Source organism: Streptomyces sp. NPDC054796, from assembly GCF_053611545.1.
In genome coordinates, this window is the sequence record NZ_JBSHAO010000005.1 from 54,722 (window position 1) to 111,680 (window position 56,959).

Below are 56,959 nucleotides of genomic sequence, written 5' to 3' on the forward strand. Positions count from 1 at the left end.
GCCCAAGGGCCGCAACGTCGTGCTGGAGAAGAAGTGGGGCGCCCCCACGATCACCAACGACGGTGTCTCCATCGCCAAGGAGATCGAGCTCGAGGACTCCTACGAGAAGATCGGCGCCGAGCTGGTCAAGGAGGTCGCGAAGAAGACGGACGACGTCGCCGGTGACGGCACGACGACCGCGACCGTCCTCGCCCAGGCGCTCGTCAAGGAGGGCCTGCGCAACGTGGCCGCGGGTGCCAACCCGATGGCGCTGAAGCGCGGCATCGAGAAGGCCACCGAGGCCGTCTCCGGCGCGCTGCTGGAGCAGGCCAAGGACGTGGAGACCAAGGAGCAGATCGCCTCCACCGCCTCCATCTCCGCCGCCGACGCCCAGATCGGCGAGCTCATCGCCGAGGCGATGGACAAGGTCGGCAAGGAAGGCGTCATCACCGTCGAGGAGTCGCAGACCTTCGGTCTGGAGCTTGAGCTCACCGAGGGCATGCGCTTCGACAAGGGCTACATCTCCGCCTACTTCGCCACCGACATGGAGCGGATGGAGGCCGAGCTGGAGGACCCGTACATCCTCATCGTCAACTCCAAGATCAGCAACGTGAAGGACCTCCTTCCGCTGCTGGAGAAGGTCATGCAGTCGGGCAAGCCGCTGCTGATCATCGCGGAGGACGTCGAGGGCGAGGCTCTCTCCACGCTGGTCGTCAACAAGATCCGCGGCACCTTCAAGTCCGTCGCCGTCAAGGCCCCGGGCTTCGGCGACCGCCGCAAGGCCATGCTCGGCGACATCGCCATCCTCACCGGCGGTCAGGTCATCTCCGAGGAGGTCGGCCTCAAGCTGGAGAACGCCGGTCTGGAGCTGCTCGGCCGCGCCCGCAAGGTCGTCATCACCAAGGACGAGACCACCATCGTCGACGGTGCCGGTGACAGCGAGCAGGTCCAGGGCCGCGTCAACCAGATCCGCGCCGAGATCGACAACAGCGACTCGGACTACGACCGCGAGAAGCTCCAGGAGCGTCTGGCGAAGCTGGCCGGCGGCGTGGCCGTCATCAAGGCCGGTGCCGCCACCGAGGTCGAGCTGAAGGAGCGCAAGCACCGCATCGAGGACGCGGTGCGCAACGCCAAGGCCGCCGTCGAGGAGGGCATCGTCGCCGGTGGTGGCGTGGCTCTGCTCCAGGCGTCCAGCGTCTTCGAGAAGCTGGAGCTGGAGGGCGACGAGGCCACCGGTGCCGCCGCCGTCAAGCTGGCCCTGGAGGCCCCGCTCAAGCAGATCGCGGTCAACGCCGGTCTCGAGGGTGGCGTCATCGTCGAGAAGGTCCGCAACCTCACCCCGGGCAACGGCCTCAACGCCGCCACCGGCGAGTACGTGGACATGATCGCCGAGGGCATCATCGACCCGGCCAAGGTGACGCGCTCCGCGCTCCAGAACGCCGCCTCCATCGCGGCGCTCTTCCTCACCACCGAGGCCGTCATCGCCGACAAGCCGGAGAAGGCCGGGGCCGGCGCCGCCGACCCGACCGGTGGCATGGGCGGTGGCATGGACTTCTGATCCACCGGAGTTTCCCGGCGGATCGGCGGCTCCACGCCGTACGGATCGGACCGAGGGCGGCATCCCCTGCACGGGGGTGCCGCCCTCGGCGCGTGTCAGGGGCGGTTCCCGGAGTCGGTTCTCCGGGGGCGGGTGGTGGAGGGGGGTGTGCCGCAGGAGGCGTACGGATTCTCATACGGGGGTCGCGCGCGTGAGCACGTACGGGGGGCGTACGGAGGGGGCCGGGCACGGGCGCGCGGTGCGCGGCGGGTGCTTCGGCCGCCGTCGCGCCCACGGCGGTTTAGCCCGCCGCAGCGGGGCTAACCGGACCGGGCAGGTTTCCACGAGCCGCACGAGCTACGAGAGACGAAAGCCCGGGGTGGGACACATGACCGCAGTCGTGATCGTGATCCTGGTACTGGTGGTGGTCGCCCTCGCCGCCGGTGCCCTCTATATGAGCCGCGCGAAAGGCGGCGGCAAGGGCGGTCTGAAACGGCGCTTCGGCCCCGAGTACGAGCGGGTCCTCGCGCGGCACAACGGTGACGTCAAGGCGGCGGAACACGAACTGGACGAGCGCGTCAGGCGGTACGGGCGCCTGCGGCTCCAGCCGCTGACCCCCGAGGTGCGGGAGCAGTACCTGATCCGCTGGGCCGGAGCCCAGGAGCGGTTCGTCGACTCACCGAACGAGGCCATCGCCGAGGCCGACCAGTTGCTGGCCGGGCTCGCCCAGGAGCGCGGCTTCCCGGGCGTCGACCGGCCCGACGAGCACATGGACGCGCTGTCCGTGCACCATGCCCACCACATCCACGGCTACCGCATGGTGCACGCCGCCGCGCACGGCCGCGCCGGTACGGAGGGGATGCGCGAGGCGATGCTGGAGGCGCGGGCGCTGTTCGACGCGCTGGCCGAGGACCGTCCCGCGACGGCGGGCAAGGGCCGCCGCCCGGTGACCACGGGTCCCGGTACGGCGGGTTCCGGCGCGCCCGGTGACGCCACGCCCGGCGGGACCGCCACGCCCGGCACCCCGGCCCCCGGCTCCACAGCACCCGGCGCCGCGCCGCCCGGGGCCCCCGGGAGCCCAGGGGCCCATGACGGGCGCGCCCACGCGAACGACGGACGTACGCACTCGCGCTGGCCCATCGGCGGAAACCGCCGCCACCGGACGAGGGGAAGTGAGACGCCGTGAGCAGGGACATGGACGACCACGAGAACCGTCCCGGCGCGGCCCCGCCGCCCACCACACCGCCGCCGACCGCACCCCCGGCCAGCACGCCGCCGGGCACCACGGCACCGCCCGTGACCCCGCCGCCCGTGCCGCCGACGGGCCCGCCGCCCGGCGCTCCCCCCACGGGGGCGCGTGCCGAGACGGCCGCGGCTCCCCGGCGCAGCGGCGGCGGCAGCGCTGATCCGGGCCCGCCGAGGAGCGCCGGCACGCCCGTGACCTCGGCGGCGGAGCGGGGCGGCGCCGACAGGCCCGGCGCCGACGAACCGCCCCTGGACCCGCGCGAGTCCACGCACCCCCACGCGGGCCCGCTGGTGCCCGGCACCGAACGCGACCGCCTGGCCGAGCGACTCCAGCACGCCGTCACGGGGTTCGTGGACGGGCCGCGCCGGTCCGTCGAGGAGGCGGACGCCGTCTTCGACGAACTGAGCCGCCACATCACCGACGCGCTCGTCGAGCGCCAGCGCGCCCTGCGCGAACCCTGGCGCGGCGCGGCGGCCAAGCCGGACGGCGACGACCACTACGGCGGCCGGCCCAGCGAGGCCGTGTCGAGCCCTGCTGGCCCGGCCGGCACGGCCGAGACCGAGGAACTCCGGCTGGCACTGCGCCAGTACCGGGAGGCGATGGACCGGCTGCTGAGGATGTGACGCGCGACGCGCGATGCGTCCAGCGACACGAGGGGCCCGGCCGCGCGGGCGTTTTCCGGCGGCCGGGCCCCTCACGGCTGGGCGGCGGGGGGACGCGACCTGTCCGGTAGTGGCGTTGCCCGCACTCGTCACCCTCCGTAAAGTAATCCATGACGTGGCGTGATCGCCAAGGGAGTGGGGTGGGGTTCGAATGGCACGAGTGTGGGAGGCCGATCCGGCCGCGTTGTTCACACGCAGGCTGGGGAAGACCGCCGAGGAACTGGGGAACACGGAGGACGAGACCGGTTGCCCCGACATCTGGGAGCTGGACAACGGCGACATCGCGGTGATCGGCCGGGACCTCACGGTGGAGTACGCGGACCGGCTTCCGCCGGACGCCAGGATCTCGCGGGGAGAGCGGCTGGTCGTCATCCCGGGCAACACGCTCCGTGCGGCGAAGCCGGACATCGCCGATGTCTGACCGTACGCCGCTCTCCTCCGGCCTCGACCTCACCCTCGACCGCGATCTCGGCGAGCGGCTCGGACTTGACGCCTACAGGAGCGACTTCCAGCGGTACAAGGAGGCGATCACAGGCCGGGCGGGCTGGAAGTTCGAGCGGCGGCAGCACTTCCAGGAGTTGAACTCGCCCAGTTGGGAGGCGTTCCGCCGCGGCGACTACGACGAGGCGCTGCGGCTCGCCGTGCAGCGGGGAGAACACTGGCGCGAGGTGGCGCGCGAGGACGAGGAAAGGGACTCCGCCTTCCACCGCGTCCGTGTGGTGGAGGAGCCGTTGACGCCCTACCTGTGGTGGGAGCTGCACTCCCTGCGGGTCCAGGCCGAGAGCGGGATGCCGGTCCGGGTCGTCGGCGCCGGGGCACTGGAGCGCTGGGAGGGCCGGGGCATGCTGCCGGAGGTCGTCACGCTGGGCGGTGACGTGCTCTACGAGGTGGTCTACACCGACGCGGGACTGCTCGACGGCTGCGTCAGGTTCACCGGTCCGGAACTCGTCGGGCGCTGGGAGAGGTTCATCGAACACCTCTACGCGGACGGCGAGGACGCCATGTCCTACACCGACCGCTGTCTCGGCCGTCGGCCCCCCGCTTCCCGGACGACGGAGGGGTAGGGATCAGCGGCGAACGCGAAGGCGAAGGTGGGGAGAACAGGGAGGGCGAGGGGGACGGGCCCGTGAGCGGGACGCGTTCCGACCTGTCGGGCTCCTCCCGTGATGTGGTGCAGGCGGGCCAGGTGAGCGGCGGCGTCCACTTCCACGCACCCGCCCCTGCCCCCGCCGATGGCGACGAACCGAAGCGCGACCGGCCTCCGAGGCCACGTCAGCTTCCCGGCGACGTACGGAACTTCGTCAATCGTACGCAGGAACTCCGCCGTCTGAACGAGGCGTTCTCCGGCGAGGGCGAGCCGTTCGTGGCGCCCGTCTGCGTGATCGTCGGCACCGCGGGCGCGGGCAAGACCTCGCTCGCGCTGCGCTGGGCGCACCAGATACGGGACCACTTCCCCGACGGGCACCTTTACGTCAACCTGCGCGGCTACGACCCGGGGGAGCCGGTCACCGCGGAGGAACTGCTGCCGCGGTTCCTGAGCGCGTTGGGGGTCGCCCCCGCGGAGGTTCCGGCCGATCCGGCGGACGCGTCCGCGCTGTACCGCTCGCTGCTGGCGGACCGCAGGATGCTGATCTTCCTGGACAACGCGGCCACCGTCGCCCAGGTCCGCCCGCTGCTGCCAGGGACAGCGCGCTGTCTGACCGTGGTGACCAGCAGGGGACGGCTGTCCGGACTCGCCGTGCGGGACGGCGCGTACCGGCTGACCCTGGGCACCCTGGACGAGGAAGAAGCCGTCGTGCTGCTGCGTGCGGTGACCTCCGGGTACCGGCCGGTCCCGGACGACGTCGACAAGCTCGTCGAGCTGTCCCGGCTGTGTGCGCGGTTGCCGCTCGCACTGCGTATCGCGGCGGAACGCGCCGCAGGGCATCCCCACATGCGACTGGACGATCTGATCGCCGATCTGCGCGACGAATCGGCGCTGTGGGACGCGCTCAGCACGGGGGACGAGGAGGAGGCCGAGGCCGTGCGCGCGGTGTTCACGTGGTCCTATCGAGCGCTGTCCCCGGATGCCGCACGGCTGTTCCGGCTGCTCGGGCTGCATCCGGGGCCCGAGTTCGGGATCGGCGCCGTCGCGGCGCTGGCGGGCGTCAGGGAGCGTGGGGCACGGCAGTTGCTGGACGTGCTGGCGGGGGCTCATCTGCTGGAGCAGACGGCACCCGACCGGTTCGCGTTCCACGATCTGCTGCGTGCCTACGCGGGGGAGTGCGCCCAGGGGGAAGAGGCCGCCGAGGAGCGCTCCGCCGCGCTGCGGAGGCTGCTGGACTGGTACGTGCGGACGGCCGACGCCGCGCAGAGCTGGATCAGACCCGCGGAGGCACACCTGGACCTGGGGGAGCCCGAGGCCCAGGTGTCACCGGCGGCCTTCACGGACTACGACCAGGCCGTGGACTGGGCCGAGCGGGAACACCCCAACTTCCTCCCGCTGGCCCGCGCGGCCGAGCGCGCCGGTCTCGACCGGTACGCCTGGCAGTTGGCCGTCGTGCTGTGGAACGCCAAGGCACCGTCCTCCCTCACGACGGACTGGCTGCCGATGGGCCGGATCGGGCTGGCCGCTGCCCGGCGGCTGGGCGACCGGCCCGCGCAGGCCCTCCTCCTGGAGGACCTCGGGTTCGCCCACACCAAGCTCAACCGGCTGGCGGAGGCGCTCGACTGCCACGGAGACGCCCTGCTCATCCGCCGCGACACGGGCGACAGGGAGGGTGAGGCCGCCTCGCTCAACGCGCTCGGGCTGGTGCACCTGCGAGGGCGGGAGCTGGCCCCGGCGGCGGAGCGACTGGAGCAGGCGGCGGCCCTCTTCACGGAACTGGGCGAGGGCCACTGGCAGACCGTCGCCGTCGCGAACCTCGCCCTCGTGCACTTCCGGGCCGGGCGGCTGGCCGAGGCGGACGAGGCGATCCACCGGGCGCTGACGGTCCACCGGGACGAAGGCGCCGCCCGGAGCGTCGGCAACGCGCTGTGGATCCTGAGCGGGATCCACCTCGACCGCGTCGAGCCGCGGCAGGCGCTGGACGCTGCGGAGGAAGCGGTGGCGCTGGCCCTGGACCTGCGCAGCAACGTGATGGAGGCGTGCTGGCTGCTGGCGCTCGGCGACGCGCAAGAAGCGCTCGGCCGCTCCGGCGACGCGCTCGTCTCCTACCACCGCTCCGCCTCGCTCCACCGGCGCCTCGGGGACCACAGCCGGGAGGCGCTCGCCTGGCAGGGGGCCGGGGCGACCTACCACCGGATCGGCCGGGTTACGGAGTCCGTCGCGTTCCACCGTCGCGCCGTGGCGGCCCACCGCGCACTCGGTGACGCGTGGAACGAGGCCGCGGCTCTCGACGGGCTGGCCCGGGCTCTGGAGATCCAGGACCCGGGCCAGGCGCGTCGGTCCTGGGCGGAGGCGCTGCGGCTCCTCGGCCGCTACGACGATCCGCGTACGGTGCGGATGCGTGCGGAGATCGACCACCGTCTCGCGACGGTCCCGGACCCGGAACCCGATCCGGCCCCGGACCCGGGCTCCGGCGACTGACCTCGCGCGCTGTCCGGCGTGCTGAGCCGGGCCCTCATGCGGGCCGATGGTGCGGGTGCGGGTGCGGGTGCGTTGGGGGCGGGGGTGGTCAGTGCTGGGCTTCCGTCAGGTCGATGTCGAGGGGGAACGGGGTCGTCAGTTTCAGTTGGTCGTGGTGGATGCTCACCGGCGCGTAGGTGCGGGTGGCGGGCTCCAGCTCGAAGACGTAGACGATCGCGCGGCCACCGTCGTTCTCGACGCGCCAGAAGTGGGGGATGCCCGCTGCGGCGTACTTACGCGGCTTGGCCTCGCGGTCGCGGGCGACGGAGTCGGGGGAGACGACCTCGGCGGCGAGGAGCACGTCCTCGGGGTGGTACGTGGTCTGTTCCGGGCCCGTGACGGCGTCCGCCCGTAGCAGCATGATGTCCGGCTCGGGGCGGTCGCCGCGGCCGAGCGTCACCGTCATCTCGCGCCTGACCTTGACTTCCGGCGGCGCACAACGTCGAAGGTGCATCACCAGCACATCGATCATGAGCGTGTGGAAGTTTGTCTGCGGACTCACGAAAACGAGGCTCCCGTCGATCAGCTCCGTGTGCGGAGGCAGATTCGGCAGCCGGTCCAGGTCGTCGGCCGTGTATCCGCCCTGGGGAGGGCGCGGCCATTCGTACTCGGGCTCGACACTCATCACTGCTGCTCCCATGAGCCGTATCGTCGCCGACGGACTCAGCGTACTCGGCCGGATTCCCCGCCTGTCCTCCGAACGGGTGAGGGGCGGGTCCGGAAGGCGGGCCTCGTCAGGCGTTGGCGTTCGCGTTTGCCGGGGCCGGGGTCTTCGACGGCGCGGGCTCCGTCGGATTGTCGGCGGGGGCGGGCTCGGGCTCAGGGGCGGGGGCGGTGTTGAGGTCGGTCAGCATCTGCTTGCTGAAGCCGAAGAAGTAGGTGGCGGTGAAGCCGACCGCGTAGCCCGCGAGCAGCCCGAGGCCGTAGATCGCGGCGATGGAGCCGAGGTCCTGGTTGCCCTTGAGGAGGGGGAACAGGGCCCAGCCCGAGGGGCCGATGGCGGTGGAGCCGACGGACGTGCCGAGCTGGTAGAAGAGGCCGACCACGCCGCCGCCGAACGCGCCGCCCACGCAGGCGGTGATGAAGGGGCGGCCGAGGGGGAGCGAGACGCCGTAGATCAGGGGCTCGCCCACGCCCAGGAATCCGGCGGGCAGCGCCGAGCGGATCGTCTTGCGGATCGACGTGTTGCGGCGCAGCCGCAGGAAGATCGCGACGGCGGCGCCGACCTGCCCCGCACCGGCCATGGCGAGGATCGGCAGCAGGATCGTGAAGCCGTCCTGCTCGATGAGGGTGGTGTGGATCGGGATGAGGGCCTGGTGCAGGCCGAGCATCACGAGGGGGAGGAAGAGCCCGCCCAGGACGAAGCCCGCGAAGGCGCCGCCGTGCTGGAGCAGCCAGTTCGCGAAGTGGCCGATGCCGGTGGAGATCTCGCCGCAGACGAACATCAGGCCGTAGAGGGTGATCAGGCCGGCGACGAGGACGGTGAGGGTGGGCGTGACGAGAACGTCGACGGCCTCCGGGACCCATCGGCGGCACCACTTCTCGACCTGTACGGCCAGCAGTGCCGCGAAGAGCGCGCCCAGCACGCCGCCCTGCCCTGGGGCGAGCTTCTGGCCGAAGGCGGAGATGTCGGCGACCCCGGCGTAGACGATGATCCCCGCGACGGCGCCGCCCAGCACCGGCGTGCCGCCGAACTCCTTGGCCGTGTTGAACCCGACGAAGACCGCGATCAGCGACATGAAGCCGGACGCGATGGCGCCCAGCGCCGGGACCAGGCCCGGGGCCCAGCCGAGGTTGGTGAGCAGGCCGTTGATGCCCGCGACGATGCCGCAGCCGATGAGGGCAGGGATGAGCGGCACGAAGATGTTGGCGATGCGGCGCAGCATGAGCTTCACGGGGGTCGCGTTGCGCTGCTTGCGGGCCGCGCGCAGGGCCGCGCCCTCCGCCGCCAGCTCCTCGGCTGTCTTGGGGCCGGTGCTCCGGTCGGGGGCCGTGTCCTTCGCGGGGTCCGTGCTGGGCGCGTCGGGCACGTCGGGCGCGTCGGACGTGTCGCTCGCCTCCGCCACCAGTGCCTCGAACTCCGGGGTGACGCGGGCTACCTTCCCGGGCCCGAGCACGATCTGGTACGTGTCGTCCTCGACGACGCCCATCACGTCGGGCAGTGCCTTCAGTGCCTCGTCCTCGACCAGGGAGCGGTCCGCGAGGCCCAGGCGCATCCGGGTCATGCAGTGGGTGACGGAGGTGACGTTCCGGGGCCCGCCCACGAGGGGCAGGATCGCCTCGGCGATCTGACGGTTCTGGTGCGTGCTGGTGCTCATGTGGTGCAGTCGCTCTTCTTTGAGGTGCAGGGGTGCGAAAGGGCGGGGGCGGGGTGGGTCGTGGGTGGCTCAGGTGTGGGCCGACTTGAGCGCGGCGCGCAGATGTCCGCCCGACGTGTCGAGAAGGCGCGCGGCCGTGGGCCCGTCCACCTCGCCGAGCACGATGAGGATGGCGTTCTTGACCTCGCCGTCGGCCTCGGTGAGCGCGGACTCGATCGTCGCGTCGTCGGCGCCGGTCGCGAGGGAGACGATGCGGCGCGAGCGGGCGCGCAGCTTCTCGTTGGACGCGCGGACGTCGACCATCAGGTTCCCGTAGGTCTTGCCCAGGCGGATCATGGTGATGGTCGAGAGCATGTTGAGGACGAGCTTCTGCGCCGTACCGGCCTTCAGCCGGGTCGAGCCCGTGAGCAGTTCGGGGCCGACGACGACCTCGATGCCGTGCTCGGCCGCCGCCGCGAGCGCGGAGCCGGCGTTGCAGGACAGGCCGATGGTGAGCGCGCCGTGCGCGGCACGCGCGTGCTCGACGGCGCCGACGGCGTACGGGGTGCGGCCCGAGGCCGAGATGCCGACGACGGTGTCGTCGCTGGTCAGGCCCATGCCGTCCAGGTCGGAAGCGGCCAGCTCCTTGCTGTCCTCGGCGCCCTCGACCGCCGTGACCATGGCGGAGGGGCCGCCCGCGATGAGGCCGACGACCTCGTCCGGGTCGGTGTTGAAGGTGGGCGGGCACTCGCTCGCGTCGAGTACGCCGAGGCGCCCGGCCGTGCCCGCGCCCGCGTAGATGAGCCGTCCGCCACGGGCCATGCGCGCGGCGGTGGCGTCGATGGCCTCGGCGATACGGGGGAGCTGCGCGGCGACGGCACCGGGCACGGTGGTGTCCTCGCCGTTCATGATGCGGGCGATCTCAAGGGTGGGGAGCTGGTCGATCTCGGCCAGCTCGCTGCGGAACGCCTCGGTGGTCAGCGTCTCCAACTGCGCGCGCAGGGCGCTGTACGTGGCGTCGGTGGGGGAGGAGGTCATGAAGGGTGCGGCTCTTTCTCGTGTCTTCTCGCGGGCGCGCCTTCGTCCCCGTATGCGCGTCGTCTCGTCGGTGTGCGGTGTGCGGTGTGCGGCTTGCGGCTCAGCGGGTGGGGCGGGGCGTGTGGCGGTGGGCGAGCGCTTCGTAGGAGGCGGAGAGCGCGGGCGCCGCCGTCTCGTACGTGCGCTGCGCGACCCCGATGAACAGGCAGTCCACCACGAGAAGCTGGCTCGTACGGCTCGACATGGCCGCCGGCCGCAGCTCGCTCTCCCGCGCCGTCGAGGTGGTCAGCACATGGTCCGCGTACTGCGCGACCTCCCCGTCGGGGCGCCCCGTGATGGCGATCGTCGTGGCGCCGTGGTCGAAGGCGACGCGCAGCGGTTCGATGACGTCGACGGTGCGGCCCGAGTGGGTGATGGCGAGCGCCACGTCGCCCGCGCGCAATTGGACCGCGTTGGTGACGGCGAGGTGCGGATCGGCGTGCGCGTGCGCGACGAAGCCGATGCGCAGCAGCTTCTGGGCGAGGTCCTGGCTCACGAGACCGGAGGCGCCGACGCCGTAGACGTCGATGCGACGCGCCGCTGCCAGCGCGGTGACGGCCGCCTCGACCTGCGCGGTGTCCAGCGCCGCCGCGGTGTCGGCGAGGGTCTGCTGCTCGTCGTGCGCGAGCTTGGCGACGACGTCGGCTATCGGATCGTCGACGGCGATGTCCGCCGTGACGGACGGCGCGGCCCCGGACTCCTGCTGCGCCGCGAGCCCCGCCAGCGCGAGGCGCAGATCGCGGTAGCCGGGGTAGCCGAGCAGCCGCGAGGTGCGGACGACGGTCGCCTCGCTGGTGCCCGTGCGCTCGGCGAGCCCTGTCACCGTGAGCTGGGCGCAGCCCGCCGGGTCACCGGCGACGGCCTCGGCGACGCGCTGCATCGAGCGGGTCATCGACGGCGCCATGGTGCGCACCTTCGCCGCGAGCGCGGCGGGGCCCGGTGGTCCGGGACGTATGCCGGAGGGGGCGGGGTCCGCCGCACCGCTGGCGAAAGTTTCCTTCAGTTTTGTCGTCACAGGTGGAAGATATTTTCGGCACGCGGCGCAGTCAAGGGTCCGGGGCACGTCGGCGGTGTGCCGGTTCGCCGGGACGCGGGCGCGCCGTGTCTGGTGCAATGGAGACATGGATCAGCTTGAGCAGGCACTTCACGCGGCGCGGGCGCTCGTGCTCGCCGATCTTGAGGCGAGCGAGGTCGCGCAGCCTGACGTGGTCTCGCTCGTCGAGGAGTCGATCACCCATCGCCGGTGGTGGGTCCAGCAGTGGCCCGAGGGCGTCGCCTTCGTGGGCGGCCTGGTCGCGCAGGACGTGCAGGACGCGCTCCTGGACCGTTACGGCCGCTGGCCGCTGTGCCCCGTGTGCGTGGGGACGGACCCGCACGCGCTGGACGTCGAACCGGAGTTGGGGGAGGACCCGCACTGGGTCTGCGTGAAGACGACGACCTCGGTCGCGCGGGTGGGGGCGCTGGGGCGGAAGCTGTGACGGTGACCCGTGCGGTGACGGTGACCCGTGCGGTGAGGGGGGTCCGTTGACGGTCTACATCGACCCGCCGGACTGGCCGGGGCACGGCCGCATGTGGTCCCACCTCGTCAGCGACATCTCCTACGACGAACTGCACACCTTCGCCGCGTCCATCGGCTGCCCGCGCCGCGCCTTCGACGGCGACCACTACGACGTCCCGAGCACGCGGTACGCCGACGCCGTGCGGGCCGGTGCGCGTGAAGTGGGCAGCAAGGAACTGCTGCGGCGCCTCACGGAGGCGGGGCTGCGGCGGCGCAAGCGTCGGGGCCCGTGACGCGGGGACGCCACGGGCAGACACCCCGCGCACGGGGGCGCGTCCCCTTTCCGGTGCGCGGCTTTCTAGGGCGCCCGATGAAGAACGGGAGCCATGATGATGGCGATCCACGCGACCATTACCGAGATCGAGAGCAAAACGCCTGCGGCGGTTCCGAATCCCGAGCCCGAATTCGCGTCTGATCGTAAAGTCCTGTACGCGTCTCTTTCGGCAGGACGACGCACACGAGAATTCTCGGGTTCCGGTGAGTGTGTGGGGGACATCGGTTCACTTCCTTGGGTTGGTGATCCGAGAGGGATACGGCTGCCGTCCGGCCCGGACGCAGACCACGCAGACCACGCACAGGACGGCGCAGGGCCGGTCCTGAGGGTGCTCCCGGTAGAGCTGGGCGTTCACTGCCCGCCCTAACGCGTCGACACGGGCCGCGAGTTCGGCGAATACGGAGACGTTGGGTTCTTCCACGGCACGCGCTACGTCTGGGACGGGGGTACGGCGTTCAGCACCGCGGTCAACTTGCGGGCGGAGTTGGCGTTACGGCGCGAGCCGTAACGTCGGGAGTTAGTCAATGGCCAAGGATCAGGAAGTCGTTGGCGCCCCCACAATGGCGGTGCTCTTCGGGCGACGTGTGTCGCGCTTGCGGCAGCGTGCTGGGCTCACGCAGGAGGAGTTGGCTGCGAAGATTTTTGTGGTGCGCACACGAATTTCTCAGATCGAGGGGGCGACAGGAGCCCGGCCCACACTCGATCTCGCGAGGAAGCTCGATGATGTGCTCGATGCTGATGGGCTACTCGTTGACCTTTGGCCATATGTCCGGCGGGAGTCGTTCCCGGACTGGTCGCAGCGCTTCATAGGTCTTTCCGCCAAGGCGTTGGAGATCCGGCAGTACGCGGCGCATGTCGTGCCCGGTCTGCTCCAGACTCCCGAATACGCCCGAGCGCTCCTTCGCGTAGGACGTACTCTGCGAAGTCAGCAGCAGCTCGACGAGAGGCTCGCGGCTCGTCTCGACAGGCAGGCTCGGCCGCGGGGGCCGGATGCGCCGGAGATGTGGGTGGTGCTGGATGAGTCGGTGCTGCGGCGTGAGGTCGGGGGCAGCGGCACCATGCGCGCGCAGATCCTCCGGCTGCTCCGTGACGGTGAGGCGGGGCAGAAGCTGACGATCCAGGTTCTGCCGTTCAGCTCAGGGGAACACTCCGCGCTCGGCGGTTCGCTCACTTTGCTCCGCATGCCGGACGGATCTCGTGTGGCATACACGGAGGGCGCGGATTCGGGTCAACTTGTGGAGGAGGCCGAGGAGGTGGAGGGTTCTGCCGCGACCTACGACCGGCTGCGAGCCTTGGCGCTCCCCTCGGCTGGGTCGGCCGACTTGCTCAGACGTAGTGGAGGAATCCCGCCGTGCTTCGCGTGCCCCGACCCGACCTGAGCGCCGCCATCTGGCGCAAGTCCAGCTACAGCAATCAGGAGGGCGGCGACTGCGTCGAGGTGGCCGACCAGTTCCCCGGCGTGGTGCCGGTGCGTGACAGCAAGCGCCCCGAGAGGGCCGTCATAGCCGTCGGCGCTGACGCCTGGAGCGCGTTCGTCGCGTCCCTCTGAGGCAGCCGGGGCCAGAGGCGCGTGCCCCTGGCCCCGCCCATAGTGCCGTCAGCGGGGTGCGTCGGCCGGGGAGAGGGACTGGGCGTCGGCGTCCGGGGTGTGGGAGGCGACGACGCGGGACGGGGAATGGGGCGCCGAACCGCCCGCGCCCTTACCCGTACCCGTGAGCGCGCCCGCCTCGCGGGTGCCCCGCGTGCGGTGGACGCGGGACGCCACCGCCGTCGCCACGACGCCCGCGGCGGCCAGCGCGGCGCCGACCCACGCGACGGCCGGGTAGCCCCAGCCCGCGCTGATGACCAGCCCGCCGAGCCAGGGCCCGAGCGTGTTGCCGATGTTGAAGGACGCCGTGGTCGTCGCACCGGCCAGCGTCGGGGCCGCGTCGGCGACGTTGAACATGCGCGCGTTCAGCGCCGGGGCCGTCGTGAAGGCCGTCACCCCGAGCAGCAGGGCCAGCGCGATCGCGGCCACCGCGCTGTGCGCGAGGAGGGCGAGCAGCGCCAGGACCGCCGTCGACGCCGCGATGCCCCCGTACATCGTGCCGAACAGGTGCGCGTCGGCGATGCGCCCGCCGATCGCGGTGCCGATCAGGCCGCCGAGCCCGAACAGCCCCAGCACGGTGGGCACCCAGCTCTCGTCCAGCCCGGCGGCGTCGGTCAGCAGCGGGCCAAGGTAGGAGAAGAGGGCGAAGACGGCGGCGGCGTTGAGGGCGATGGTGATCAGCGCGAGCCAGACCTGCTTGTCGGCGTAGATGCGCAGTTCCCTGCGCAGTCGCGGCCGGTCGTCGCCGGTCGGCACCGCCGTACGCGGGACGAGCGCGACGACCCCGACGAGGCCGACCACCGACAGCGCGGCCACGGCCCAGAACGCGGACCGCCACCCCGCGTGCTGCCCGAGCAGCGCCCCGGCGGGCACGCCCGCGATGTTGGCGACGCTGAGGCCGCCCACCATGACCGCCATCGCACGGGCCCGCGCGTTCTCGGCGACCAGCGACACGGCGACGGCCGCGCCGACGGCCCAGAAGCCCGCGCAGGCGAGGGCGCTGATGACGCGGGACGCGAAGAGGACCTCGTAGGTGGGAGCCAGCGCGCCCGCGACCTGGCCGAGCCCGAAGACCGCGAGCAGCGCGATCAGCGTCGTGCGGCGCGGCAGCCGCAGCGTGGCGGCGGCGAGCACGGGCGCGCCCACGACCATCCCGACCGCGAACGCGGAGATCAGCATCCCGGCCTGCGGTATGGAGACGTCCATGTCGCGGGCGAGGGGTTGCAGGATCCCGGACAGCATGAACTCGGACGTACCCAGGGCGAATACGGACAAGCCCAGCATGTACACCGCGAGCGGCATCCGGGTGCGGTTCTTCGCCGGGTCTTTCTCGGAACGGGTGGGGGTGGTGGCGGGTGCGGGCGCGCGGGACGGCGCGTGATCGGGATCGGCAGGCATGCCTGTCACCAACCCCGCCACCAGGACGGACATTCCTCCCGGCGCCCCCTGGACGGTTCCTTCGCCGGACCTTCGCCGGGAGTTACGTCCCGTTCACGGTGCGGCCCCGTCCCCCGTCCGGGGCCGCGTCCCCCGCGTCACCGCCTTCCGGGCAGGCGGCTCCTCCCTCGCATCTCCCTCACATCCACACCCAGTTCTGGTGCGGAGAGGTGTTGCAGGGGAACGCGCGGATCCCGTCGTTGCCGCGCCGGGCGTCCTCGACGCAGCCGCCCGTCGCGACGTTCCTCAGTTTGCTGTCGCCGTTCGCGAACGTCGTCATCTCGAACTTCTGGAAGTCGCTGCCGTTGCACGGCGCCTGGCGCAGCCCCGCCGCGCTGTCGTCCAGGCACAGGCCCGACTGCATGCTGGTGAGGGTGAACAGGCTCGGCCCCACCTCGTTCACGTCCCAGTAGTGTGCGGGCAGCCCGTTGCAGGGCAGCGAGGCGAGGCCGCCCGTGTCCTGGCCGACCAGGCATTCGCTCGTGCCCACGTTCTTGAAGCTCACCTCCTGGCCCATCGGCGCGACGTCGCTGCCGCTCTGCGCCGTGGCCGAGCCGAGGCCGAGCGAACCGGCCGCCACCAGGGCCGCGGCACCCACCGCGGCAATACGCGCACGCATACGCATGAATTCTCCCCGTCATGTGAGATCGCTGCGGGGGTGCGCACGCCGAAAACCGCCGTGAGCGGCGGCCACGGCGTCGCGTCCCCGTCCGACGTGGCACAGGTGAGCGCCACGACCATGAGCCTGTCATCGCACTCGCAACGCGGACAACGGTTCCCCGATAGGGAGCGGTGGCCGATCGATAGGGATCCCTCTATCGATCTTCTATCGATCCTCTGGCGATCGGCGTCTCGACGGGGGACCTGCGGGAGGCCTACGGGCCGCCGAGGTCGCGCAGGACGGAGCGAGCGACCTCGCGGATCAGGGCGACGTCGGGGTGGTCGCGGTTCTTGGCCGACCAGGCGAGCGCCATCGTGCAGACGGGCACGTCCGCCACGTCCCGGTAGACGACGCCAGGACGGGGATAGAAGTCGCGGGCCGAGGCGGGGAGGAAGCCGATGGCCCGGCGCTGGGAGACCACGTGCAGCACGCTCTCCACGTCCACGGCCAGCGGGCCGAAGCGGACGCGCGTGCCGTCGGGACGCGGGTCCATGGCCCAGTAGTCGCGCCACACCCGCGGGGACTCCGGCGGCATGGCCACCACGGCACGCCCTGAGAGCTGGGCCAGTGTGAGGTGCTCCTCGTCGGCCAGCGGGTCGTCGGCAGGGAGGCAGACGACGCGGGCCTCCTCGGCCAGTTCCTGGGTCTGGATCCCGGGAGGCGCGGGCGGGCGCAGGAAGGCCACGTCCACATCACCGCGGGCGAGAGCCGCGTACTGGTCGACGAAGTTGAGGCTCCGCATCCCGATCTCCAGCTCAGGGCGCCGCCTGTGCAGCTCGTCGAGGATCGCGCGCGTGTGCGGCATCGCCGGTTCGGCGGTGAGCGTGCCGATGGCGAGGCGCCCGTGGACCCCGCGCGAGCGCACCGCGGCCACGTGGCGCAGCTCGGCCATGGCCTCCGTGACGGCACGGGCCTGGGGCAGCAACGCCTCCCCGGACGGGGTGAGTTCCACGGCCCGCGAGGTGCGCACGGCCAGCCGGAGTCCCAGCCGCCGCTCCAGGGAACGGATCTGCTGGCTGAACGCGGGCTGCGTCATGAACTGCCGCTCGGCGGCGCGCCCGAAGTGCAGTTCCTCGGCCAGCGTGAGGAACAGACGCAACTGGTGGATGCTTGGGTCAGAGCCCCCGGCAGGGCCGGTGGACGTGCGCCGTGCCCTCTCACCGTCCGCTGCCATGGAGCGAACTTACCGGTCAGCCCACCGCCCCGTAAGACTCCCCTCGCCTCACCCGGCCCGCCCGGCCCGCCCGGCCCGCCCGGCCCGCCCGGTCCACCGGGCTCCTCTCACGGCTCGCGCCCGAGCAGCGCCACCAGGCGGTCCTGCGGCTTCGCCGTGTCCGGGACCTCGACGGGCGGGTCGAAGATCCCCGCGCCCTGCCAACTGCCGACCTGCGGCGCGACCCGCTCGTGGACCGTCCGCGCCAGCTCGTCCGGGATGACGGTCCCGCTCACGCCGATGCCGCGCGCCAGGTCCCAGCCGTGCACGGCGAGGTCCGTGGTCATCTGCCACCCGTAGTCGGCCGCGGGGATCCGGCCGCCCGTGACGTGCACCTGCCCCTCCAGCGCGCCGTCCCTGTGGAACGCCTCCCGCGACCCCTTCGCGGCCTTCTCCCAGGCCCGTACCGGGTCGTCGCCGACCACGTCCCCGTCGAACCGGTCCCCGACCTCCTCCAGTGTCGAGCCGCCGAGCAGGTAGGGGGCCCAGAGGTGTTCGCTGACGAGGTGGTTGACCAGGTCCCTGACGGACCAGTCGGTGCAGGGCGTCCCGTCGTCCCACTGGTCGTCCCCGGCCCGGTGCACCAGCCGGTCGAACTCGTCGAGGGCCGTGTCGTAGGCGTCGATCAGCCGCATGCCTTCGTGGGTGCTTTCGCGTGTGCCTTCGGATGTTCCTTCGTCGCGTGCCATGTGTCCATGGTGCGACGGGCTCCGCTTCCCGGCAGCCCGGCAGCCCGGCAGCCCGGCAGCCCGGACGCCCTGGGCCTCGGGAGCCCGGTGCCGTCACTCGTCCGTGGCCGCCGTCAGCAGCTCCAGCTCGGTGCCCACGTTCCGCCGCGCCACGCGTTCCCAGTGCTCCTGCGCGTACGGAGTGCGGAAGAGCCGTGGCAGGCCGAGGAGTTGACGCAGCACGTCGGCGCGGCCCGCGCGGAACGCGTCGTCGGGGACGAAGGCGTACTCCTGGCGCACGGCGGCGGCGTAGCGCGCGTACTCCTCGGGCGATCCGGCCAGCACGGCCAGATCCGCGTCGCACAGCAGCTCGCCGCCCGCGTCGCCGGGCTCCGGGTCGTGCGTGACGGTGAGCCGGACGAGGCGCGCCGTCTCGGCCGTACGCGCCTCGGACACCCCCGCCTCGGGAAGGGCCAGCTCGGCCAGGCGGGCGCTGCGCTCCTCGTTCTCGCTGCGGTCGGGGCGGTACACGGCGTCGTGGAACCAGGCGGCCAGCAGGACCGCGTCTACGTCGGCGCCGGGGGAGTGCGGGGCCAGCTCGTCGACGCGGTTGAGGACGTGGAGCAGATGCTCGGTCGTGTGGTACTCCCGCTGTGGCTCGCTCCAGCGGGCGAGGAGGTTCTCGCCGTACGGGTAGGGGTCCGGGTCCTGTGCTCCGTCGCGGGCGCTGACGAGCAGCGCCGCCCAGCGGGAGAGCAGGCTGTCGTGGACTTCGTGGTGCGCCTCGGTCGTAGCCATGGGAACAATTGTGTTCCGTGATGATCGGCGTCTTCCAGGGCTGACCGGGGTATGGCAGGCTTTGTTATATGTCTAGACCAATTCTTGAGGTAATCGCCCTCGACGCTGACGACGCGCGCGCCGCGCAGGCCGGAGGCGCCGACCGCCTTGAACTGGTCACCGACATCGCCGCCGACGGCCTCACGCCCTCCCGTGAGACCGTCGCCTCGGTCCGCGCGGCCGTCGGCATCCCCGTGCGCGTGATGCTCCGCGCCTCGGACGGCTTCTCGTCGGGGGGCGAGGAGGCGGTCGAGGCGCTGTGCGCACGGGCGACGGCACTGCGGGCCGAGGGCGCGGAGGAGTTCGTGCTCGGCTTCCTCGACGAGGCGGGCCAGCCCGACCTGCCCGCCGTCGAGGCGCTGGCCGAGGCGGTACGGGGCTGCCGCTGGACCTTCCACCGCGCCATCGACAGGGCGGCCGACCGCGACGGGCTGCGCAAGCGGCTCGCGGACGTGCCGGGGCTCGACGCGTACCTCACGGCGGGCTCGGCCGACGGCGTCGACGACGGGCTGGAGACGCTGCGCGCCGAGGCCGCCCGCACGGCCGCGGGTGAGCCCGGCTACGAGCAGACCCTGATGGTCGGGGGCGGGCTGCGCCTGGACCATGTGGCGGGGCTGCGCGCCGAGGGCGTCCACGCCTTCCATATCGGCGGCGCCGCGCGACCGCACGGCTGGGGCTCGCCCGTCGAGGCGGCGCGGGTGCGGGAGTGGCGCGCGGCGCTGGGCGGCTGAGGGTTCGGGCGGCGGGGCGGCCGGGCGGCTGGGCGATGGGGCCGCTGAGCTGCGAGGCTGCGGGATGGTCCCTGGGTCGGAGGGCCCGTAGCCGGGGCGGGGAATAGTGCGGTGGGCGGCGGGGTTCCAGGGGCTAGTTGAACGATAAACTACCTGGGTGGTGAAGAGGATCATGCAGTTCGGGATCTTCACGGTCGGCGACGTCACCGCCGACCCGACGACGGGCCGGACCCCGACCGAGCACGAGCGGATCAAGGCCATGGTGGCCATCGCGAAGAAGGCCGAGGAGGTCGGCCTGGACGTCTTCGCGACCGGCGAGCACCACAACCCGCCGTTCGTGCCGTCCTCACCCACCACGATGCTGGGCTACGTGGCCGCGCAAACGGAGAGGCTGATCCTCTCCACGTCCACGACGCTGATCACCACCAACGACCCGGTGAAGATCGCCGAGGACTTCGCGATGCTCCAGCACCTGGCAGACGGCCGGGTGGACCTGATGATGGGCCGTGGCAACACCGGGCCCGTCTACCCCTGGTTCGGCAAGGACATCCGGCAGGGCATCCCGCTGGCCATCGAGAACTACGCGCTGCTGCACAAGCTGTGGACCGAGGACGTCGTGGACTGGGAGGGCCGCTTCCGCACGCCCCTCCAGGGCTTCACCTCCACGCCGCGCCCGCTGGACGGGGTCGCCCCGTTCGTCTGGCACGGCTCCATCCGCAGCCCGGAGATCGCGGAGCAGGCGGCGTACTACGGAGACGGGTTCTTCGCGAACAACATCTTCTGGCCGAAGGAGCACTTCCAGCGGCTGATCGAGCTGTACAGGAAGCGCTACGCGCACTACGGGCACGGCACGCCCGAGCAGGCGTACGTCGGGCTCGGCGGCCAGGCGTTCATGCGGAAGAACTCGCAGGACGCGGTGCGCGAGTTCCGCCCGTACTTCGACAACGCGCCCGTCTACGGGCACGGCCCGTCGCTGGAGGAGTTCACCGACCAGACGCCGCTGACCGTCGGCAGCCCGCAGGAGGTCATCGAGAAGACCCTCACCTTCCGCGAGTCCTTCGGCGACTACCAGCGCCAGCTCTTCCTGATGGACCACGCGGGGCTGCCGCTGAAGACGGTCCTGGAGCAGCTCGACCTGCTCGGCGAGGAGGTCGTGCCGGTGCTGCGAGAGGAGTTCGCCGCCGGGCGCCCGGCGGAGGTCCCGGAGGGGCCGACGCACGCGGCGCGGGTCGCGTCGGCGGGCACGTCGGCGAGCACGGGCGCGGCGGTGGGCGCGACGCCGGGGGCCTGACGCCCAGGCCGGTCGGCCCGTACGCATACGTACACGTACACGCAAAGACATCAGCGGGAAAGGACGCACACGATGGAACCCCTGAGGCTCGTCGCCGTATCGGCCGGGCTGAGCCAGCCCTCCTCCACCCGGCTCCTCGCGGACCGGCTGGCGGAGGCGGCCAGGGAGCGCCTGGACGACGGCAGCCGTACGGTCGAGGTGCGCGTGGTCGAGCTGCGCGACCTGGCGTCGGACATCGCCCACAACATGCTCACCGGCTTCCCGGCGCCCGCGCTGCGCGAGGCGGTGGAGGCGGTCACGGAGGCCGACGGGCTGATCGCCGTCACGCCCGTCTTCACGGCGTCCTACAGCGGGCTGTTCAAGTCGTTCTTCGACGTCATCGACAACACCGCGCTGGCCGCCAAGCCCGTCCTCGTCGCGGCGACGGGCGGCACCCCGCGCCACTCGCTGGTCCTGGACCACGCGATGCGTCCCCTCTTCTCGTACCTGCGCGCCGTCGTGGTGCCCACGGGCGTGTACGCCGCGTCCGAGGACTGGGGCGGAGGTACGGGGGAGGAGGGACTGCACGCGCGTATCGACAGGGCGGCGGGCGAGCTGGCCCTGCTGATGCGGGGCCGTGGTGCGGGTGCGAGCGCGGGTGCGGGTGCGGGTGCCGGGGTGGACGCGTACGACCCCGACGCGGTCGTCCCCTTCGAGGAACAGCTCGCGGCGCTGCGCCCGACGGGCTGACCGTACGGCGGACGGAACTGGACACTTCCGTCACGGCGTCCCCTCCCGCAACGGAACCATTGGGAGAACCATCGGCAGGGGGCTGATCCGCATGGCGGCGCGCAGTGGGACGAGGACCGGGCACGGCAAGGGCGCCAGGAGCGCACGGGTCACGGTGGCGCTCGCCGTGGCCGCCGTGCCCCTGCTGGCCGGGGGCGGCTCCGCCTCCGCTTCGGCAGGGGCGGGCGCCGGACCCGTCGACGACATGGCGTACCAGCGCGTCCTCGCCGACCCCGACCCGGACGCCGACGAGATCATCGACGCCGCCGGGGCCCCGAGCGAGGTCGCCCGCGCCACGGACGGGTCGCTGCTGCTCGCCTACTACCTGCGCGACCAGGAGGGTGGCGAGGACGGCGCCGTCGCCTGGCGCGTCTACGGCCCGGACGGCGAGGAGACCGCCGAGCACGGGCAGGCGGGCTACCGGTACTGGCGGGTCCATGGGGTCGGGGGCGGGTTCGTGTTCGCGCCGAAGGCGGAGACCGAGGGCTTCTTCTTCGACGTGAGCGGCCACGCGCGCGAGCTGCGCACCGAGGACGGCGCGCGGGCCGTGCGCAAGGGAGACGTGCTGGTCAACGAGCTGGAGCCGACCGTCGCCTATCGCCCGTCGTCCCGCACCCTCGCCCCGCTCGGCGGGCTGCCGGACGACAACCAGCACGCGGCCGTCGACCGCGCCGGCACCACGTGGTCGGTGCCGATGTGGGGCGAGAAGGACGCGTCCGTCGCCTGGCTGACGGCGAAGGGGGCCGAGGGGGAGCGCGGGCGGCACACGTTCGGGCTGCCGGAAGGCACCGCGCCGCAGGAGTTCGCCGCCGACGGCGGCACGGCAGCCGTCACACTCGCCGAGGACGAGACGGCGCCCGACCCGCACGTGCGCGCCCTCGTCCTGACGACGGACGCGGGCGCCACCTGGCGCACCCTCACGGACTCATCGCGGCTCCCCCTCTCCTCCCTGACCGACCCCGCCCTGACCGCGCTGCGCGACGGCCGCCTCCTGATCGGCGAGCGCGACGCGGGCTACTGGCTGGCCGACACCCCCGCCAACGCCTCCTTCCACCGACTGGAGACGCCCGTCGCCTTCGACAAGGTCGTCCCCCTCGGCCGGACGCTCTACGGGATCGCCGACGGCGAGGGCATGTGGACCTCGAAGGACGGCGGACGGAACTGGGCCCCGTACGAGGAGGCGTGAGGCCGCTTCCTGGACACTGAGAAGGCCGTCGTCGGCGAAACGGGCACGGCGGTGACGGCGGACGGCACGACGGGAGCGCGAAGGCCACGTGACACGGAACGGACTGCTGCTGGGCATCGACATCGGCACGTCGTCGTCCAAGGGGGTGCTGGTCGATGCGGCGGACGGGACGCTCGTCGCCGAGGCCGTGCGCGAGCACCGTACGGAGACGCCGCGACCCGGCTGGTTCGAGCACGACGCGGAAACGGTCTGGTGGCACGACCTGCGGGCCCTCGCGAGGGAGCTGTGCGAGGGCGTGACCGCGCTGGCCGGGGTCTGCGTCAGCGGGATCGGCCCCTGCCTCCTCCCGGCCGACGCGCACGGCACACCGCTGCGCCCCGCCGTCCTCTACGGCGTCGACACCCGCGCGGGCGACCAGATCGCCGCGCAGACCGCGCGCTACGGCGCACAGCGTGTCCTGGAGCGCTGCGGTTCGCCGCTGACCAGCCAGGCCGTCGGCCCGAAGCTGGCGTGGCTGCGGGAGCGGGAACCCGAGGTGTACGCGCGCACCCGCCGCTGGTACATGGCGAGTTCATGGCTCGTCCACCGCCTGACGGACCCCTCTGGCTCCGGTTCGGGTCAGGGGGCCGGGGGCGCGTACGTGCTGGACCACCACTCGGCCAGCCAGTGCACCCCGCTCTACGACCTGCGCGAGCGCGCCTGGATCGAGGACTGGCGCGAAGAGATCGCGCCGGGCCTGGAGTGGCCCGAGCTGGTGTGGCCCTCCGACGTCGTGGGAGAGGTGTCGGCGGCGGCGTCCGAGGCCACCGGCATCCCGGCCGGTACGCCGGTCACGGCGGGCACCGTCGACGCCTGGTCCGAGGCCACGGCCGTGGGCGCGACGGGCACCGGCGACCTGATGCTGATGTACGGCACGACGATGTTCCTGGTGAACGTGGTCCCCGAGCCGGTGCCCGACGCCCGCCTGTGGTCGACGGCGGGCGCCTTCGAGGGCACGTACTGCCTCGCGGGCGGCATGGCCACCTCGGGCGCGGTGACGTCCTGGCTGCGCGACCTCACGGGCGCGGACTACGCCACGCTGACCGCCGAGGCGGCCGAACTGCCGCCCGGCGCCGAGGGGCTGCTGATGCTGCCGTACTTCGCGGGGGAGCGCACCCCGCGCTTCGACCCCGACGCGCGGGGCGTCATCGCGGGGCTCACTCTGCGGCACGGACGCGCGCACCTGTACCGGGCCGCGCTGGAGGCCACGGCCTTCGGCGTACGGCACAACCTGGCCGCGATGACCGAGGCGGGCGGCGACCCGCGCAGACTCGTCGCGGTGGGCGGCGGGGCACGCGAGCTGTGGACGCGGATCGTCTCCGACGTCACGGGCCGCGAGCAGCAGGTGCCGCGCTACACCGTCGGCGCCGCCTACGGCGACGCGTTCCTCGCCGCCGTGGGCGTCGGCCTCGCCCATCGCGAGGACATCACCACGTGGAACCCCATCGAATCCACGGTCACCCCCGACCCGGCACACGGCCCCACCTACGCCGCGCTCTACGACCACTACCTGAACCTGTACGAGCAGACAGAGGCCACCGTGCACGCCCTGGCTGCCTCGGCCCGCTCCTGACGCGGGTTCGGTTCGTGGCGTGGTTCAGGCCGGGGCGGCGCGGCGGTCCGTGACGAGGAAGTCGTCGAGGATGCCGGGTGCTGCCGCGTGGGCGAAGGCGACGGCGTCGTGGGCCGACATGTCCGGTATTCGGTAGCCGTCCTCGCCACCGGCCACCCCGGCCGTGACCGAGAGCAGCCCCGCACGCCGGGACAGCGGTGTTCCGGTGAACGTCCAGGAGAGGACCGACTCGCGGCGCAGGGCGACGAGGTCCCGGCTGAACGTGCCGGACCTGATCAGCAGCCGTGACCCGGCCACGCCGTGCCCGAGCCCCCGTGCGGCGTCCCGGGCCAGCCACCAGCCCGCCGGTACGGCGACGGCCGCGTACCCCCAGGCGCAGTGCCACAGCACGCCCACGTCCAGGAGCGCGGCGAGCAGTGCCAGGACGGCGGACACGGGTGCGACGGCCCAGCCCAGGCCGCGCAGCAGGCGGCGCCGGAAGGCGGGGCGCGGATGCGGGGTCAGCCGGGGCGCGGCCCCCGAGCCCGCGTCCGGCCGGTTCGGCGCCGGCGCCTCCGGTGTGCCGCCGGGAGGGGTGAGCACGGCCGCGCAGATGCCCAGTGCCTCCGTCCGCGAGGCCGGTGGCAGCAGCACGCTGCGGGAGCGGTTTTCCTCGCGGTTGCCGAGGCCGCCCGCGATGGCCCGTACGGACGCGCCGCCCGCCGCGCGCAGCAGCAACGGCTCCCGCAGGGCCACCCCGTGCAGCCGGGTGCGTTCGATGGAGACGGAGCGGGTGGTCAGCAGTCCGCGCCGGATGCGCAGCGTCGCGGGCCCGGTCCACTCCAGGCGGTACCGCCACCAGTTCTCGGCCGCGAGCACGACGGCTCCCACGGCGCCGATGAGCGCGGTGACCAGCAGCGCGGCGGGCGCGAGCAGCCAGGGGGAGCCGCCCACGGCGGTGGCGGCCCGGCGCACGGGGCCCAGGCGCCACGGCTCGACGCCCATGCCGTCGAGCACGCGCCAGGCCGTGCCGAGCACGGTGAGGACGCCGCCGAACACCCAGAACGTGAGCGGTGCGTAGCGGAGCCTGCGCCAGTCCGCCGTGGCGAGCACGGTGTCCGACGCGGGCGCGGGCGCGGATGCGGACGTGGACGCGGCCCCGTCGGCCCCGGCGCCGGTCTCCGTCCCCGCTCCTGCCGTCCCCGCTCCTGCCGTGCGCGCGGGGTGGGCGAGCAGGGACTCCCTGAGCCGTTCGGCGTCGGCCCGGGTGAGCGCCTCCAGCCGCAGCTCACCGCTCGCCCCGGTCCCCGAACCACCGCCGCTCGCGCTGCCCGCCGTGCCGACCCGCAGGACGGTCAGGCCGAAGAGGCGGTGCACCGGATGCGCGTACAGATCGATGCTGCGGACGCGGTGCAGCGGCACGCGGCGCAGGCTCCGGCCGAGCAGTCCCGTGCGCAGCTCGAAGGCGGTGTCCGTGACGCGGTAGCGCGTCGTGCGCCAGCGGGCCAGACCGAGCGCCGTGATCACCAGGAAGGTGGCCGCGACCGAGCCGAGCGTGATCCAGGTGCCCGCCGAGACCCGTCCTCCCCCGAGCGCGACGGTGGCCGGCGTGGAGGCGAGGGGAGCGGCCAGCCAGCTCACGTGGACCGCGAGGGTGCGCGGGTCGGGCGCGTGCCATGTGCCCTCCGAGGTGTCCGAGGTGTCCGGGGCCGCCGTGCCGTCGCCCGCGGCCTTCGTGGCGCTCACGCGGCGTCCCCCGGGGTGAGCTGGGCCGCGGCGCCGATGCGGCGCGCGAGTTCCCCGGCCTCGGCCGCGGCGAGTCCGGCGATACGGACGTCGCCCGCCGTCGACGCGGTGGTCACGGTGACGGTGGCCAGCCCGAACATCCGCTGGAGCGGGCCGTGCACGGTGTCCACGGTCTGCACCCGCGAGAGCGGGGTGATGCGGTGCTTCTGCCAGTACCAGCCGCTGACCGCGTAGACCGCCTGCCCGCCCAGCTCCCACGCGTGCACGCGGCGCCGCATGGCGGGCATGACCCCCGCGTACGCGAGTGCCGGGGCAACGAGCACGGCCAGCAGCAGCGGGCCGAGCCAGCCGAGGGCGCCGGGGAAGAAGAGCAGCGCGAGCACGAACAGCGTCGCCGCGACGAGCAGCGCGGGTCCCGAGAACACGGCCCACGCCTGCGCCGTCCACCAGCGCCAGGCCCGCGGATCGGCCCGGTGCCGGGGCTGCCGCAGCCGTAGCTGAGCCTGTGGCTGTGTCTGTGCGTGCACCTGTGGCCGTGCGTGTGCTGGGTCGTGTGCCCTCGCGGACATGGTGGTTCCCCCGTCTGTCATCTGCTTGACCGGCTCTGCTTGCTCTTATCAAGTCATCGGTATTGGAAAGGCCATGGGTTAAAGTATTCCAATACAACGGACTTGTAAAGCGCGGACCGGAGAACAGCGGGAGGAGGCGCAGGGCTTGCCGAAGCAGGTGGACCACGAGGCGCGCCGCAGGAAGATCGCGGAGGCCCTGTGGCAGATCGCCAGCACCCGGGGCCTGGAAGGCACCAGGCTGCGGGACGTGGCGGCGGCGGCGGACATCTCGCTGGGCCAGCTCCAGCACTACTTCACGAGCAAGGACGAGATGCTCACGTTCGCCCTCGGCCACATCGAGGAACTGGCCGAGCAGCGGATACGGCAGCGCATTGCGGCGCTGCCGGGGGAGCCCGCGCCGTACGACGTGCTGCGCGAGTCACTCGCGGAGATGCTGCCGCTGGACGAGAAGAGCCGCACCGGCAACCTCGTCCAGATCGCCTACTTCGTACGCGCCGTCCACGACGAGGAGACGCGGAAGAAGGCGCAGGAGGGCATCCCCGCGCTGCGGGGGTTCTTCGCCTCGTTGCTGAGGGAGGGGCAGGAGCGGGGGGAGGTCGCGGACGGCAGGGACGTGGACGCTGAGGCGATGCTGTTGATCGGGCTCGTCGACGGCCTCACCAGCTACGTGCTGCTCGACGTGCTCACCCCGGACGCCGCCCTCGCCCTCCTGGACCACCACTTGAGCGGCCTCTTCTCGTCCCCCTCGGCCCCCGCGACCCCCTGACCTCGCTCAGTGACTCGGCGGCTCAGTGGCTCGGCGGCTCCCCTGCCCCGTCCCGGAGCGCCACCGGCAGCGGGCGCGCGTGTACGACGGTGAGGCCCGAGACGGCCCTGGTCAGGGCGACGTAGAGGCGGCGGAGCCCCGTCCGTTCGTCGGGCTCGGCCGCCACCACCGCCGCGGGCTCGTCCAGCACGACGTAGTCGTATTCGAGCCCCTTCGCGAGTGTCGCGGGCACCAGTGTGAGGCGGCGGTCGGCACTGGTCTCCTCGCCGGGACCCAGCACGTCGAGCCCCGCAGCGTCGAGTGCGGCGGCCAGCTCCGCCACCCGCGACCCGGCCGCGATGAGCCCGACGGACCCCTCGTGCTCCAGCGCCTCCCGGCAGGCCCGTACGACGGCCCCGTCCAGCTCCTCGCGGTCGCCGCGCCCCCGCACCTCCCGCGCCTCCCCTACCTCCCGTACGGAGAAGAGCCCCGGCGCCTCGCGGATGGACGTCGCCTCGGCCAGGCCGGGGGCGATCGAGGGCAGCAGCCTGGACGCGTAGGCGATCACCTCGCGCGGCACGCGGAACCCCTGCGTCAGCTCCTCGACCAGCGCGTCCGGCTTGCCGAGATGCCGCAGCGCCTCCTCCCAGCTCGCCGTCGCCCACGGCGTCGTCCCCTGCGCGAGGTCGCCGAGCACCGTCGCCGAACCCGTCGAACAGCGGCGTCCGACGGCGCGGTACTGCATCGGCGACAGGTCCTGCGCCTCGTCCAGGACGACATGGCCGAGCGAGGGCGTACGGGACACCAGGTCGGCCGCCTCGTCCACGAGCACCACGTCGGCCGCCGACCACCTGGCCGACTTCACCCCGCGCGCGGGCCGCTCCCACAGCACCGCCTTCTGCTCGTCCGCCGTCAGCAGCCCGTCCGCGTGCTCCGCGAGGAAGCCGGCGTCGGAGAGCAGGCGCAGCACGAGCTTGGCCGGATCGACGGCGGGCCAGGCGGCCTTGACGGTGGCCTTGACCGCCGGATCGCGCGCGACGGCGTCCTGCACGCGGTCGTCCGGCGCCTCGCCCGCCTGCTCCATGCGCACCAGCACCGCGTGCGCGATCCGCTGCGGCAGCGCCTCGCGCGCCGCGCCGTACCGCATGTCGCGGGCCAGCAGCTCCTGGACGATCTCCGCCAGTTCGTACGCCGGTACCCGCCAGCGCCGCGACCCGCGCACGACCACGCACGGCTCCGCCGGCGCCGTCACCCCGGACCGCACGGCGCGCCGCAGCACCTCGGCCATCCGCGCGTCGCCCTTGACGCGGGCGCTCTCCGCGCCGTCCTCGCCGCGCACCTGGACGTGCGCCGGGGCGTGGGCGGCGACGAGTTCGGTGACCGTCGCCTGCTTGACCTCCAGCTCGCCCAGCGCGGGCAGCACCTGCTCGATGTAGTGGAGGAAGGAGTCGTTGGGGCCGATGACGAGGGTGCCGGTGCGGTGGAGGCGCTCGCGGTGCGCGTAGAGGAGATACGCGACGCGGTGCAGGCCGACGGCCGTCTTGCCCGTGCCGGGGGCGCCCTGGACGCAGACGGTGCCGTCGATGCCCGCGCGCACGATCTCGTCCTGCTCCGGCTGGATCGTCGCGACGATGTCCCGCATGGGGCCCACGCGCGGGCGCTCGATCTCCGACTGGAGCAGCGCGCTGGTGCGTTCCGCCTCGGCGGGGTCGGTGAGGTGCTCGTCCTCGTAAGCCGTCAGCTCCCCGCCCGTGTAGCCGAAGCGGCGCCGCAGCGCCACGTCCTGCGGGTCCTTCTTCGACGCGCGGTAGAAGGGCTGCGAGACGGGGGCGCGCCAGTCCACGACCATCGGATCGCCGTCGGTGTCGTGCACGTGGCGGCGGCCGATGTAGAAGGTGTGCCCGGCCGCGTGCCGCAGATAGTCCAGGCGGCCGAAGAAGAGGGGGGTGTGGGCGAGGTCGGCCAGCGACTTGATGCGCGCGTCGACCTCGGACTGGAGCACTTCGGCGTTGACCCAGTTCGCCGTCACGTTGCCGATGTCGAGGGCCTCCGCGTCCTCGCGCATGGCGCGGAGCGCGGCGCGGGACGCGGCGAGGTGACCGCGTTCATGGCCGAGGGGGTCCGACGGGGTCGACTCGTCGGGCGGTGGGGGAGTGGCGGGTTCCGGCTCCGCTTCTTGGGCCGGTTCGGGGGCAGGGGCGGTCACGGTGAAGCCTCCGGCTGGGTGCGCGACGGGTACGGGGCATGAGCGTGCCGACCGGTTGCCGTGCGGTCGGCTCCTCCCGTCCCGGGAGGCGGCAAGACGCGCGATTCTAGCGACGGGCCGGAAGCGCGGCGAACGAATTTCCCGCCCGCACGCTGGGCACGCTTCCGCCTGGGCACGGGCCGTGGTCCGCGCGGAGGCGTCGACTAGGGTCGCGGCGGGGGCGCCGACCGGCACCGGCACCGGCGAACAGCGACCAGTGAGCAATCCGGGCGGGGCCGTCCCGCCCGGGGACGGGAGACGGCACAGGTGACAGGGCCGGGCACCTACGGGGACACCCCCCGCACTCCTCGTACTCCCCGCACCCTTCGCACCCTCCGTGGCGACGTCAACGGCGGCGACGAGGACGGCGTACCGCGGGGACGGACCCGCGCCCTCACCGTCGCCGCCGTCGCCCTCCTCGCGCTGTCGCTCGCCGCGTTCGCCGCGCTGTGCCTCGTCCAGCGCTTCCCCATGGCCGACGTGCTCGTCTACCGCGCCGAGGGCCGCGCCGTCGCGCAGGGCACCGACCTGTACGGCTTCACCGTCACCGAGTGGAAGCTCCCCGCCACGTACCCGCCCTTCGCGGCGATCCTCTTCGTACCGACCACATGGCTGTCGCTGCCCGCGCTCAAGGTGGCCTTCGCCCTCGGCAACGCGGCGCTCCTCGCCCTCCTCGTCCACCTCTCCCTCCGGCTGACGGACGCCGGGCCGCGCCCGGTGCCCGCCGCGCTGCGGCTGCCCGTCGTCCTCGCCGCGACGGGCGCGGGCCTGTGGCTCGAACCGGTCTTCCAGACGCTCGTGTTCGGGCAGATCAACCTGGCACTGGCCTGTCTCGTGCTGTGGGACCTCACCAGGCCCGACGGGGCGCGCGGCAAGGGCCTGGCCATCGGGGTCGCGGCGGGCGTCAAGCTCACCCCCGCGATCTTCGCCGTCTATCTGCTGCTGACGGGGCGGCTGCGGGCCGCGCTCGGCGCGCTCGTGGGCTTCGCCGCGACGGTGGCGCTCGGCGCGCTCGTCCTGCCGGGCGCGAGCTGGGACTTCTGGACGCGGCGGATGTTCGAGACGTCGCGGGTCGGCAAGGCGTGGATCGTCGACAACCAGTCGCTCCAGGGACTGCTCGCGCGCGCCGCGCACACGCCCGAGCCCGGACTGCTGTGGCTGGTGCCGGCCGCGCTCGTCGGGCTGGCGGGGCTGGCGCTGGCCCGTCGCGCGTACGTCAGGGACCGCGCCGCCGGGTACGGCGACCGCTGGGGCGTCCTCGTCACGGCGCTGCTCGCGCTGCTGGTCTCACCGATCAGCTGGTCCCACCACTGGGTGTGGTGCGTGCCGCTGCTCTTCGCGCTGGCCACTTCGCCCTCGCGCGCGGTGCGCCGGGCCGCGGTGGCGGTGGCCGTCCTCTTCGCGGCCCGCACGATGTGGCTGGTTCCGAAGGCGGGCGACCAGGACCTCCACCTCGCCTGGTGGCTCCAGCCCCTGGCCTCCCCGTACCCCGTGCTGGGCCTGCTGGCACTGGGCGCACTGGCCCTGCGCCTCCGCGCCGTCCGCCTCCCGTTCCCGGGACGAGCGCCCGGACGCGATGCCCCGTCGCCGGAGTCCTCGGGCTGACGGGGACGCCCTTCACCCCTCCGGAGTGCCCGGGGCCTCGGTGCCGTCCAGGCCGCCCTCCTCCGGGGACGCGAGAAGCTCGTGGGAGTCGACGATGCGGTACGCGTAGCCCTGTTCCGCCAGGAACCGCTGGCGGTGCGCTGCGAAATCCTGGTCGATCGTGTCGCGGGCGACGACGGAGTAGAAGCGGGCCTCGTGCCCGTCGGCCTTCGGGCGCAGGACGCGGCCCAGGCGCTGGGCCTCCTCCTGGCGGGAACCGAACGTGCCGGAGACCTGGATGGCGACCGTCGCCTCCGGCAGGTCGATGGAGAAGTTCGCGACCTTCGAGACGACGAGGCACGTCAGCTCGCCCTCGCGGAAGGCGTTGAAGAGCTTCTCGCGCCGCGCGTTGCTCGTGTCGCCCTTGATGACGGGGGCGCCGATGTGCTCGCCCAGTTCGTCGAGCTGGTCGATGTACTGGCCGATGACGAGGGTCTGCTCCCCCTCGTGCCGCCGCACCAGCGCCTCGGTGACGCGGCGCTTGCTGTCCGTCGTCGCGCAGAAGCGGTACTTCTCCTCGGCCTCGGCCGTGGCGTACGCGAGCCGCTCGGAGTCCGTCAGATTGACGCGGACCTCGACGCAGTCGGCCGGGGCGATGTAGCCCTGCGACTCGATCTCCTTCCAGGGCGCGTCGAAGCGCTTGGGGCCGATGAGGGAGAAGACGTCCGACTCGCGGCCGTCCTCCCGCACGAGCGTGGCCGTCAGCCCGAGGCGCCGCCTGGCCTGGAGGTCGGCGGTGAACTTGAAGACCGGCGCGGGCAGCAGGTGCACCTCGTCGTAGACGATGAGGCCCCAGTCGCGGGAGTCGAACAGCTCCAGGTGCGGGTAGACGCCCTTCCGCTTGGTCGTGATCACCTGGTACGTGGCGATCGTGACCGGGCGGATCTCCTTCCTGGTGCCGCTGTACTCGCCGATCTCCTCCTCCGTCAGCGTCGTGCGCCGCATCAGCTCGGACTTCCACTGACGGGCCGAGACGGTGTTGGTGACCAGGATGAGCGTGGTCGCCTTGGCCTCCGCCATGGCACCGGCGCCGACGAGGGTCTTGCCCGCGCCGCAGGGCAGCACGACGACACCGGAGCCGCCGTGCCAGAAGCCCTCGACGGCCTGCTGCTGGTACGGGCGCAGCGACCAGCCGCTCTCGTCCAGCGCGATGGGGTGCGCCTCGCCGTCCACGTACCCCGCGAGGTCCTCGGCGGGCCAGCCCAGCTTCAGCAGCACCTGCTTGATCTGACCGCGCTCGGAGGGGTGCACGACCACCGTGTCCGGGTCCACCCGGGCCCCGACCAGCGGCTGGACCTTCTTCGAGCGCAGGATCTCCTCCAGCACAGGGCGGTCGCTGGTCTCCAGGACGAGCCCGTGCGTGGGGTGCTTGAGCAGCCGGAGACGGCCGTAGCGGGCCATGGTCTCGGCGACGTCGACGAGGAGGGAGTGCGGGACGGGGTAGCGGGCGTACGCGACGAGCGCGTCCACGACCTGCTCGGCGTCGTGCCCGGCCGCGCGCGCGTTCCACAGGCCGAGCGGGGTGAGCCGGTACGTGTGAATGTGCTCCGGCGCCCGCTCCAGCTCGGCGAAGGGCGCGATGGCGCGACGGCACGCGTCCGCCTGCTCGTGATCGACCTCCAGCAGCAGCGTCTTGTCGCTCTGGACGATGAGTGGACCGTTCACGTACGTGTATCCCTTCCGCGCGGGCCAAACGTCCAGTCTGCCTCATGCACGAGTGATCATGGCTGGCTCTCGACGGGGTGCCTGGCGACTCCTGCCCGCCTTCGCACCAGGTCGATGAGGCCGAGCGTGTCGTCCGCCCCCTCCGCGTCGCCGGTCCGGTGGTACAGCTCGACGGCGAGCTCCAGGTTCTCCAGAGCCTCGGTGTTGCGGCCTTGCTGAAAAAGCGCGCGCGAGAGACTCCTGAGCTCGTCTGCCAGACCTTGATCGTCCTTGCTCTCGAGGAAAGCCTCCAGAGCAAGAGTGTGAAGGCGCACGGCCTTGTTCCACTTGCTTTGCCCCTGGCGCACGAGAGCCATGTTGCCCAGGACCATCGCCTCACCACGGCGGTCACCCAGGCGCCTGAAGGTGCCCAGTGCCTCCTGCTGCGCGGTGAGAGCCGCTTCGAGCTGCCCGGTGTCGAGCAGCGTGGCGGCGAAATTGGACAGCTCGACCGCCCTCTCGTGGGGCAGGAGCAGGCCGTCGGGCATATCGAGCGCGCGCTTGTGCAGTTCCAGGGCCTGCTCGGCTTTCCCGTCGTTGCGTGTCACCTTGGCGAGGCTGCCCAGGGCCTGGGCGTAACCCCGAAGGTCACCCTGCTTCCGGAAGATCTTCGCGGCCTTGCGAAGGGTGCGGGCGGCTTTCTCTGTGCGACCCAGCTCGGTCAAGGTCTCGCCGGTATTGCACAGAGCGCCTGCCATCCCGATTCGGCTGCCGGCGAGCTTGAACATCTGCGCGGCTTCGGTGTGGGCTGCCACGGCCCGCTCGAACTTGCGCTGCTCGTGGAGCGAGAGCCCGAGGTTGTTCAGCGCTCCGGCCAGAGCCTGGTGCTTTCCCAGCCTCCGGCAGATCTTGATGGCCCTGTGGTGCGCGCGAACGGATTTGCGCAGCTTGCGCATGTCCCGGAGCACCACACCGAGAGAGCTCAGTAGGGAAGCCTCGCGGAAACTGTCCTTTTGCCTTCGGCTCGACCGGATGCCCGCAGTCAGCACCCACCTGGCATCCTCCAGATAATGCATTTCCCTCAGGAATTGCGATACGGACACCGCCAGGGCAGCACACACCAGATCGTCGTCGCACTGGTAGGCCCAGAGGACAGCAGCGACCAGGTTGCGACGCTCGGCCTCCAACCACCGCAACGCCGCGGCCCGGTCAGGAAAGAAGGGCTCTGACGCGGACCGGGGGACTGTGGAGTCGAAGAGCGTCTCACACGCCAGCGTGGTCATCTCGTGGAAGTGGGCGAACAGACGCATGAGGCCCTCGCCCCAGGAGTCGTCGGCCGACCTGAGCCGCTCCCAAGAGTAAAGGCGCACGAGACCGTGCTGCTGCCAGCGGCCGTACGGTTCACGTGGCTCGACCAGGTGCCTGCGCGCCAGGTCCAGCAGAAGCCGTTTGGCTTCCTCGACGCTCTCGCCGTACAACTGGGCCGTGGCTTCGGTGGAGAAGTCCGGTCCGGGGTGGAGGGACAGCAGCCGGAAGAGCGTGGCCTGGTCCTTGGTGAGCCTTCGGTAGGACAACTCGAAGGCCGCGGTCACGGCGCGCTCTTCCCGGCTCAATACGGAAAGCCTGGAATGCGCGTCCTGGAGATCCTGGCGGAGGTCGGACAACGGCCGGGTCGGCACGTCGACGAGCAGGGACGCCAAGATGCGCAGGGCCAGTGGCAGACCGCCGCACAGCGCGACGAGTCGGGCGGCCTCTTCGGCCTCGTCCGCCACCCGCGAGTCCTCGGGCAGGGCGGTACGGAGGGCATCCCCCAGCAATTCCCGCCCCTCGTCGACGGAGAGTTCCCGCAAAGTCAGTGTCAGGGCGTCGAGTTCCGCGAGAGAGTGCCGCGATGTCACGAGCGTGGCCGTGCTCCCGTCGCCGGGCAGGAGGTGACGGATCTTGCTGGTGGCCGGTACGTCGTCCAGGACGACGAGGACGCGTTGTCCGGCAGCGGCCAGTGCGCCGAGAGCGGAACGGTAGACGCGGGAGCGTTCCTCGATGCCGGAAGGAATGTGTTCCGGAGGGATGCCGAGCGCCCGGAGAAGGGTGCCGAGTGCCTGCTTCGGTGACAGCTTGCGCTCCGCGTCGTAGCCGTGCAGATCGATGAAGAGGACCCCGCCGGGAAACCACTCCTTCTTCCGGAGCGCTCGGTGGGCAGCCTGGAGCACGAGTTCGGTCTTGCCCGTCCCGGCGAGCCCTGTGACCAGGACCGCGTCGGTCGTCCCGTCCGCCCCTGCCGGGGCCAGGGCCGCGAGGACCCGTTCCAGTTGAGCGTGGCGCCCCGCGAAGGTTGCTGACTGCCGGGGGAGTCCGGCGAGCGCGGGGTCAGGGCGGTCCGGGATCGTGAGGTTGACGGTGCGCCCTTGGATGACGATTCCGAAGAAGACCCCACCGCTGATGTGGTTCTCGACGTTGTCGGTCATTCTCCGGCCTGCCGGTGCCGAGCGAGGGCCCTGTTGAAGGCAATCACTTCGGCGGTGGTGAACATGCCCTTCGTCTCCTCGGTGACCGCATACCCGACCTCACGCCAGGCGTGAATGAACGCGGGATCGTAGCCCAGCTCGACCGCACGCTCCGCCATGTCCAGCATCATGTTGTCGACGTACTCCTTGGTGAGGCGCGTGGGCTCGTCTGCGTCCGGGTCGAAGAACAGCGGGTCACCCGGCTCCGGATCGCGGCCGAACTTCTCCCGAAAGGCTTCCTTTTGGTGTCGCAGTCCTTTCTGGATTTCCTGTCCGTGCGGAGTGTCGGCCGAGATCCGCACCTCGGAGCTGCCGTCAGCGTTCCAGATGCGCTCGACGGGGCGGTCGGACCGGCCGGGCTCTGCCGCGGTCCCCCCTGACTTCTTGCGAACCTTGTGCAGTACTGCCTCACGCACCGCTTTTCGGCGTTCAGCCCACCGCTCGTCCGGCTCCTCGTTTGTGCCGTCCGTGTCATCGGCGCTGTCCGTCTCCTCAAGGAAGGCGGCCTTTTCGCGAGCAGCCGTACTCAAGCGCATTCTGGCGTGCATGCCCGCCCAGTCCAACATGTCCGGGGTGATCACCCCTCCCCGCGTGCATACCTCTGAGATGCCCAGTTCGAAGGCCAGACGAGGCAGGGCGAGACCGGGGGAGCTGGTCCAGAGCAGGGCCTCCGACGGAATCGGCTCGGTGAATGCCGGGATGGCGCACAGAAGACCAAGGGTCTCGGCGACGGTCAGTTCCAGGTCGGGGGCGACGAGGAGGATGTCGAGAACCGGCACCAGCGCCGATGTCTCCTCCAGGGAGAGAGCCCATGCCCAGGCAGGTTGCCCCATCTCCTCCAGCAGTTCACCCGGCTTTGCCAAAAGCGCCGCGTACAGGGCCGGCAGCAGCACACCGGGCTCGTCTTCCACCGGCAACCCGGCGTCCTGGAATCGGCGCAGCCCATCGCGGAGAACAGCGTGGGGCGTGTCGGCGGCTCCGGATTCGGTCTTGTCCCCCCAGAACTGGTTGACCCGTTCCTTGGCATCCTCAGGCGGGTCGGGAAGCCGCATGTCCAGGGACGGCCCGTGGACCACGCGGGTGCCTTGGAGTGCTTGCCCCGGAAGCAGTCGCCGGGGCAGGCGGCTCCGGTCGAGCCCGGCGGCTTCGAGCCGACCGCTGACCGCTAGCATCAGTTCTCCGTCGTCCACCGGGAGTTCCAGGCCCTCGCTCGCCGAGATGACCTCGCGTACGAAGCGCTGGATTCCCTTCCCGTGAGCGGTATCGCGCAGGAGCCGGAGCCAGGCGTCGCGGGTATTCGCGAACTCGAACTCGTCACTGAACTCCCCTGGCCAGACTGTCCCCAGGAACAGCGCGTCCAACGGGTCGATCTCCTGGTACCAGTCCGGGGCTGTCCCCTCCTGCTGGGCGTATCCCAGCGCCGCGTAACCGAACGCGTAGGCGCCGGCCAAGCTGAGCTCCCTCGGTGCGTTCGAGCTCAACAGCCGTTCGAGCGCCTTCAGGCCGAGTTCTCGCGGGTTGCCCCCGGATATGTCTCCGGTAGAGGCGACCGAGGCCGCTCTCCGTGACCGCTGTTCCTGTTTCTTCCTCGATGCTTTGCCCATTTCACCCTCCCGGGCGCAAGAATGGCGTATCACATCGAGTCCTACCGGGATATCCCGAAAAAACTTGACAAGCGAGCCACGAGCTCGCTGTCACGAGCCCCCTCAGCGGCGCTCAGTCCTCCACCAGTTCCGCCACCCCCGTGATCCGGTGCAGGGGGTACGTGCGGACCTCGTCCGCCGTGTGGTCGTAGCCCGTGACGAAGCCGCCCTCCACGCGGACCGGTTCGATGACGCGCTGGCTGGCGGCGCCGTCCGCGTTGACGTAGCCGATCCACAGGGCCGTGCCCGTCAGGGCCGCGGACTGCATCGTGGCCAGAGTGTCGGCCGAGGTGGTGCGGGGGAGGGCGCCGTCCGGGGCCGGGGCGTTACGGGCGCGGACCGGGCGGTGGGCCGCCGTCGCCGCGTGGTCGCCCGCGCGGATCGCGCGCACGGCCGTGGTGAGCAGGGCGCGCTCGGGTGCCGGGGGCCCGTCGGGGACGGGCTCTGGGGCGCTGCGGGGCGGTGTGCGGTGGGCGTCGGCGCGGGTGATGACGACGTCGCCCTCGGCCGACTCCGCTGCCGGTGCGTACCCCATCTCGCGGAGTCTGGCGAGCAGTTGGTCCGGCGGCACGGGCGAGGCGAGCACCGTGGGAGCGAGCAGCCGCGCCCGGAGCGGTGCCGACCGCTTGTCGGCCATGATCTCGGCGAGCAGCGCGTCGTCGTCGCAGCGCACGTACGAGGACGCGGCGCCGACGCGGAGCCTGCCGTGCCTGCGGGCCACGTCGTCCACGAGGTAGGTGAGGGGCTGCGGCACCGGTGTGCGGGAGTGCGCGGCGAGGAAGGCGTGGACGTCCGTGGCCGTCAGCCCCGCGTCGAGGCCGCGGCGCACGGAGGCGGGGGAGAAGCGGTAGACCGTCGCGCCGCCCTTGGACTCGATGTCGGCGAGGGCGCCGAGGGTGGCGGCCAGCGCGCGTTCCAGGGGGCCGGGCGCGACGGCCGTGAGGTCGGCCTGGAGGAGTACGTGGTCCAGGGGCTCGGGGAGGAGCGGCGCGAGCGCGTCAGCGGCGCGCTCCGCGGCCGACGCCAGCTCGGCGGACGTCAACTCCCTTGCGCGGGCGCCCGATTCGGACTCCTCGGGGTCGCCCGGATCGCCCCGCCCGTCGTCGAGGAGGAACGGGCGCGCGTACGAGGCGAGGGCGCCGCGCCCCGTGAAGCCCAGCAGCTCGGCCTCCTCCAGGGCCCAGCGGGCGAGCCGCGAGCGCAGGTCCTGGTGAGGGGGCTGGTGCGGGGCGCTGTGCGGGTCCGTCGGCCCGCCCACGTCGGCCCCCGCCCCCGCCCCGGCCCCCGTGCCCGTCCCCGCGCTCGTGTCCGCCCCCACCGCGCCGCCCCGCAACGGCCGCTCCCAGCGCAGCCGGTCCAGCACGGAGCCCGGCGAGGGCGAGGTGCCGGGGGCGAGGGTGGCCAGGAGTTCCAGGGCGCGGCGGCGGACGTCGGGGGCGAGGCCGCGGTCGAGCCCCGGGCCCAGCGCGGACAGTCCGCGCCCCCGCGCGTCCCGCCCGCCCGCGAGCCCCGCGACCCGTGTGCCCGTCAGCCAGGCCGTCGCCAGCCGTGCCCAGCGCCGCTGCGCGGGCAGGGCGAGCCAGTCGTCGTAGGCGGGGGTGGGCGCGTACGTCTCGTCGGCCTCTCCGTCGGAGGCGACGAGGCCCGCCGCGTAGGCCAGTTCGATCCAGAAGGCGGCGACCGGCTCGGGGAGATCGAGGGCCGTCGCGGTGCGCTTGAGATCGCGTACGCCCAGGCCGCCCGCGCGCAGCACGGCGGGCGGCTCGCTCTCCCAGGCGCTCAGCAACTCCTCCAGGGTGGTCAGCGCGGTGTACGCCTGCCCGGCCGCCGCCGCGTCCACCGCCTCCGCGCCGTACTCCCTCTGGGCCTCGACCGCGGGCGGCACGGGCTCCAGCACGCGGTGCGCGCGTCCCTCGCGCAGGTGCAGGGCCGCCTCGCGCGGCAGGACGACGGTGCGCGGCGCGCCCGTGGGCACCAGCAGCCCGTGGTCGAGCAGCCATGCGACGGGCGCCGACGGGGGATCCAGCTCGACGGTGCCGTACGGCGGGCCCCACGTCAGCTTGTCGAGCATCGCGGCGGACTCCGGCGGTGCCTGTGCGAGGAGCGCCGCCATCCGCTCGCGGTCGGTGAACAGCGAGGTCAGGGCGGCGAGGGCGCTCACCGGATCGTGGGTGCCCGGCAGCCCGACGGTCTCCAGGATCTCCTGGACGCGCCCCGGCGACATCCCGGACACCCCGGACGTGGCCTCCGCCAGGCTCGGGCCGAGCCCCGTGGGGGAGGGCGAGGCGGGGGTGGGCGCGAGCAGCTCGCGCGCCGTGCGCACGAGCCGCAGCCGCTCGTCGTCGCCCCAGAGCAGGGCCCGCGCGCGCAGGGTCTCCAGGGCGCGCGGGAGCCGGGCCGCCGCCTCGGCGCCGGGGAGGAGGGCGGCGAGCGTGGCGTACGGGCAGGGGTCGGGCGAGACGGCCAGTGCCTCAGCGGTCTGGAGCGCGAAGCGGTCGAGCCGCTCGACGGCGCGCACGACGGACGCTCTGGTTCCGGCGCGGGTGGCGAGCTGTGTGAGGTCGTTGGGCACGGGCGAGAGCAGATCAGGCCGCGCGCGCAGCAGCTCGGCGAGTGCGCCGTCGCTACGGGCACGCAGATCGTCGGCGAGCGTACGGGGGGCGGCGGGGCCGCCGTTCTGCTCGGTGCTCATCCGTACAACGTTAGCCGGACGCGGTGACAGGCGGGCGCCGTGCGCCACGGTGCGGGGGTGCGTCACGGTGCGGGGTGCGTCACGGTGCGGGGTGTCGCGCGGGCCGGGCCGCGCGCTCGACGGCACGGGCACGGGCACGGGCACGGGTACGGGGACGAGGACGGAACGCCCGGGGGCGGTGCCCGGCGGGGTGCGCGGGGTACGGTCGAGACGTACGCGCGCCAACCGTGAGCAGCCGTTGGGGATTTGGTGGGGATCGAGAGCGAGCAGCTCGTATTCGACTATCTGAGCCGGGTCGGTGACCTGGCGCACGGCACGTCGATGACGGCCGCGGAACGGGCACGTCTCGTCAGCGGACTGCGCGGCGAGATCGACCGCATGCGCGCCGCGGACGGCGGCGCCGAGAGCAAGGCCGCGGTGCGCCGGATCCTGGGGAAGCTGGGCAAGCCGGAGGAGGTCGTCTCGGCGGCCAACGGCGGGCCTGTCAGCCCGGGGGGTCTGCGCGATGTCGCGGCCGAAGGCGGTGGTGGCGGTTCCGGCGGGCGCGGTCCGTTCGGCGGCACCGGCGGGTTCGGCGGACTGGGCTCCTCGCTGGGCGGGCTCGGCGCGTCCCTGGGCGGGCTGGGTACGTCGCTCAGCTCCTCCCTCAGCTCCTCGCTGGGGTCGTCCCTGAGCGGGCGCGGGGCGCGGGGCTCCCAGGACGCGCGGGGCCCGGGTGACTCCGGCTCCGGCTCCGGCCCCGGTTCTGGTTCCGGTTCCGGTTCCACGCGTGACGGTGCGGCCTCCCGCGACGGCGACGACCGTGCGGGGTACGGGACGGAGGACGGGCCCTCGGTCCCGTTCGTACCGGACCAGCGCGACCCCTCGGGCACCCCCGATCGCGACCCAGAACCCGAGCCCGAGCCCGAGCGCGCTCCCGCCCCGCCGCCCCGCGACTACTCCTCCCCGCACCTGGCGGGCATGGACGAACTCGGCCCCGAGGAGTCGAACCCCGACTGGTGGCGCACCGACCCCAGCCCCTTCGGACTCGGCGACGGCATGGGAGCGGGTCCCGGCACGGGCACGGGCACCGGCGGCCTCGGCGAGCAGGTGCCGGGCTTCGTCGGCGGCATCGAACTGCCCGAGGTGCTGAAGCCGCCGCCCGTCGACGGGATGGGCGACGGCCGGACGAGCCCGAGTACGGGCCCGTCCTCGCCCCCCGGCCCCCCTTCGGCCCCGGGTACGGGCTCATCAGGCCCCGCGGTGACGGGCGCCTCGACCGTTCCGGCCGCCGAGCCCGGCATGGGCGGCGCCGGTGGCAAGGAGGCGGGCGCGGGAGCGGTCGCCGGAGCGGCCCTTCGACGGCTGTGGCCAGGCCGCGCGGGACGGGGCGGCGGCGCGGCCGAGGGGCCGCGCGTCGGCGGCGTAGTGGAGATCGGCGCCGCCGTGCTGCTCGTCGCGGGCGCGCTGTTCGGCTCGCTCATCCCCCTCGCGGTGGGCTGGCTGGCGGCCTGGTGGTCGCCGCGCCTGAGCCGTACGGAGGCGAAGTGGGCGGCGGCGGGCATGCCGGGGCTGGTGGCGGCGGGTACGGCCGTCTGGATCTGGGGCCGCATCGACGGCCGCTGGGGCGACCCCCTCGCGGAGGGCGGCGAGGCGTTGCAGACCGCGCTGAGTGACGCGTTCCCCGTGCTGCTGCGGATCGCCGCTGTGGCCAGCGCCCTCTTCCTCATCTGGCGCGCCCGCCGCGTCGCGCCCTGACGGGAGGGCCGGCCGAGTAGGGGTGCCCCTGTCCGGGGTCGTTGCGCGGGACCGGTGGGCCGGTGAGGCGGGTGCTGTGGGTCCCGCGCCGGGGGTGCTCCCGCTTGTGGCCGGGTGCGCGTGCCTCGTCGAGCCCGGGGTCGGGGGCGTGCTGTGTGGCTCGGGCCATCGCGTGTCGCCGGTGCTGTGGCGGTCGGGCGGTTCGGGGCAAGGTGCGTTCCCCCGTGCCGGGTGGGCCTGCTCGTGGGCGGGTGCGCGTGATTCGTCGGGCTCGTCGTGTCTGTGGGCGGGCTCCGTTGTCCGGGGTCGTTGCGCGAGGCGGGTGGGCCGGTGAGGCGGGTGCTGTGGGTCCCGCGCCGGGGGTGCTCCCGCTTGTGGCCGGGTGCGCGTGCCTCGTCGGCTCGTCGGGGTGGGCTCGCTCGTGGCCCTGGACAGGGGCGGGTGACCCGGGCCGGGGGATGGGAGAAGGGGGACGAATACTGGGGGGATGATCGCTCAGTTGTTCGCCGCCGCGGGGGTGCTCGCGCTGCTCACCCTCGTGCCCGGTCCCGACATGGCCGTCGTCACCAGGCGCTCCCTCACGTCGGGCCCGGCTGACGGCTACCGCACCGCGGGCGGCATCGTCGCCGGGCTGCTGCTGTGGGGCGTGCTCGCCGTCGTCGGGCTCGCGGCGGTGCTCGCCGCCTCGGCCGTCGCGTACACGGTCGTCAAGGTCCTCGGCGTCCTCTACCTGCTCTACCTCGGCATCCAGGCGCTCTGGAACAGCCGCCGCAACGCCACCGCGACCACCGTGGCCCCTCTGCCCGAGGAAGCGCCCTCCCTCCGGAGCGGCGGCGGCAACGCCTGGCGCACGGGGCTGACGAGCAATCTGCTCAACCCGAAGATCGCCGTCTTCTACACCGGGCTCCTTCCGAGCCTCGCGCCCAGCGACCTCCCCGTACCGCTCGGTCTCGCGATCCTCGTCGCGCTGCACCTGGTGATGACGATGGCGTGGCTGAGCGGGTACGTGTACCTCGTCTCCCGCGCCCGCTCGGTCTTCGAGCGGCCCCGCGTGCGGCGCGCCATGGACCGGGTGACCGGTGTCGTGCTGATCGCCTTCGGCGTGCGGCTCGCGACCGAGGGCGCCTGATTCCGACGGCTTGCTGAATCGTCATTCAGCAAGCACTCACGGTCCGCCTACCCGGCGGTCGCGGCCCCATGCCTGTGGGGATGTTCACGACCGCACAAGGGGTGAAAACCCCTGCATACAGGGGCAGATGGGCGCCGTGTGCTCGTCTAGGGTCCGGCCATGCGTACCACCGGAACTTCCCCCTCCAGCGGAGGCACACGGCCCGCATCCGCACCCGCATCCGCACCCGCATCCGCACCCGCGCACCGCGACCCCTCCGCACGCCGCGACCACCCCGTCCGCGTCCTGCGGCACGTGTGGATACCGCTCAAGGACGGGACGCGGCTCGCCGCCCGTGTCTGGCTGCCCGCCGACGCGACGGGGCCCGTCCCGGCGGTGCTGGAGTACATCCCGTACCGCAAGAACGACGGCACCGCGCCTCGCGACGTCACCCTCCACGGGCAGTTCGCGCGGGCAGGGTACGCGGCGGTCCGCGTCGACTGCCGTGGCAGCGGGGACTCGGACGGCGTCATGCTCGACGAGTACCACCCCACCGAGCTGGCCGACGCGCTCGAAGTCCTCGCCTGGATCGAGGAGCAGGAGTGGTCCGACGGGCAGGTCGCGATCATCGGCAAGTCCTGGGGCGGCTTCAACGGGCTCCAGATCGCCGCGCTCGACCCGCCCCAGTTGCGCTGCGTCGTCACCGTCTGCTCCACCGACGACCGCTACGCGGACGACGTGCACTACTCGGGCGGCTCGCTGCTCGCCTCCGAGATGCTGCCCTGGGCGGCGACGATGCTCGCCTGCAACGCACGCGCCGGAGACCCCGCCGTGCTCGGCGACTCCTGGCGCGCGAAGTGGCTGGAGCGACTGGAGAAGACCGTCCCGTACGCCGAGGAGTGGGTCTCCCACCAGCGGCGGGACGCGTACTGGGCGCACGGCTCGGTCTGCGAGGACTACTCCGCGATCAAGGTGCCCGTCTACGCGGTCGGCGGCTGGCTCGACCCGCACAGGGGAGCCGTCCTCCGGCTGATGGAGGGCCTGGACGCGGTGGGCGTGCCCGTCAAGGCCATGATCGGGCCCTGGGCGCACACCTACCCGCACCAGGCGGAGCCCGGGCCCGCGATGGACTTCCAGGGCGAGTGCGTGCGCTGGTTCGCGCACTGGATGGGCCCCGACGTCCCCGACGTCCCCGACGGTGACGAGGACACCGACACCGGCGACGGGATCATGGACGAGCCCCGGCTGCGCGTGTGGATGCCGGACCCCGTACCCGTCGGCTCCGACCGTGAGACGCGCCCCGGACGCTGGGTCGCCGAGCCGTCCTGGCCCGCGCCCGGCGTCCAGCACCGCCGCACCCCACTGGCCGGACCGGGCGGGTTGACCAGCCCGGACGGCGGGCCCGGGACCGCCGTGCTGCGCTCGCCGCTCGCACTCGGCGCCGCCTCCGGCGACTTCCTCAAGTCCGGTGACGTGCCGGGCCGGGACACGGACCAGGCCGCCGACGACGGCCGCTCGTACACCTTCACCGGACCCCCGCTCCCCGAGAGGCTGGAGATCCTGGGCGCGCCCGAGGTCACCCTGCGCGTCACCAGCGACCGCCCCCAGGCGCAGTTGGCCGTGCGGCTGTGCGAGGTCGCCCCTGACGGCAGCTCGCGGCTGGTCACGACGGGCCTGCTCAACCTCACCCATCGCGACGGGCACGCCGAGCCCGGCCCGCTGGAGCCGGGCCGGGCCTATGAGGTGACCGTGCCGCTCTTCGCGACAGGGCACGCCTTCGGCGCGGGCAACAGGGTGCGCGTCGCCGTCTCCGCCTCGCTGTGGCCGTGGGCCTGGCCCTCGCCCGAGGAGGTGGCGCTCACGCTCGACACCGGGTACGGCGAACTGACGCTTCCCGTACGGGAGCCGCGCCCCGACGAGGAGGCCGCGCTGCGCCCGTACGGCCCGCCCCGCGAGGGCCCGCCGCACAGCGTCTGGCTGACCCCGATCCCGGGCGAGCGGCGCGTCGAGTACGACGCGGAGACCGGCGAACAGGTGATCACCACCACCCCGGCCGACGGCGTCATGACCGACCACGCCGACGGGCTGACCCGCGGCGGCGAGGCTCTCGACCGCTTCCGCCTCGTCGAGGGCGACCCGCTCTCGGCGACCGTCGAGAGCGAGCGCGAGGAGACACTGAGCAGAGGAGAGTGGGCCGTGCGCGTGCACACCCGTTCCCGGATGACCGCCGACGCGCACGAGTTCTGCGTCGTCAACCACCTGGCCGCCTACGAGGCCGTGACCGGGGCCGAGGCCGACGGGGAGGGTGCCGCCGAGCGCGAGGTCTTCGCGCGTACGTGGACGTTCTCCGTGCCCAGGGACCAGGTGTGAAGGTGTGAGTGTCCCCGTCCGGGACGTCAGCCCGCGAGGTCCTTCTCGATCTCGTCCAGGACGCGGTTCGCCGCCGTGTAGCCGATGCCCTGGATCCACAGCTCGTCCTCGACGTGGAAGACCTTGCCGTCCTTCACCGCCCGCATGTTCTTCCACAGCGGGCTCTTGACCGCCTTGGCCTCGCCCGACTTCCCGGGACTGCCGTAGGAGGTGTAGAAGACGGCGTCCGCGTCGGCCTCGTCGATCCGCTCGGGGCTGATGTCCGTCGCCAGGCCGCCGTAGTCCTTCGCCTCCCGCGCCACCTTCGGGCGGCCGAGGCCGACGTCCTTGAGGACGGTGGCGATGAAGCTCTTCTCGCCGTAGACGCGGGTGTCGGCGCCCTCGACGAACCGGACGACGTTCGTCTCGATGTCCTTCGCCTCCGCCGCGCCGCCGAGCGCGGCGGTGACCTCGCCCGCGTGCCGCTCGTAGTCGGCGAGGACCTTCTCGGCCTCGTCCTTCTTGCCGAGCGCGTCGGCGTGCGTGCGGAAGTTCCGCTTCCAGGGGTAGCCCGTCGACTCGGTCATCACCGTGGGGGCGATGGCCTTGAGCTGCGAGTAGTTCTTGTCGTCCCGCACGGCGCTGGTGAGGATGAGGTCCGGGTTCAGTGCGGCGATCTTCTCCAGGCTGGGTGAGCCGATGGTGCCGACGTTCTCGATGCCCTCCACTTTCTCGTCGGGCAGATAGCCGAGGAAGCTCTTGCCGACGTCCGCCTTCGTCGCGCCGACCGGCTTGACGCCCAGCGTGATCGCGGAGTCCAGCTCGGCGGTGTCCAGGACCACCACGCGCTCCGGTTCGTTCGGCACGGAGACCACGCCCTTGGCCGTCTTCACGGGGTGCGTGCCCTGGTTCCGCTTCGCGCCTCCGTCCGAGTCCGGGTCCGGGTCCGCGCCGGCGCCGCACGCCGAGAGGCCCAGCGCGGCCGAGAGCACGAGCGCGACGGCGGCGGCACGGCGCCGTCGGTGGAGGGACGAGGGGGAGGTCGCCTTCATGGGTTCGCCTTCCTGGGAGAGCGGGACGTGCTCGGGGAACGGAGGGGGACGGCGTCCTCGGGGGCCTCGCCGTGGCCGTGTGCGTGACCGTGGCTGTGGCCGTGACCGTCGTCCGGCTGCCACGGCGACCCCGGCACGACCAGGGGCGAGCCCGTCACCGGGTCGGGCACCACGACCGACTCCAGCCCGAAGACCTCCCGTACGAGACGCGCGTCGACGATGTCCGAGGGCCGCCCCCGCGCCACGATCCGGCCCTCCCGCATGGCGACGAGGTGGTCGGCGTAGCGCGCCGCCTGGTTGAGGTCGTGCAGCACCATCACGACCGTACGGCCGCGTTCGCGGTTCAACTGCCGCACCAGGTCCAGGACTTCGACCTGGTGGGCGATGTCGAGATACGTCGTCGGCTCGTCGAGCAGCAGCAGATCCGTCTCCTGCGCCAGCGCCATCGCGATCCACACGCGCTGCCGCTGCCCGCCCGACAGCTCGTCCACGGGGCGCGCGGCGAGCCCGGCCGTGTCCGTGCGCTCCATCGCGTCCGTCACCGCGCGCTCGTCCTCCGCCGACCACTGCTGCCACCAGCGCTGATGCGGCTGACGGCCGCGCGAGACGAGATCCGCGACGGTGATCGCCTCCGGCGCGGCGGGCGACTGCGGCAACAGGCCGACCGCCAGGGCGATCTGCCGCGTCGGCACGCTCGCCAGCTCCCGCCCGTCCAGCAGCACACTGCCGCCGCGCGGCTTCAGCAGCCGCCCCAGCGCGCGCAGCGTCGTGGACTTGCCGCAGGCGTTCGGGCCGACGACGACGGTGACCTCGCCGTCCGGCACGTCGAGGTCCAGTCCGGTGACGACCGTGCGGTCGTCGTACGCGAGCGTCAGCCCCCGCGCGGCGAGCCGGGAGGGTGTGCGGTCCGTGCTGCTGCTCATGCGGTGGCTCCGGTACGGGAGTTACGGGTCCGGGCATGGGGAACCCGGCCGCCGCCACCGCTCCGCAGCAGCAGCCAGATCAGATACGGGGCGCCGATCGCCGCCGTCAGCACCCCCACGGGCAGCTCCGTCGGCGCGAACAGCCTGCGCGCCAGCAGATCGCCGACGGTGACGATGACCGCGCCGAGCAGGGCCGAGGACAGCAGCGGGATCTGCGCGGTACGGGTGAGGCGGCGCGCGATCTGCGGGGCCAGCAGCGCGACGAAGTCGACGGGGCCCGCCGCGCCCGTGGCGACCGAGGCCAGCACGACGCCCGTCAGCGTCAGGCCCAGCCGGGTGCGGCCGAGACGGACGCCGAGCGCGGTGGCGGTGTCGTCGTCGAGGACGACGTTCCGCTGCGCGCGCGCCGCCCACACCACGCACGGCAGCGCCACCAGCAGCGCGACACCCAACGGCACCGCCTGCTCCGTGCCCCGGCCGTTCAGCGAACCGGTCATCCACACCTTGGCCTGCTGCGCCACCAGATAGTCGCCCTTGGTCAGGAAGAGCTGGGTGACGGAGCGCAGCGCGACGGAGACGCCGATGCCGATCAGCACGAAGCGGGCCGCGTGCCGCGCGGCGTGCGGGCCGCCGCGCCAGGCGACGGCGTACACCAGCGCGGCGGCGAGGACGCCGCCCGCGACGGAGAGATACGGCAGTACGGCGGACGACGTCACCCCGAACGTCATCGCGCCCACCGTCACCGCGGCCGCGCCGTGCGTGACGCCGATGATCTCCGGGCTCGCGAGGGGGTTGCGGGCGACGGTCTGGATCAGGGCTCCGGCGACGCCCAGCGCGGCGCCCGCCATGAGGCCGACGAGGAGGCGGGGGAGGCGGAGCGTGCGGACGACCAGCTCGTCCGGAGACGGCTGGTCGAGCAGGACCCTGATGACCTCGGCCGGTGACACGGTGGTCTCGCCGAGGGCGAGGGCCGCGACGGTCGCCGCGGCGAGTGCCACGGCGAGCGTGGCGGCGGTGGCGCCGGCACGCCGATGCACCAGGAACGAGACCGCCCCCACCCTGAGGGATCGCACGTCACTCATCCGTCAACTCCCCTTCCGGGGTTGGCCCCTGCATGGGGTGTTGCGCGGGACGGTTGGCCGGTGACGGGGTTGCCGTAGGGTCCCGCGCCAATTTTTGTGCCCCAGCACGTGGGGCGGGACGCTGCGCTGTGCGGGGCGTTGTGTTCCGGGTGCGGCCCGGTGGCTTCGGCGCGGCGTGTGGTTGCGGTGCGGTGCGGCTGGCGCCGCGTGATTCTTGGTTTCGGCCGGTGGTTGTGGGGTTGCTGTGTGGTGGGGGTCGGTGCCGCGCCGGGGTGTCTCCTCGGGCGGCGACAAGTGCGGGTCTCGTTGCTTGCTTTCCCCCGGCACTCGTCGCCACCACTTGCGGGGACACCCCACCGCACCCCCTCCCACCCGGTGGCCAACGAACGGTCGGTGCCCCCTCCGCTTGTTCCCACGCTGTGGACCGGCGCCGTGCCGGAGGGGCTCCGCCCCTGTTGGGGAAGCCGACGGCGACGGCTCGCCATTGTTGTGGGCAGGCGTTCCGCTCGGCGAGGGGGCACCTCCCAGCGTTAGCTGGAGGAGGGTGGGCACAACCCGTGCCACCGGGCCGCAGCACGCGGACGAAAGCCCAGGGGGCAATTGGGTCGGCGCACCCCGTGAGGGCTTCACCCCGCGCCCCGTGAAGGGGTGCCGTCCCGGTGAAGGGGGAACCCTGTGCTTCATGGCGCGCCCCGCGAAGGGGGGCCGCGCCGGAGCAGGGCGATGAGGAACGGGGCGCCGAGGAGCGCCGTCAGCACGCCTGCCGGGACCTCACCGGGCCGCAGCACCACGCGCCCCACCACGTCGGAGACGACAAGCACCGTCGCCCCCAGCACCGCGGCCATGGGCAGCAGCCACCGGTGCCCGCCCCCCACCACCGCGCGAGCGACATGCGGCACGGCGAGCCCCACGAACGCGATGGGCCCGGCGGCGGCCACCCCCACCCCGGTGAGGACGGTCGCGCCGAGGCCGCCCACCACCCGCACCGTCGCGACGTTCTGCCCGAGCCCCTTCGCCACGTCCTCGCCCAGCGCCAGCGCGTCCAGCCCGCGCGCCGCGACGAGGACGAGCAGCACGCCGGCGAGGAGGAACGGCCAGACCTGGCCCGCGATCTGCGCGTCGCGCCCCGTGAGCGAGCCGACCTGCCAGAAGCGGAACTCGTCCAGCGCGGCGGCCCGCGTCGTCAGGATCGCGGAGATGACGGAGACGAGGAGCGCGTTGACGGCCGCCCCCGCGAGGGCCAGCGTGACGGGGCCGGCGCCGCCCACGCCGCCCCGCGCCGCCGTCCGCGCGGCGATCGCGTAGACCGCGACTCCGGCGACCGCCGCGCCGAGGAACGCGAACCAGACGTACCCGGCCAGCGTGTGCACCCCGGCGAAGGCGATGGCGCACACGACACCCGCTGACGCGCCCTGGCTGACGCCGAGGATGCCGGGCTCGGCGATGGGGTTGCGGGTCAGGCCCTGCATGACCGTGCCCGCGAGACCGAGCGCGGCGCCGACCAGCACGCCGACGACCGTGCGCGGGACGCGCAGTGTGCGCACGACCTCCGCCGCGTCGCCGTCGCCGCCGTGCAGGAGGACGTCCCACACCACCGCCGGCGCGATCGGCCGCGCCCCGACCGCGAGGCTCAGCAGCACCGCGCACACCAGCGCGCCACAGGCGCCGAGGAGGAACCCGGCCCGCCGGACGGCCGCCGCACGCCGCGCGGCACCGGAGCGTCCGCCTCCGTGCGGCCCGTCGGACCGGCCGCCGCCACCGTCGTCGGCCGTGCCGTGCGAGGGCCGGTGCGGTGGAGTCGTCGGAGCAACTGGCATCGCGTCCTCGGCACTTGGCTCGCGGGGATCGGTCAGCTTAGGCGGACCTCAGTTTACGGGCCTTGGCAAGGCAGAATGTTCGACATGGATTCGCACGTCTCGCCCCAGCAGCCCTCACACGGCCCGACCGTCGGCTTCGATCTCGACATGACGCTGATCGACTCCCGTCCTGGCATCAAGGCCACGTACGAGGCGCTGCGCGCCGAGACCGGCACGTACATCGACGCGGATCTCGCCATCACCCGCCTCGGCCCGCCGCTGGAGACGGAGCTGGCGCACTGGTTCCCGGCCGAGGAGATCGCGGCGGTGGGCGAGCGCTACCGCGAGCTGTACCCCGCGTACGCCATCGCCCCGTCCCCGGCCATGCCGGGCGCGCGGGAGGCGGTCGCCGCGGTGCGGGCCGCGGGCGGCCGGGCCGTCGTCGTCACAGCGAAGCACGAGCCGAACGCGAAACTGCACCTCGCGCACCTGGGCATCGAGCCGGACGCGACCGTCGGCTGGCTGTGGGCGGAGGCCAAGGCGGAGGCGCTGCGCGAGCACGGCGCGACGGTCTACGTCGGCGACCACATCGGCGACGTGCGCGGCGCGAAGGCCGCCGGCGCGCTCTCGGTCGCGGTGCCGACGGGGCCGTGCGACGCGGCGGAGCTGCGCGAGGCCGGTGCGGACGTGGTGCTGGAGGGCGGGCTCGGGGAGTTCCCCGCCTGGCTGGCCGCGTACACGGCGGCCTGAGCCCTCACGGGCACCCTGGACCCCGGGGGCTACGACTTCGCCGCGCGCCGCTGCGCCGCCGCCGACCGCACGAGCCCCGCCGCGGCGAGCACGAAGCCCGCGCCCATCAGCATGCAGACGAAGTACGCGGGGGCGGGAAAGGGCTCCGTACCCAGGAACAGCGGGGCCACGGTGACCACCGTGGCGACGGCGCCGAGGAGGAAGACGACGCCTCCGAGGCGTACGAGAAGATCACCAGCGCGGGACGTTTCAGCGTTCACAAGCCCAGGGTAATTCGGTGAGCAAGTGCACCGAGGAACCCCTCGGCGGCATCTTGTCACCGGGCTCCGGACCATTAGCCTTGGTGCTTAGCGGGTCATGCGGCCCGCTCGACTGCTATTCAGACCCTTTTCAGGTTGTTTCCAGGTTGCGGCAGCCCGGCTGCCCGGACGAGTACGAGGACGAGGACAGACGTGCCTACCGGCAAGGTCAAGTGGTTCAACAGTGAGAAGGGCTTCGGCTTCCTCTCCCGCGACGACGGCGGTGACGTCTTCGTGCACTCGTCAGTGCTCCCCGACGGCGTGGACAGCCTCAAGCCCGGACAGCGTGTGGAGTTCGGCGTCGTCGCAGGCCAGCGCGGTGACCAGGCACTCTCGGTCGCGTTGCTCGACCCTGCGCCCTCTGTCGCGGCGGCCCAGCGCCGCAAGCCGGACGAACTGGCCTCCATCGTCCAGGACCTCACCACCCTGCTGGACGGCGTCTCGCAGTCCCTGGAGCGCGGCCGTTACCCGGACAAGCAGCACGGCCGCAAGATCGCGGGCATGCTCCGCGCCGTGGCCGACCAACTGGACGTCTGAGCCCCGCCGCCCCCGTCCAGGGCGCCCGGGGCGGTCCGCCACCGCCCCGGGACCTGTTTCACCTACCGGCCGACCGGCCGATCACGCGCCGACGTCGACGCCGACGCCGATGCGACGTGTCTACGGGAAGGCCAGCGCGTCCGGCCGCAGCGGCGGCACGAGCCCTTCCGCCGCCGCCCTGGTGAGCAGGCCGCGCACCGCCGCGTAGCCGTCCTCGCCGAGGTCGGCCGTGAACTCGTTGACGTAGAGCCCGATGTGCTGATCGGCGACGGCCGGGTCCATCTCCTGCGCGTGTTCCATTACGTATGGGCGCGACGCCTCGGTGTCGTCCCAGGCCATCCGTACGGACGCCGTCGCCGACTCCGCCAGGACGCGCAGCGTCTCCTCGCCCAGCGAGCGTTTGGCGATGATGGCGCCGAGCGGGATGGGCAGCCCGGTGGTGGCCTCCCAGTGCTCGCCCATGTCGGCGAGGCAGTGCAGGCCGTACTCCTGGTAGGTGAACCGGGCCTCGTGGATGACCAGTCCGGCGTCCACCTTGCCGTCGCGCACGGCGGGCATGATCTCGTGGAACGGCATCACGACGACCTCGCCGACGCCGCCCGGCACCTCGTCGGCCGCCCACAGCCGGAAGAGGAGGTACGCCGTCGAGCGCTCGCTCGGCACGGCGACCGTCCTGCCGCTCAGCGACGTACCGGACGTGCCGGATTCGCGGGTGAGGACCAGCGGGCCGCAGCCACGGCCGAGCGCGCCGCCGCACGGCAGCAGCGCGTACTCCTCCAGCACCCAGGGCAGCACCGCGTAGGACACCTTCAGGATGTCCAGTTCGCCGCGTTCGGCCATGCCGTTGGTGATGTCGATGTCGGCGAAGGTGACGTCGAGCGGGGGAGCGCCGGGGACGCGGCCGTGGGCCCAGGCGTCGAAGGCGAAGGTGTCATTGGGGCACGGTGAGAACGCGATCTTCAGCGGTCCGCCGACGCCCGTTCCGGTGTCGCTGCCGCTGTCGCTGTCGGTGCTGCTCATGCCTTCCATGCTCGCAGCACGGGCAACAGTGCCTCGAAGGCACCCCCGAGCACGCCGAGCGCCTCGGGGATGCGCCACGCGGCGCGGTCGCGGGGTCCGACGGGGTTGGAGACGGTACGGATCTCCAGCACCGGCACCCCGTGCGCCGAGGCCGCCTCCGCGACGCCGAAGCCCTCCATGGCCTCGGCGGCCGCGCCCGGGTGGAGCGCGGCCAGTTCGGCGGCCCGCTCGGCGGTGCCGGTCACGGTGGAGACGGTGAGCACGGGCCCGGTGACGGCACCCGTCGCCCCGGCGGCGGCGCGCACCAGACCGGCCGGGGGGTGGTGCGTGTCGGTGCCGAAGCCGAGTGCGGTGACGGGCGCGAAGCCCTCGGCCGTACGGGCGCCCAGATCGGCCGCGACGATCGCCGACGCGACGACGACAGCGCCGAGCGGCGCCCCCGCCCCCGCCCCGGCCCCCGCTCCGGAAGCCGCGAAGCCGCCGCCGATCCCCGCCGAGACGACCAGCCCGTACGGCTCGTCCGCGACGGCCGCCGCGGTCAGCGCCGTCGCCGTCCCCGCGGCAGCGGCGGCGGGGCCGACTCCGGCGGCCAGGACGTCGAGCACGAGGGGGCCTTGGCCGGGTCCGTCGTCGGCGGCGTCGGCGGGCCGCACGCGGTGTGCCTCGTAGCCGCCGGGGAGGGCGCGCGGCTGTGTGTCCCGTGCCTCCTCGCCGCAGGCGCGCGTCACCGCGTCGCGCTCGGGTGCGACGGCGGTGACGACGAGGACGTTCACGGGATGCGGTCCTGGGGAGCTGGTGGGGGTCAGTCGTCGCTCTTGAGCTTCAGGTGCCAGATGCCCTTGAACTCGCTGCCGTCCGCCACGACGATGCTGACCTGCGCGGTGTCCGTCGAGGTGGTCTGCCCGCCGGCGCTCTGCTGCTGGAAGAAGGCGTCACCGGGGAAGGTGTAGTACGTCTTCTTGATCGGATCGGGCAGCGCGGGCTGGCCGTTGACGAACAGCAGCCAGCCGTCCTCGGCCATGTCCGGCTCGACGCCGACGCGCAGCTTGTCGCCCAGGCCGACCGTGACGGTCTTCTCGGCCTTCTCGCTCAGGCACTTCTTGGCCTCACCCTGCGGGATGGCCTTGCCGTCGTTGTAGCAGGCGGCCTCTGTGGTCACGCTGTCGCCGTTGACGGTCGCGGTCGCCACGGGGGTGGGCTTCTCGCAGGCGGAGAGGGCGAGAAGGCCGAGGGAGACGGCACCGATGGCAGTGGCGGTGCGGACACCCCGCCGGGAGATCGCGTAGCTCATAGCGGGCAGGCTACCGGGCGGTCGGGGTCAGGCGACGCGGGGGTGCGGCGTGCCGCGTCCGGCTGAGGTCAGCAGACCCCGTACGGTCGTCGCCGCTCCGGCCGCGACGACGGCGGCGCCGACACCCATGCCGAGCGGCCCGATCAGCGGCAGCGCGATGCCGACGGCCCCGCCCGCGACCCACGACATCTGCATCAGCGTCTCCGAGCGCGCGAAAGCCGACGTACGGACCTCCTCGGGCACGTCGCGCTGGATCAGCGCGTCGAGCGACAGCTTGCCGAGCGCCTGCGCGATTCCGGCGGTGGCGGCGACGGCGGTCACGAGGACGGTGCCGTAGAGCGCGGCGGCCGTCACCGTCGCGGCCAGCGCGAGGGCCAGCACCGTCGCGATGATCACCTCGGGCCCGCGCGCCCTGAGCCAGGCGCCGATGGCCGTGCCCAGCGCGTTCCCCGTACCGGCCGCGACGCCGGCGAGAGCGAGGGAGAACGCCGCCGACAGCCCCGACAGCGGGTGCTCGCGCAGCAGGAAGGCGAGGAAGAAGGTGAGGAAGCCGGAGAGGGCGCGCAGCGAGGAGTTGGCGAGGAGCCCGGCGCGCACGGAGACCCCGACCGTCCGCAGCCCCGGCCGCCGCCCGCTCCCGCCCCCGCCCCTGTCCGCCTCGGGCGTGTGCTCCTGCTGCCCCCGCCCCTGTCCCCGCTCCGTGTGCGCGGGGGCGAGGCGGGCGCGCCGCTCGCCCTTCGCCGAGTCGACCTTGTGGGGGAGGGAGAAGGAGAGAAAGGTGCCGAGGACGAAGACGGCGAAGGCCCCGTACAGCGGCCAGGGTTCGCCGAGCTGATGCAGCCCGGCGCCGATCGGGGCCGCCGCACCGGTGGCGAGCAGCCCGGCGAGCGTCACCCGCGAATTCGCCTTGACCAGCGAGAACGCGCGCGGCAGCAGTCGCGGCACGACGGCGGAGCGCACCACTCCGTACGCCTTCGACGACACCAGCACCCCGAGCGCCGCCGGATACAGCTCAAGACCGCCCGTCGCCACGGCCCCCGCCATCGCCAGCGCGAGCAGCGCCCGCGCCAGCATCGCCGCGGCCATCGCCGCGCGCCGCCCGTGCGGCACGCGGTCCAGCAGCGGCCCGATCACGGGCGCCAGCAGCGCGAAGGGGGCCATGGTGACGAGGAGGTACAGCGCGACCCTGCCGCGCGCCTCGCCCGTCGGCACGGAGAAGAAGATGGTCGAGGCGAGCGCGACGGTGATCATCATGTCGCCCGCCGAGTTCACCGCGTGCAGCTCGATCAGCTTGCCCAGACCCGACTCGCCCGCGCCCTGCGCGTGCGTCGCGCGGCGGACACGGCGCGCCAGCGCGGCGGGCGGGCGCCTTACGGCACGCGCCGCACGCCGCAGCGGATGAGGACGGGGCTCTGGCGCCACGGACTCCAGTGTGCCCCAGCGGCGCGCCCGGGACGCGTGACCGACGGGTTCCCCGTGTCCCGTCACCCCGGCCGTCACCCCCGCCGCCGCTCCGCCCGCCGTTACGGCCGCTCCGCCGTGTGGAGCCCGCGCCGCGCGGCCTTCCGGGGGACTTTGGACGGGTGCCCGACGGCCGCTTACGGGCCCCGGCGCCCCGTGCCGCGGCCGTATTCCGGCGCTCGACGGGCCGCGCCGCGCGCCCCGGCGCCGCCTCTCGGAGTCCTCTTAGCTCCCTCTCCTACATACCTCTCGTAATCCGTGGGGTAGCGTGGGTAAACGGTGCGCTCCGCACGGCCCCCGAGCGGTGGCGCGGACGTCGCAGCGGTCCTCGGGTTCCGCTCCGTCCACTCCCCGCCGTCCTTTCGTCGGCCGCCGTACGGGCAGCGCACGCCGACAACGGCGCTACGGCGTAGGAGAGACGATTCTTGTGAGTGCTGCATGAGTGCCGCGACGAGTGCCGCGACGACAGCGTCGCCGACGCGAAGCGCCCGCGCCCGCCGCGCCCCCGACCGGCTGTGCGCCGAGGCGGTGGACCTCGCGCGCGAGGCGGTCGAGGAGACCGCGGGAAGCGGGTCGGTCGGGCCGCACATCGAGGCCGTGGCCGACGCCGACCGCGTGGTGACGCACCTCTTCGAATGCCTCGACCCCGCCTATCGCGGGTGGCGCTGGGCGGCGACGGTCGCGCGCGCCTCGCGGGCGAAGGTCGTCACGCTGGACGAGACCGTCCTCCTCCCAGGGCCCGACTCCCTCCTCGCCCCCGAATGGGTGCCCTGGAGCGAGCGGCTGCGCCCCGGCGACCTCGGGCCCGGCGACCTCCTGCCGACCGAAGCGGAGGATCTCCGGCTGGAGCCGGGCTTCTCCGGCGAGGAGGAGCCGCCGCCGAACTCCGCGCTCTCCGAAGAGGCGCGGCACCGTGCGGAGCTGGCCGAGCGGGCGGCGCTGCGGGACGGTGCGGAGGCCGACGGCGTCGAGGACCTCGAGGTGCGGCCCGGGCCCCCGGACGCTTCGGGTGAGACCGCCGGTGCGCCCTCGCGGGGCAGCATCACGGCTGTCGCCGAGGAACTGGGCATGCCGCGGCCGCGGGTCCTGTCCCGGTACGGGCTGCACGTGGCGGCCGACCGCTGGGAGGAGTCCTACGGGCCCAAGACGGCCATGGCGCAGGCCGCTCCCGCGAACTGTGTGAGCTGCGGGTTCCTTGTACCGCTGTCCGGGTCGTTGCGGCAGGCGTTCGGGGTCTGCGCGAACGAGTTCAGTCCCGCTGACGGGCGGGTCGTGTCGTTGGCGTTCGGCTGCGGGGGGCACTCCGAGGCCGCGGTGATGCCGCGTCCGCCCCAGCCGCCCCCTCACGTCATCGACGAAACCCTCGCCGACGACTTCACCCTCCACGACGCGCCCGGCACGGGCGCAATCTGAAACGCGGGGTCGCCCCTTCACCGGTTGCCCCCCTTCACGGGGTGCGCGGTGAAGCCCACACGGGGTGCCCGGCCTCACGGGGGTGCGCCTTCCCTGGTGCCTCTTGGGGTTGCGTGCGCGTGTGACGGCCCGGTGACACGGGTTGTGCCCGCCCTCCCCCAGCTACCGCTGGAAGGTGCCCCCTCGCCGAGCGGGACGCCTGCCCACAACAGTGGGGGCTGGGCCTGTACCGCCAGATGCGGGCACACAGCATGGGGACAAGTGGAGGGGTCACCGACCTGCGGTTGGCCACCGGGTGGGAGGGGACGTGGTGGGGTGTCCCCGCAAGTGGTGGCGACGAGTGCCGGGGGAAACCCGTAAACGAGACCCGCACTTGTCGCCGCCCGAGGAGACACCCCGGCGCGGCACCGACCCCACCCACACACCAACCCCACAACCACGGTCCGAGCCATGAATCACGCGGCGCCAGCCGCGACGTACCGGTCCATACGCCGCGCCGAA

48 protein-coding genes (1 of these 48 only partly in view) are annotated in these 56,959 nt (G+C 73.0%); 23 read left to right on the plus strand and 25 right to left on the minus strand.

All coding sequences use genetic code 11. From position 1 onward, the window contains the following. The 6 genes from groL to ACWGJ2_RS06005 all read left to right on the plus strand — a co-directional run. Window positions 1-1,537, plus strand: partial view of a chaperonin GroEL gene (gene groL / locus ACWGJ2_RS05980; RefSeq protein WP_453344742.1) — the 3' portion only. The gene continues 92 nt to the left of window position 1, outside the view; 1,537 of the gene's 1,629 nt are visible here — the last part of the coding sequence; its start codon lies beyond the left edge, outside the window; its stop codon occupies window positions 1,535-1,537. A gap of 367 nt (window positions 1,538-1,904) precedes the next feature. Then, window positions 1,905-2,702, plus strand: coding sequence for a hypothetical protein (locus tag ACWGJ2_RS05985; protein ID WP_453344743.1), 798 nt, complete (start codon window positions 1,905-1,907; stop codon window positions 2,700-2,702). Beyond that, on the plus strand, window positions 2,699-3,385 hold the full coding sequence (locus ACWGJ2_RS05990; protein WP_453344744.1) for a hypothetical protein: 687 nt from the start codon (window positions 2,699-2,701) through the stop codon (window positions 3,383-3,385). The genes ACWGJ2_RS05985 and ACWGJ2_RS05990 overlap by 4 nt, the downstream gene beginning before the upstream one ends. A 190-nt stretch (window positions 3,386-3,575) precedes the next feature. Continuing rightward, a complete protein-coding gene (locus tag ACWGJ2_RS05995) occupies window positions 3,576-3,845 on the plus strand; it encodes a hypothetical protein (RefSeq protein ID WP_453344745.1) in 270 nt (89 codons plus the stop codon). After that, window positions 3,838-4,488, plus strand: coding sequence for a DUF6879 family protein (locus tag ACWGJ2_RS06000; RefSeq protein WP_453344746.1), 651 nt, complete (start codon window positions 3,838-3,840; stop codon window positions 4,486-4,488). The genes ACWGJ2_RS05995 and ACWGJ2_RS06000 overlap by 8 nt, the downstream gene beginning before the upstream one ends. A gap of 62 nt (window positions 4,489-4,550) precedes the next feature. Beyond that, window positions 4,551-6,992, plus strand: coding sequence for an ATP-binding protein (locus ACWGJ2_RS06005; protein ID WP_453344747.1), 2,442 nt, complete (start codon window positions 4,551-4,553; stop codon window positions 6,990-6,992). Window positions 6,993-7,080: 88 nt separating this feature from the next. Here ACWGJ2_RS06005 and ACWGJ2_RS06010 read toward each other — a convergent pair whose 3' ends face one another. The 4 genes from ACWGJ2_RS06010 to ACWGJ2_RS06025 all read right to left on the minus strand — a co-directional run bounded on the left by ACWGJ2_RS06010 (window position 7,081) and on the right by ACWGJ2_RS06025 (window position 11,420). Next, window positions 7,081-7,671 carry a Uma2 family endonuclease gene (locus tag ACWGJ2_RS06010; RefSeq protein WP_453344748.1) on the minus strand — a complete coding sequence of 197 codons (591 nt, stop codon included), beginning with the start codon at window positions 7,669-7,671 and terminating at the stop codon, window positions 7,081-7,083. 94 nt (window positions 7,672-7,765) lie between these two features. Continuing rightward, window positions 7,766-9,349, minus strand: a complete 1,584-nt coding sequence (locus tag ACWGJ2_RS06015) for a PTS transporter subunit EIIC (RefSeq protein ID WP_453344749.1) — start codon at window positions 9,347-9,349, stop codon at window positions 7,766-7,768. A 69-nt stretch (window positions 9,350-9,418) separates the two neighbouring features. Continuing rightward, complete coding sequence (gene murQ, locus ACWGJ2_RS06020) at window positions 9,419-10,366, minus strand: N-acetylmuramic acid 6-phosphate etherase (RefSeq protein WP_453344750.1); 948 nt, start codon at window positions 10,364-10,366, stop codon at window positions 9,419-9,421. A 100-nt stretch (window positions 10,367-10,466) separates the two neighbouring features. Further along, complete coding sequence (locus ACWGJ2_RS06025) at window positions 10,467-11,420, minus strand: MurR/RpiR family transcriptional regulator (protein ID WP_453344751.1); 954 nt, start codon at window positions 11,418-11,420, stop codon at window positions 10,467-10,469. A 106-nt stretch (window positions 11,421-11,526) separates the two neighbouring features. On the opposite strand from ACWGJ2_RS06025, the gene ACWGJ2_RS06030 reads away from it, so the two are divergent. The 4 genes from ACWGJ2_RS06030 to ACWGJ2_RS06045 all read left to right on the plus strand — a co-directional run bounded on the left by ACWGJ2_RS06030 (window position 11,527) and on the right by ACWGJ2_RS06045 (window position 13,786). After that, the gene (locus ACWGJ2_RS06030; protein ID WP_453344752.1) at window positions 11,527-11,883 is read left to right on the plus strand and encodes a hypothetical protein; all 357 of its coding nucleotides are present in this window, start codon (window positions 11,527-11,529) and stop codon (window positions 11,881-11,883) included. Between the two features lie 46 nt (window positions 11,884-11,929). Next, entirely contained in the window at window positions 11,930-12,196 is a 267-nt protein-coding gene (locus ACWGJ2_RS06035) for a DUF4031 domain-containing protein (protein WP_453344753.1), read from the plus strand. 565 nt (window positions 12,197-12,761) lie between these two features. Next, entirely contained in the window at window positions 12,762-13,616 is an 855-nt protein-coding gene (locus ACWGJ2_RS06040) for a helix-turn-helix domain-containing protein (RefSeq protein ID WP_453344754.1), read from the plus strand. After that, a complete protein-coding gene (locus ACWGJ2_RS06045) occupies window positions 13,598-13,786 on the plus strand; it encodes a DUF397 domain-containing protein (RefSeq protein WP_453344755.1) in 189 nt (62 codons plus the stop codon). The genes ACWGJ2_RS06040 and ACWGJ2_RS06045 overlap by 19 nt, the downstream gene beginning before the upstream one ends. A gap of 48 nt (window positions 13,787-13,834) precedes the next feature. On the opposite strand, the gene ACWGJ2_RS06050 is transcribed toward ACWGJ2_RS06045, so the two are convergent. The 5 genes from ACWGJ2_RS06050 to ACWGJ2_RS06070 form a co-directional block, all read right to left on the minus strand. Beyond that, window positions 13,835-15,127 carry a Cmx/CmrA family chloramphenicol efflux MFS transporter gene (locus ACWGJ2_RS06050; RefSeq protein WP_453344894.1) on the minus strand — a complete coding sequence of 431 codons (1,293 nt, stop codon included), beginning with the start codon at window positions 15,125-15,127 and terminating at the stop codon, window positions 13,835-13,837. A gap of 274 nt (window positions 15,128-15,401) precedes the next feature. Next, the gene (locus ACWGJ2_RS06055; protein ID WP_453344756.1) at window positions 15,402-15,881 is read right to left on the minus strand and encodes an RICIN domain-containing protein; all 480 of its coding nucleotides are present in this window, start codon (window positions 15,879-15,881) and stop codon (window positions 15,402-15,404) included. 256 nt (window positions 15,882-16,137) lie between these two features. Further along, on the minus strand, window positions 16,138-17,097 hold the full coding sequence (locus ACWGJ2_RS06060) for a LysR family transcriptional regulator (protein ID WP_453344757.1): 960 nt from the start codon (window positions 17,095-17,097) through the stop codon (window positions 16,138-16,140). A gap of 107 nt (window positions 17,098-17,204) precedes the next feature. After that, a complete protein-coding gene (locus ACWGJ2_RS06065) occupies window positions 17,205-17,825 on the minus strand; it encodes a TIGR03086 family metal-binding protein (RefSeq protein WP_453344758.1) in 621 nt (206 codons plus the stop codon). Between the two features lie 93 nt (window positions 17,826-17,918). Beyond that, window positions 17,919-18,602 carry an HD domain-containing protein gene (locus ACWGJ2_RS06070; protein WP_453344759.1) on the minus strand — a complete coding sequence of 228 codons (684 nt, stop codon included), beginning with the start codon at window positions 18,600-18,602 and terminating at the stop codon, window positions 17,919-17,921. Between the two features lie 68 nt (window positions 18,603-18,670). On the opposite strand from ACWGJ2_RS06070, the gene ACWGJ2_RS06075 reads away from it, so the two are divergent. The 5 genes from ACWGJ2_RS06075 (at window position 18,671) to ACWGJ2_RS06095 (ending at window position 24,229) form a co-directional block, all read left to right on the plus strand. Beyond that, complete coding sequence (locus tag ACWGJ2_RS06075) at window positions 18,671-19,372, plus strand: copper homeostasis protein CutC (RefSeq protein ID WP_453344760.1); 702 nt, start codon at window positions 18,671-18,673, stop codon at window positions 19,370-19,372. A gap of 172 nt (window positions 19,373-19,544) precedes the next feature. Then, a complete protein-coding gene (locus ACWGJ2_RS06080) occupies window positions 19,545-20,663 on the plus strand; it encodes an LLM class flavin-dependent oxidoreductase (protein WP_453344895.1) in 1,119 nt (372 codons plus the stop codon). Window positions 20,664-20,735: 72 nt separating this feature from the next. After that, the gene (locus tag ACWGJ2_RS06085) at window positions 20,736-21,392 is read left to right on the plus strand and encodes an FMN reductase (protein WP_453344761.1); all 657 of its coding nucleotides are present in this window, start codon (window positions 20,736-20,738) and stop codon (window positions 21,390-21,392) included. Between the two features lie 91 nt (window positions 21,393-21,483). Continuing rightward, window positions 21,484-22,617, plus strand: coding sequence for a hypothetical protein (locus ACWGJ2_RS06090; RefSeq protein WP_453344762.1), 1,134 nt, complete (start codon window positions 21,484-21,486; stop codon window positions 22,615-22,617). An 88-nt stretch (window positions 22,618-22,705) separates the two neighbouring features. After that, a complete protein-coding gene (locus ACWGJ2_RS06095) occupies window positions 22,706-24,229 on the plus strand; it encodes an FGGY-family carbohydrate kinase (protein WP_453344763.1) in 1,524 nt (507 codons plus the stop codon). 24 nt (window positions 24,230-24,253) lie between these two features. Here the strand turns inward: ACWGJ2_RS06095 and ACWGJ2_RS06100 are convergent, their stop codons facing one another. Then, the gene (locus tag ACWGJ2_RS06100; protein WP_453344764.1) at window positions 24,254-25,954 is read right to left on the minus strand and encodes a PH domain-containing protein; all 1,701 of its coding nucleotides are present in this window, start codon (window positions 25,952-25,954) and stop codon (window positions 24,254-24,256) included. Continuing rightward, on the minus strand, window positions 25,951-26,523 hold the full coding sequence (locus ACWGJ2_RS06105) for a PH domain-containing protein (protein ID WP_453344765.1): 573 nt from the start codon (window positions 26,521-26,523) through the stop codon (window positions 25,951-25,953). Before ACWGJ2_RS06105 ends, ACWGJ2_RS06100 begins: the two co-directional genes overlap by 4 nt. 145 nt (window positions 26,524-26,668) lie before the next feature. Here ACWGJ2_RS06105 and ACWGJ2_RS06110 point away from each other — a divergent pair, with 145 nt between their 5' ends. Then, window positions 26,669-27,289 carry a TetR/AcrR family transcriptional regulator gene (locus ACWGJ2_RS06110; RefSeq protein ID WP_453344766.1) on the plus strand — a complete coding sequence of 207 codons (621 nt, stop codon included), beginning with the start codon at window positions 26,669-26,671 and terminating at the stop codon, window positions 27,287-27,289. A 22-nt stretch (window positions 27,290-27,311) separates the two neighbouring features. On the opposite strand, the gene ACWGJ2_RS06115 is transcribed toward ACWGJ2_RS06110, so the two are convergent. Next, complete coding sequence (locus ACWGJ2_RS06115; protein WP_453344767.1) at window positions 27,312-29,474, minus strand: HelD family protein; 2,163 nt, start codon at window positions 29,472-29,474, stop codon at window positions 27,312-27,314. Between the two features lie 306 nt (window positions 29,475-29,780). On the opposite strand from ACWGJ2_RS06115, the gene ACWGJ2_RS06120 reads away from it, so the two are divergent. Beyond that, complete coding sequence (locus ACWGJ2_RS06120) at window positions 29,781-31,118, plus strand: glycosyltransferase 87 family protein (protein ID WP_453344768.1); 1,338 nt, start codon at window positions 29,781-29,783, stop codon at window positions 31,116-31,118. A 12-nt stretch (window positions 31,119-31,130) separates the two neighbouring features. Here the strand turns inward: ACWGJ2_RS06120 and ACWGJ2_RS06125 are convergent, their stop codons facing one another. From ACWGJ2_RS06125 to ACWGJ2_RS06140, 4 genes are all read right to left on the minus strand, one after another. Beyond that, window positions 31,131-32,822, minus strand: coding sequence for a DNA repair helicase XPB (locus ACWGJ2_RS06125; RefSeq protein ID WP_453344769.1), 1,692 nt, complete (start codon window positions 32,820-32,822; stop codon window positions 31,131-31,133). A 56-nt stretch (window positions 32,823-32,878) separates the two neighbouring features. Further along, a complete protein-coding gene (locus ACWGJ2_RS06130; RefSeq protein WP_453344770.1) occupies window positions 32,879-35,266 on the minus strand; it encodes a tetratricopeptide repeat protein in 2,388 nt (795 codons plus the stop codon). Continuing rightward, window positions 35,263-36,756: a hypothetical protein gene (locus ACWGJ2_RS06135; protein WP_453344771.1), complete on the minus strand. Its 1,494-nt coding sequence runs from the start codon at window positions 36,754-36,756 to the stop codon at window positions 35,263-35,265. Before ACWGJ2_RS06135 ends, ACWGJ2_RS06130 begins: the two co-directional genes overlap by 4 nt. A 265-nt stretch (window positions 36,757-37,021) precedes the next feature. Next, window positions 37,022-39,640, minus strand: a complete 2,619-nt coding sequence (locus ACWGJ2_RS06140; protein WP_453344772.1) for a helicase-associated domain-containing protein — start codon at window positions 39,638-39,640, stop codon at window positions 37,022-37,024. Between the two features lie 249 nt (window positions 39,641-39,889). On the opposite strand from ACWGJ2_RS06140, the gene ACWGJ2_RS06145 reads away from it, so the two are divergent. The 3 genes from ACWGJ2_RS06145 to ACWGJ2_RS06155 all read left to right on the plus strand — a co-directional run bounded on the left by ACWGJ2_RS06145 (window position 39,890) and on the right by ACWGJ2_RS06155 (window position 44,855). Beyond that, entirely contained in the window at window positions 39,890-41,377 is a 1,488-nt protein-coding gene (locus ACWGJ2_RS06145) for a hypothetical protein (protein ID WP_453344773.1), read from the plus strand. A gap of 487 nt (window positions 41,378-41,864) precedes the next feature. Further along, a complete protein-coding gene (locus ACWGJ2_RS06150) occupies window positions 41,865-42,506 on the plus strand; it encodes a LysE family translocator (RefSeq protein ID WP_453344774.1) in 642 nt (213 codons plus the stop codon). Window positions 42,507-42,665: 159 nt separating this feature from the next. Next, window positions 42,666-44,855: a CocE/NonD family hydrolase gene (locus ACWGJ2_RS06155; RefSeq protein ID WP_453344775.1), complete on the plus strand. Its 2,190-nt coding sequence runs from the start codon at window positions 42,666-42,668 to the stop codon at window positions 44,853-44,855. A 26-nt stretch (window positions 44,856-44,881) separates the two neighbouring features. Here ACWGJ2_RS06155 and ACWGJ2_RS06160 read toward each other — a convergent pair whose 3' ends face one another. From ACWGJ2_RS06160 to ACWGJ2_RS06175, 4 genes are all read right to left on the minus strand, one after another. Further along, complete coding sequence (locus ACWGJ2_RS06160; RefSeq protein ID WP_453344776.1) at window positions 44,882-45,886, minus strand: ABC transporter substrate-binding protein; 1,005 nt, start codon at window positions 45,884-45,886, stop codon at window positions 44,882-44,884. Continuing rightward, the gene (locus tag ACWGJ2_RS06165) at window positions 45,883-46,809 is read right to left on the minus strand and encodes an ABC transporter ATP-binding protein (RefSeq protein WP_453344777.1); all 927 of its coding nucleotides are present in this window, start codon (window positions 46,807-46,809) and stop codon (window positions 45,883-45,885) included. Before ACWGJ2_RS06165 ends, ACWGJ2_RS06160 begins: the two co-directional genes overlap by 4 nt. Then, window positions 46,806-47,891: a FecCD family ABC transporter permease gene (locus ACWGJ2_RS06170; RefSeq protein ID WP_453344778.1), complete on the minus strand. Its 1,086-nt coding sequence runs from the start codon at window positions 47,889-47,891 to the stop codon at window positions 46,806-46,808. The genes ACWGJ2_RS06165 and ACWGJ2_RS06170 overlap by 4 nt, the downstream gene beginning before the upstream one ends. A gap of 680 nt (window positions 47,892-48,571) precedes the next feature. Next, the gene (locus ACWGJ2_RS06175) at window positions 48,572-49,708 is read right to left on the minus strand and encodes a FecCD family ABC transporter permease (RefSeq protein WP_453344779.1); all 1,137 of its coding nucleotides are present in this window, start codon (window positions 49,706-49,708) and stop codon (window positions 48,572-48,574) included. A gap of 75 nt (window positions 49,709-49,783) precedes the next feature. On the opposite strand from ACWGJ2_RS06175, the gene ACWGJ2_RS06180 reads away from it, so the two are divergent. Further along, window positions 49,784-50,437 (plus strand): HAD family hydrolase, encoded by a 654-nt coding sequence (locus tag ACWGJ2_RS06180; RefSeq protein WP_453344780.1) that lies wholly within the window; start codon window positions 49,784-49,786, stop codon window positions 50,435-50,437. A 29-nt stretch (window positions 50,438-50,466) separates the two neighbouring features. Here the strand turns inward: ACWGJ2_RS06180 and ACWGJ2_RS06185 are convergent, their stop codons facing one another. Beyond that, on the minus strand, window positions 50,467-50,697 hold the full coding sequence (locus ACWGJ2_RS06185) for a hypothetical protein (protein ID WP_453344781.1): 231 nt from the start codon (window positions 50,695-50,697) through the stop codon (window positions 50,467-50,469). A gap of 192 nt (window positions 50,698-50,889) precedes the next feature. Between ACWGJ2_RS06185 and ACWGJ2_RS06190 the strand changes: the two genes are divergently transcribed. Next, window positions 50,890-51,273, plus strand: a complete 384-nt coding sequence (locus ACWGJ2_RS06190) for a cold-shock protein (RefSeq protein WP_453344782.1) — start codon at window positions 50,890-50,892, stop codon at window positions 51,271-51,273. Window positions 51,274-51,393: 120 nt separating this feature from the next. Here ACWGJ2_RS06190 and ACWGJ2_RS06195 read toward each other — a convergent pair whose 3' ends face one another. The 4 genes from ACWGJ2_RS06195 to ACWGJ2_RS06210 are packed head-to-tail and all read right to left on the minus strand — an operon-like array spanning window position 51,394 to window position 55,015. After that, entirely contained in the window at window positions 51,394-52,293 is a 900-nt protein-coding gene (locus ACWGJ2_RS06195) for a 1,4-dihydroxy-6-naphthoate synthase (protein WP_453344783.1), read from the minus strand. Then, window positions 52,290-53,066 (minus strand): futalosine hydrolase, encoded by a 777-nt coding sequence (locus ACWGJ2_RS06200; RefSeq protein ID WP_453344784.1) that lies wholly within the window; start codon window positions 53,064-53,066, stop codon window positions 52,290-52,292. The genes ACWGJ2_RS06195 and ACWGJ2_RS06200 overlap by 4 nt, the downstream gene beginning before the upstream one ends. Window positions 53,067-53,095: 29 nt before the next feature. Further along, a complete protein-coding gene (locus ACWGJ2_RS06205; protein WP_453344785.1) occupies window positions 53,096-53,584 on the minus strand; it encodes a DUF2771 domain-containing protein in 489 nt (162 codons plus the stop codon). A 27-nt stretch (window positions 53,585-53,611) separates the two neighbouring features. Beyond that, entirely contained in the window at window positions 53,612-55,015 is a 1,404-nt protein-coding gene (locus tag ACWGJ2_RS06210) for an MFS transporter (protein WP_453344896.1), read from the minus strand. A 468-nt stretch (window positions 55,016-55,483) separates the two neighbouring features. On the opposite strand from ACWGJ2_RS06210, the gene ACWGJ2_RS06215 reads away from it, so the two are divergent. Beyond that, window positions 55,484-56,458, plus strand: a complete 975-nt coding sequence (locus ACWGJ2_RS06215) for a DUF3027 domain-containing protein (RefSeq protein WP_453344786.1) — start codon at window positions 55,484-55,486, stop codon at window positions 56,456-56,458. Window positions 56,459-56,959: the final 501 nt, after the last annotated feature.

What these genes read in the sequence shown, in the direction of transcription:
- ACWGJ2_RS05985 (WP_453344743.1), top strand. Translation starts at nt 1,905, where the DNA reads ATGACCGCAGTCGTGATCGTGATCCTGGTACTGGTGGTGGTCGCCCTC.
- ACWGJ2_RS05995 (WP_453344745.1), top strand. Translation starts at nt 3,576, where the DNA reads ATGGCACGAGTGTGGGAGGCCGATCCGGCCGCGTTGTTCACACGCAGG.
- ACWGJ2_RS06000 (WP_453344746.1), top strand. Translation starts at nt 3,838, where the DNA reads ATGTCTGACCGTACGCCGCTCTCCTCCGGCCTCGACCTCACCCTCGAC.
- ACWGJ2_RS06010 (WP_453344748.1), bottom strand. Translation starts at nt 7,671, where the DNA reads ATGGGAGCAGCAGTGATGAGTGTCGAGCCCGAGTACGAATGGCCGCGC.
- ACWGJ2_RS06015 (WP_453344749.1), bottom strand. Translation starts at nt 9,349, where the DNA reads ATGAGCACCAGCACGCACCAGAACCGTCAGATCGCCGAGGCGATCCTG.
- murQ (WP_453344750.1), bottom strand. Translation starts at nt 10,366, where the DNA reads ATGACCTCCTCCCCCACCGACGCCACGTACAGCGCCCTGCGCGCGCAG.
- ACWGJ2_RS06030 (WP_453344752.1), top strand. Translation starts at nt 11,527, where the DNA reads ATGGATCAGCTTGAGCAGGCACTTCACGCGGCGCGGGCGCTCGTGCTC.
- ACWGJ2_RS06040 (WP_453344754.1), top strand. Translation starts at nt 12,762, where the DNA reads ATGGCCAAGGATCAGGAAGTCGTTGGCGCCCCCACAATGGCGGTGCTC.
- ACWGJ2_RS06050 (WP_453344894.1), bottom strand. Translation starts at nt 15,127, where the DNA reads ATGCCGCTCGCGGTGTACATGCTGGGCTTGTCCGTATTCGCCCTGGGT.
- ACWGJ2_RS06055 (WP_453344756.1), bottom strand. Translation starts at nt 15,881, where the DNA reads ATGCGTGCGCGTATTGCCGCGGTGGGTGCCGCGGCCCTGGTGGCGGCC.
- ACWGJ2_RS06060 (WP_453344757.1), bottom strand. Translation starts at nt 17,097, where the DNA reads ATGGCAGCGGACGGTGAGAGGGCACGGCGCACGTCCACCGGCCCTGCC.
- ACWGJ2_RS06065 (WP_453344758.1), bottom strand. Translation starts at nt 17,825, where the DNA reads ATGGCACGCGACGAAGGAACATCCGAAGGCACACGCGAAAGCACCCAC.
- ACWGJ2_RS06070 (WP_453344759.1), bottom strand. Translation starts at nt 18,602, where the DNA reads ATGGCTACGACCGAGGCGCACCACGAAGTCCACGACAGCCTGCTCTCC.
- ACWGJ2_RS06075 (WP_453344760.1), top strand. Translation starts at nt 18,671, where the DNA reads ATGTCTAGACCAATTCTTGAGGTAATCGCCCTCGACGCTGACGACGCG.
- ACWGJ2_RS06080 (WP_453344895.1), top strand. Translation starts at nt 19,545, where the DNA reads ATGCAGTTCGGGATCTTCACGGTCGGCGACGTCACCGCCGACCCGACG.
- ACWGJ2_RS06085 (WP_453344761.1), top strand. Translation starts at nt 20,736, where the DNA reads ATGGAACCCCTGAGGCTCGTCGCCGTATCGGCCGGGCTGAGCCAGCCC.
- ACWGJ2_RS06090 (WP_453344762.1), top strand. Translation starts at nt 21,484, where the DNA reads ATGGCGGCGCGCAGTGGGACGAGGACCGGGCACGGCAAGGGCGCCAGG.
- ACWGJ2_RS06105 (WP_453344765.1), bottom strand. Translation starts at nt 26,523, where the DNA reads ATGTCCGCGAGGGCACACGACCCAGCACACGCACGGCCACAGGTGCAC.
- ACWGJ2_RS06130 (WP_453344770.1), bottom strand. Translation starts at nt 35,266, where the DNA reads ATGACCGACAACGTCGAGAACCACATCAGCGGTGGGGTCTTCTTCGGA.
- ACWGJ2_RS06140 (WP_453344772.1), bottom strand. Translation starts at nt 39,640, where the DNA reads ATGAGCACCGAGCAGAACGGCGGCCCCGCCGCCCCCCGTACGCTCGCC.
- ACWGJ2_RS06150 (WP_453344774.1), top strand. Translation starts at nt 41,865, where the DNA reads ATGATCGCTCAGTTGTTCGCCGCCGCGGGGGTGCTCGCGCTGCTCACC.
- ACWGJ2_RS06155 (WP_453344775.1), top strand. Translation starts at nt 42,666, where the DNA reads ATGCGTACCACCGGAACTTCCCCCTCCAGCGGAGGCACACGGCCCGCA.
- ACWGJ2_RS06160 (WP_453344776.1), bottom strand. Translation starts at nt 45,886, where the DNA reads ATGAAGGCGACCTCCCCCTCGTCCCTCCACCGACGGCGCCGTGCCGCC.
- ACWGJ2_RS06165 (WP_453344777.1), bottom strand. Translation starts at nt 46,809, where the DNA reads ATGAGCAGCAGCACGGACCGCACACCCTCCCGGCTCGCCGCGCGGGGG.
- ACWGJ2_RS06170 (WP_453344778.1), bottom strand. Translation starts at nt 47,891, where the DNA reads ATGAGTGACGTGCGATCCCTCAGGGTGGGGGCGGTCTCGTTCCTGGTG.
- ACWGJ2_RS06175 (WP_453344779.1), bottom strand. Translation starts at nt 49,708, where the DNA reads ATGCCAGTTGCTCCGACGACTCCACCGCACCGGCCCTCGCACGGCACG.
- ACWGJ2_RS06180 (WP_453344780.1), top strand. Translation starts at nt 49,784, where the DNA reads ATGTTCGACATGGATTCGCACGTCTCGCCCCAGCAGCCCTCACACGGC.
- ACWGJ2_RS06195 (WP_453344783.1), bottom strand. Translation starts at nt 52,293, where the DNA reads ATGAGCAGCACCGACAGCGACAGCGGCAGCGACACCGGAACGGGCGTC.
- ACWGJ2_RS06205 (WP_453344785.1), bottom strand. Translation starts at nt 53,584, where the DNA reads ATGAGCTACGCGATCTCCCGGCGGGGTGTCCGCACCGCCACTGCCATC.
- ACWGJ2_RS06215 (WP_453344786.1), top strand. Translation starts at nt 55,484, where the DNA reads ATGAGTGCCGCGACGAGTGCCGCGACGACAGCGTCGCCGACGCGAAGC.